Source organism: Luteimonas rhizosphaericola (assembly GCF_029888045.1).
Taxonomy (GTDB): Bacteria; Pseudomonadota; Gammaproteobacteria; order Xanthomonadales; family Xanthomonadaceae; genus Luteimonas; species Luteimonas rhizosphaericola.
Genome location: NZ_JARXRN010000028.1, coordinates 102367 through 160037 on the forward strand (window position 1 = coordinate 102367; position 57671 = coordinate 160037).

At 72.0% G+C, this 57671-nt stretch carries 48 protein-coding genes (1 of these 48 running past the window's edge); 23 read left to right on the forward strand and 25 right to left on the reverse strand.

Annotated elements, in window-relative coordinates; translation table 11 throughout:
• Positions 1–179: 179 nt before the first annotated feature.
• Together QFW80_RS13035 and QFW80_RS13040 are read right to left on the reverse strand one after the other, a co-directional pair.
• A complete protein-coding gene (locus QFW80_RS13035; RefSeq protein ID WP_280602408.1) occupies positions 180–1256 on the reverse strand; it encodes a CmpA/NrtA family ABC transporter substrate-binding protein in 1077 nt (358 codons plus the stop codon).
• A complete protein-coding gene (locus tag QFW80_RS13040) occupies positions 1253–1828 on the reverse strand; it encodes an ANTAR domain-containing response regulator (RefSeq protein ID WP_280602409.1) in 576 nt (191 codons plus the stop codon). The genes QFW80_RS13035 and QFW80_RS13040 overlap by 4 nt, the downstream gene beginning before the upstream one ends.
• 96 nt (positions 1829–1924) lie before the next feature.
• On the opposite strand from QFW80_RS13040, the gene QFW80_RS13045 reads away from it, so the two are divergent.
• Positions 1925–2932 carry a siroheme synthase gene (locus tag QFW80_RS13045; protein ID WP_280602410.1) on the forward strand — a complete coding sequence of 336 codons (1008 nt, stop codon included), beginning with the start codon at positions 1925–1927 and terminating at the stop codon, positions 2930–2932.
• 189 nt (positions 2933–3121) lie between these two features.
• Here QFW80_RS13045 and QFW80_RS13050 read toward each other — a convergent pair whose 3' ends face one another.
• Positions 3122–4843 (reverse strand): GAF domain-containing protein, encoded by a 1722-nt coding sequence (locus QFW80_RS13050; protein ID WP_280602411.1) that lies wholly within the window; start codon positions 4841–4843, stop codon positions 3122–3124.
• Positions 4843–5355, reverse strand: a complete 513-nt coding sequence (locus QFW80_RS13055; protein WP_280602412.1) for a biliverdin-producing heme oxygenase — start codon at positions 5353–5355, stop codon at positions 4843–4845. The genes QFW80_RS13050 and QFW80_RS13055 overlap by 1 nt, the downstream gene beginning before the upstream one ends.
• A gap of 205 nt (positions 5356–5560) precedes the next feature.
• Between QFW80_RS13055 and QFW80_RS13060 the strand changes: the two genes are divergently transcribed.
• The gene (locus tag QFW80_RS13060; protein WP_425603580.1) at positions 5561–6466 is read left to right on the forward strand and encodes an alpha/beta fold hydrolase; all 906 of its coding nucleotides are present in this window, start codon (positions 5561–5563) and stop codon (positions 6464–6466) included.
• A 70-nt stretch (positions 6467–6536) separates the two neighbouring features.
• Here QFW80_RS13060 and QFW80_RS13065 read toward each other — a convergent pair whose 3' ends face one another.
• The 3 genes from QFW80_RS13065 to QFW80_RS13075 form a co-directional block, all read right to left on the reverse strand.
• On the reverse strand, positions 6537–6965 hold the full coding sequence (locus QFW80_RS13065) for a YkgJ family cysteine cluster protein (RefSeq protein WP_280602413.1): 429 nt from the start codon (positions 6963–6965) through the stop codon (positions 6537–6539).
• 62 nt (positions 6966–7027) lie between these two features.
• A complete protein-coding gene (gene tenA / locus QFW80_RS13070; RefSeq protein WP_280602414.1) occupies positions 7028–7693 on the reverse strand; it encodes a thiaminase II in 666 nt (221 codons plus the stop codon).
• A complete protein-coding gene (locus tag QFW80_RS13075) occupies positions 7693–8343 on the reverse strand; it encodes a TenA family protein (RefSeq protein ID WP_280602415.1) in 651 nt (216 codons plus the stop codon). The genes tenA and QFW80_RS13075 overlap by 1 nt, the downstream gene beginning before the upstream one ends.
• A 103-nt stretch (positions 8344–8446) precedes the next feature.
• Between QFW80_RS13075 and oleC the strand changes: the two genes are divergently transcribed.
• From oleC to QFW80_RS13130, 11 genes are all read left to right on the forward strand, one after another.
• On the forward strand, positions 8447–10087 hold the full coding sequence (gene oleC / locus QFW80_RS13080) for an olefin beta-lactone synthetase (protein ID WP_280602416.1): 1641 nt from the start codon (positions 8447–8449) through the stop codon (positions 10085–10087).
• Complete coding sequence (gene oleD / locus QFW80_RS13085; RefSeq protein WP_280602417.1) at positions 10084–11097, forward strand: 2-alkyl-3-oxoalkanoate reductase; 1014 nt, start codon at positions 10084–10086, stop codon at positions 11095–11097. The genes oleC and oleD overlap by 4 nt, the downstream gene beginning before the upstream one ends.
• Positions 11098–11492: 395 nt before the next feature.
• Positions 11493–11651: a DUF1328 domain-containing protein gene (locus tag QFW80_RS13090; protein WP_149102795.1), complete on the forward strand. Its 159-nt coding sequence runs from the start codon at positions 11493–11495 to the stop codon at positions 11649–11651.
• Between the two features lie 108 nt (positions 11652–11759).
• Positions 11760–12410 carry a ubiquinone biosynthesis accessory factor UbiJ gene (locus QFW80_RS13095; protein ID WP_280602418.1) on the forward strand — a complete coding sequence of 217 codons (651 nt, stop codon included), beginning with the start codon at positions 11760–11762 and terminating at the stop codon, positions 12408–12410.
• Positions 12407–14077, forward strand: a complete 1671-nt coding sequence (gene ubiB / locus QFW80_RS13100; protein ID WP_280602419.1) for a ubiquinone biosynthesis regulatory protein kinase UbiB — start codon at positions 12407–12409, stop codon at positions 14075–14077. The genes QFW80_RS13095 and ubiB overlap by 4 nt, the downstream gene beginning before the upstream one ends.
• 274 nt (positions 14078–14351) lie before the next feature.
• A complete protein-coding gene (locus QFW80_RS13105) occupies positions 14352–14966 on the forward strand; it encodes a hypothetical protein (protein ID WP_280602420.1) in 615 nt (204 codons plus the stop codon).
• 38 nt (positions 14967–15004) lie between these two features.
• Entirely contained in the window at positions 15005–16984 is a 1980-nt protein-coding gene (locus tag QFW80_RS13110; RefSeq protein ID WP_280602421.1) for a hypothetical protein, read from the forward strand.
• Between the two features lie 136 nt (positions 16985–17120).
• Positions 17121–22439, forward strand: a complete 5319-nt coding sequence (locus QFW80_RS13115) for a DNA repair ATPase (protein ID WP_280602422.1) — start codon at positions 17121–17123, stop codon at positions 22437–22439.
• A 35-nt stretch (positions 22440–22474) separates the two neighbouring features.
• A complete protein-coding gene (locus QFW80_RS13120; protein WP_280602423.1) occupies positions 22475–23185 on the forward strand; it encodes a hypothetical protein in 711 nt (236 codons plus the stop codon).
• 4 nt (positions 23186–23189) lie between these two features.
• Positions 23190–24296: a toxic anion resistance protein gene (locus QFW80_RS13125; RefSeq protein WP_280602424.1), complete on the forward strand. Its 1107-nt coding sequence runs from the start codon at positions 23190–23192 to the stop codon at positions 24294–24296.
• 204 nt (positions 24297–24500) lie between these two features.
• The gene (locus QFW80_RS13130; RefSeq protein ID WP_280602425.1) at positions 24501–27113 is read left to right on the forward strand and encodes a TonB-dependent receptor plug domain-containing protein; all 2613 of its coding nucleotides are present in this window, start codon (positions 24501–24503) and stop codon (positions 27111–27113) included.
• On the opposite strand, the gene QFW80_RS13135 is transcribed toward QFW80_RS13130, so the two are convergent.
• Positions 27070–27549: a hypothetical protein gene (locus tag QFW80_RS13135; protein ID WP_280602426.1), complete on the reverse strand. Its 480-nt coding sequence runs from the start codon at positions 27547–27549 to the stop codon at positions 27070–27072. The two genes, QFW80_RS13130 and QFW80_RS13135, sit on opposite strands and share 44 nt — an antisense overlap.
• Before the next feature lie 159 nt (positions 27550–27708).
• Here QFW80_RS13135 and QFW80_RS13140 point away from each other — a divergent pair, with 159 nt between their 5' ends.
• Positions 27709–28278, forward strand: coding sequence for a type 1 glutamine amidotransferase domain-containing protein (locus QFW80_RS13140; protein ID WP_280602427.1), 570 nt, complete (start codon positions 27709–27711; stop codon positions 28276–28278).
• A 96-nt stretch (positions 28279–28374) separates the two neighbouring features.
• On the opposite strand, the gene QFW80_RS13145 is transcribed toward QFW80_RS13140, so the two are convergent.
• The 5 genes from QFW80_RS13145 to glyQ form a co-directional block, all read right to left on the reverse strand.
• On the reverse strand, positions 28375–32304 hold the full coding sequence (locus tag QFW80_RS13145) for a translocation/assembly module TamB domain-containing protein (protein ID WP_280602428.1): 3930 nt from the start codon (positions 32302–32304) through the stop codon (positions 28375–28377).
• A 1-nt stretch (position 32305) separates the two neighbouring features.
• The gene (locus QFW80_RS13150) at positions 32306–34090 is read right to left on the reverse strand and encodes an autotransporter assembly complex protein TamA (RefSeq protein WP_280602429.1); all 1785 of its coding nucleotides are present in this window, start codon (positions 34088–34090) and stop codon (positions 32306–32308) included.
• 268 nt (positions 34091–34358) lie between these two features.
• Positions 34359–36497 (reverse strand): glycine--tRNA ligase subunit beta, encoded by a 2139-nt coding sequence (glyS, locus tag QFW80_RS13155; protein WP_280602430.1) that lies wholly within the window; start codon positions 36495–36497, stop codon positions 34359–34361.
• Positions 36494–37141: a glutathione S-transferase family protein gene (locus QFW80_RS13160; protein ID WP_280602431.1), complete on the reverse strand. Its 648-nt coding sequence runs from the start codon at positions 37139–37141 to the stop codon at positions 36494–36496. The genes glyS and QFW80_RS13160 overlap by 4 nt, the downstream gene beginning before the upstream one ends.
• Positions 37138–38055 carry a glycine--tRNA ligase subunit alpha gene (gene glyQ / locus QFW80_RS13165; protein ID WP_280602432.1) on the reverse strand — a complete coding sequence of 306 codons (918 nt, stop codon included), beginning with the start codon at positions 38053–38055 and terminating at the stop codon, positions 37138–37140. The genes QFW80_RS13160 and glyQ overlap by 4 nt, the downstream gene beginning before the upstream one ends.
• Before the next feature lie 110 nt (positions 38056–38165).
• On the opposite strand from glyQ, the gene QFW80_RS13170 reads away from it, so the two are divergent.
• Positions 38166–39959 (forward strand): GspE/PulE family protein, encoded by a 1794-nt coding sequence (locus QFW80_RS13170; RefSeq protein WP_280603061.1) that lies wholly within the window; start codon positions 38166–38168, stop codon positions 39957–39959.
• A 106-nt stretch (positions 39960–40065) separates the two neighbouring features.
• Positions 40066–40983, forward strand: coding sequence for a hypothetical protein (locus QFW80_RS13175; protein ID WP_280602433.1), 918 nt, complete (start codon positions 40066–40068; stop codon positions 40981–40983).
• 270 nt (positions 40984–41253) lie between these two features.
• Here QFW80_RS13175 and QFW80_RS13180 read toward each other — a convergent pair whose 3' ends face one another.
• The 5 genes from QFW80_RS13180 to QFW80_RS13200 all read right to left on the reverse strand — a co-directional run bounded on the left by QFW80_RS13180 (position 41254) and on the right by QFW80_RS13200 (position 44634).
• Positions 41254–41964 carry an RDD family protein gene (locus tag QFW80_RS13180; protein ID WP_280602434.1) on the reverse strand — a complete coding sequence of 237 codons (711 nt, stop codon included), beginning with the start codon at positions 41962–41964 and terminating at the stop codon, positions 41254–41256.
• Positions 41961–42734: a twin-arginine translocase subunit TatC gene (tatC, locus tag QFW80_RS13185; RefSeq protein ID WP_280602435.1), complete on the reverse strand. Its 774-nt coding sequence runs from the start codon at positions 42732–42734 to the stop codon at positions 41961–41963. The genes QFW80_RS13180 and tatC overlap by 4 nt, the downstream gene beginning before the upstream one ends.
• A complete protein-coding gene (tatB, locus tag QFW80_RS13190; protein ID WP_280602436.1) occupies positions 42718–43344 on the reverse strand; it encodes a Sec-independent protein translocase protein TatB in 627 nt (208 codons plus the stop codon). Before tatB ends, tatC begins: the two co-directional genes overlap by 17 nt.
• A 24-nt stretch (positions 43345–43368) precedes the next feature.
• Entirely contained in the window at positions 43369–43611 is a 243-nt protein-coding gene (gene tatA, locus QFW80_RS13195; protein WP_280602437.1) for a Sec-independent protein translocase subunit TatA, read from the reverse strand.
• A 120-nt stretch (positions 43612–43731) separates the two neighbouring features.
• Entirely contained in the window at positions 43732–44634 is a 903-nt protein-coding gene (locus QFW80_RS13200; protein ID WP_280602438.1) for a lipid-binding SYLF domain-containing protein, read from the reverse strand.
• A gap of 150 nt (positions 44635–44784) precedes the next feature.
• Between QFW80_RS13200 and hemH the strand changes: the two genes are divergently transcribed.
• The gene (gene hemH, locus QFW80_RS13205) at positions 44785–45774 is read left to right on the forward strand and encodes a ferrochelatase (protein WP_280602439.1); all 990 of its coding nucleotides are present in this window, start codon (positions 44785–44787) and stop codon (positions 45772–45774) included.
• Positions 45774–46643, forward strand: coding sequence for an alpha/beta fold hydrolase (locus QFW80_RS13210; RefSeq protein WP_280602440.1), 870 nt, complete (start codon positions 45774–45776; stop codon positions 46641–46643). The genes hemH and QFW80_RS13210 overlap by 1 nt, the downstream gene beginning before the upstream one ends.
• Positions 46644–46731: 88 nt before the next feature.
• On the opposite strand, the gene QFW80_RS13215 is transcribed toward QFW80_RS13210, so the two are convergent.
• From QFW80_RS13215 to ttcA, 4 genes are all read right to left on the reverse strand, one after another.
• Positions 46732–47238: a hypothetical protein gene (locus QFW80_RS13215; RefSeq protein ID WP_280602441.1), complete on the reverse strand. Its 507-nt coding sequence runs from the start codon at positions 47236–47238 to the stop codon at positions 46732–46734.
• A 121-nt stretch (positions 47239–47359) separates the two neighbouring features.
• On the reverse strand, positions 47360–48142 hold the full coding sequence (locus QFW80_RS13220) for a M48 family metallopeptidase (RefSeq protein WP_280602442.1): 783 nt from the start codon (positions 48140–48142) through the stop codon (positions 47360–47362).
• Between the two features lie 137 nt (positions 48143–48279).
• Positions 48280–49185 (reverse strand): recombination-associated protein RdgC, encoded by a 906-nt coding sequence (locus tag QFW80_RS13225; RefSeq protein WP_280602443.1) that lies wholly within the window; start codon positions 49183–49185, stop codon positions 48280–48282.
• Positions 49186–49338: 153 nt separating this feature from the next.
• Positions 49339–50241 carry a tRNA 2-thiocytidine(32) synthetase TtcA gene (gene ttcA, locus QFW80_RS13230; protein WP_425603581.1) on the reverse strand — a complete coding sequence of 301 codons (903 nt, stop codon included), beginning with the start codon at positions 50239–50241 and terminating at the stop codon, positions 49339–49341.
• A gap of 143 nt (positions 50242–50384) precedes the next feature.
• On the opposite strand from ttcA, the gene adhP reads away from it, so the two are divergent.
• A complete protein-coding gene (gene adhP / locus QFW80_RS13235) occupies positions 50385–51413 on the forward strand; it encodes an alcohol dehydrogenase AdhP (RefSeq protein ID WP_280602444.1) in 1029 nt (342 codons plus the stop codon).
• Positions 51414–51476: 63 nt separating this feature from the next.
• Here adhP and QFW80_RS13240 read toward each other — a convergent pair whose 3' ends face one another.
• Positions 51477–52058, reverse strand: a complete 582-nt coding sequence (locus tag QFW80_RS13240) for a hypothetical protein (RefSeq protein WP_280602445.1) — start codon at positions 52056–52058, stop codon at positions 51477–51479.
• A gap of 147 nt (positions 52059–52205) precedes the next feature.
• Between QFW80_RS13240 and QFW80_RS13245 the strand changes: the two genes are divergently transcribed.
• Genes QFW80_RS13245 through QFW80_RS13260 form a run of 4 tightly spaced genes read left to right on the forward strand, consistent with a single transcriptional unit; the run spans position 52206 to position 54352 of the window.
• Positions 52206–52412 (forward strand): YdcH family protein, encoded by a 207-nt coding sequence (locus QFW80_RS13245; protein ID WP_280602446.1) that lies wholly within the window; start codon positions 52206–52208, stop codon positions 52410–52412.
• Entirely contained in the window at positions 52412–53068 is a 657-nt protein-coding gene (locus QFW80_RS13250) for a hypothetical protein (RefSeq protein WP_280602447.1), read from the forward strand. Before QFW80_RS13245 ends, QFW80_RS13250 begins: the two co-directional genes overlap by 1 nt.
• A complete protein-coding gene (locus QFW80_RS13255) occupies positions 53069–53692 on the forward strand; it encodes a hypothetical protein (RefSeq protein ID WP_280602448.1) in 624 nt (207 codons plus the stop codon). It abuts the gene before it with no gap.
• 3 nt (positions 53693–53695) lie between these two features.
• A complete protein-coding gene (locus QFW80_RS13260) occupies positions 53696–54352 on the forward strand; it encodes a hypothetical protein (protein WP_280602449.1) in 657 nt (218 codons plus the stop codon).
• A 63-nt stretch (positions 54353–54415) separates the two neighbouring features.
• Here the strand turns inward: QFW80_RS13260 and QFW80_RS13265 are convergent, their stop codons facing one another.
• Positions 54416–55684, reverse strand: coding sequence for a hypothetical protein (locus QFW80_RS13265; protein WP_280602450.1), 1269 nt, complete (start codon positions 55682–55684; stop codon positions 54416–54418).
• A gap of 55 nt (positions 55685–55739) precedes the next feature.
• Positions 55740–57671: the 3' portion of a glycerol-3-phosphate 1-O-acyltransferase PlsB gene (gene plsB, locus QFW80_RS13270; protein WP_280602451.1), read on the reverse strand. The gene runs 684 nt beyond the window's last position; the window shows 1932 of its 2616 coding nt (coding positions 685–2616); the start codon falls outside the window, past its right edge; it ends in the stop codon at positions 55740–55742.

A 57671-nucleotide genomic window follows, 5' to 3' on the forward strand; every position in this document is an offset into this window, starting at 1 on the left:
ACCCTCGCCCGGACCCCTTCGGCCCGCCCGAAGGCGCGTCCTGCGCTCCATTGGCGACCATCATTGCCGCGATCGCGTTGCCTGTCGCGACCGCAGTCGCCGCTCGTCCACGCCGGGGAGAACCTGGGACCGGTCGCAAGCATGTGCTCGCGCGATCGCATGCCTACGACCGCGGAGCGCTATTCCCAGCGCATCCCGTCGAACAGCACGCTGGTGCGCGTCTCGCCGCGCGGGAGCGGCACGCCGACCTGCAACGCCGCCAGCCGGTAGCTGTCGAGGCGGTGGATCTCCGCCACCCGGGCGTCGTCGCCGGTCGCGTCCGCGTCCAGCCAGCCCCAGCGGCGGAACTGGTGCAGGAACCAGCGCCCGTCCGACAGCCACGGAAAGTTCACCTCGCCATCGCCGTGGAAGCGCAGGCGGGCGGAAGCGGGGACGATGTCGGGCGGCAGCAGGCAGTCGCGCAGGCTGTCCGCGGGCAGATCGATCGCGCCGTCGTCGGCCAGCCAACGCGCGGCGCGGGCACGATGGTCGGGGTCCGCGTCCAGCCAGCGGCAGGCCTCGAGCACCGCCGCGGTGAGCGCGGTCGCGACCTCCGGTTCCAGCGCCGCGAACGCGCGCCGGCAGGCGAGCACCTTTTCCGGATGCCCGGGCCAGATCTCGCCGCTGCGGATCACCCGCGCGCCGGCGCCGAGCGCCTCGGCCTGCGCCGCCCAGGGCTCCCCGGCGCAGTAGCCCTGCAGGTCGCCGCGCGCCAACGCGGCGGGCATCTCCGGCGGCGGCAGCGTCAGCGCCTGGACGTCGTGCAGCGGGTCGACCCCCTGCGCCGCCAGCCAGTAGTACAGCCACATCGCGTGGGTACCGGTGGGAAAGGTCTGCGCCAGCTGCGGTCGCCGCGCCGGCACGTCCAGCGCCTCGCGCAGCGTCGCGCCGGCACGCAGCCGCTGCGCCGCCGCCGGCGCGAGCACGATCGCCTGGCCGTTGTGGTTGAGTGCCATCAGCACCGCCATGGGCGCCTGCGGCCCGCCGATGCCGGTATCGATGCCGTAGACCATGCCGGCCAGCGCGTGCGCGGCATCGAGCTCGCCCGACAGCAGCTTGTCGCGCACCGCCGCCCACGAGCCCTGCCGCCGCAGGTCCAGCTGCAGGCCGTGCGCGCGGTCGAACCCCATCCGCGTCGCCACCAGCAGCGGCGCGCAGTCCACCAGCGGCATGAAGCCGATGCGCAGGGGGCGAAGCGGTCCGGCGATGTGCGTCATCCCAGCAGGTCCGCCATCGACAGGATGCGGCGCGCCACGTCCGCCAGCTTGAGGTTCTGCCGCATCGCCTGCTGGCGCAGCGCCGCGTAGGCATCGCGTTCGCTCATGCCGCGTTTCTCCATCAGCAGGCCCTTGGCCTGTTCGATCTGCTTGCGGTCCTGCAGCTGCTGCTGCACGCCTTCGAGCTGCTGGCGCAGCTGCGCTTCCTGTTCGAAGCGCGCCAGCGCCACCTGGATGATCGGCCGCAGCCGTGCCGGCGCCAGTCCGTCGACCACGTAGGCGGCCACACCGGCGCCGACCGCGGCGCGGATCAGCTGCTCGTCGCCGTTGGCCGAGAACATCACCACCGGGCGCGGCGCGTGGCGGTGCAGCATGGCCAGCTGTTCCAGCGCGTCGCGCGAGGGCGAATCGACGTCCAGGATCACCACGTCCGGCCGGTGCGCCTCCACCACCTTGAGCAGGGTGGACACTCCGTCCACGACGTCCAGCACCTCGTGCCCGGCGTCGACCAGCGCCGCCCGCAGCTCGCCGATCGGCTTGGCCGTGTCGCTGATGAGGAGGATGCGGGGCATGCCTGGCGGCGGGCTGGCTGGCGGGATGTGGGGAGTGGCGTTATGTTGCCCTGCAACATAATCGCAGCCGATGCGGTTTGCCAAGGAGGATCGCCGATGCCGCTGTATCCCCTGTTCGCCGACCTCGCCGGGCGCGAGGTGCTGGTCGTCGGCGGCGGCGAGGTGGCGCTGCGCAAGGTCGAGGCGCTGCTGCACGCCGGGGCCCGGGTGCGCCTGCACGCGCACGAGGTGCATCCGGCGTTGGCCGGATGGATCGACGCGGGACGGCTGGAGCGCCTGGCGGGCGACTTCGATCCGGCCTGGATCGACGGCGCCTGGCTGACGGTGGTGGCTACCGACGACGGGGCGTTCAATGCCGCGCTGGCCGCGGAGGCGGGGGCGCGGCACCGCTTCGCCAACGTGGTCGACGATGCCGCGCTGTCGACGTTCCAGGTGCCGGCGGTGATCGATCGCGCGCCGCTGCAGCTGGCGATCTCCTCCGGAGGCGCGGCGCCGATGCTGGCGCGGCGGCTGCGCGAGCGCCTGGAGACCGAACTCGATCCCGCGCTGGGGGCGCTCGCCGGCCTGTTCGCGCGCCACCGCGGCGCGATCCGCACGCGCCTGCCCGAGCTCGGCCACCGGCGACGCTGGTTCGACGCGGTGATCGACGGCCCGGTGTTGGCGCTGTTGCGCGCCGGACGCGAGGCGGACGCGGAGCGCGCGTTCGTGGCGATGCTGGACGACGCCGGGGCGGTCCCCGCCGGGGGGCGCGCCAGCCTGGTCGGCACCGGGCCGGGCGATCCGGGGCAGCTCACGCTCGCCGCCTTGCGGGCGATGAACCTGGCCGACGTGCTGCTGGTGGACGGCGCGGTCGCGGCGCCGGTGCTGGCGCTGGCGCGCAAGGACGCCACCCGCGAGGCCGCGCCCGACGATCCGGCCGCCTGCGCCGCGCGCGTGCGCGAGCACGCCGATGCCGGGCGCCACGTGGTCTGGCTGCGGCCTGGCGACGGGTTCCGCGAGGCGCCCTTCGCACCCATCGCGGCCGCGCTCGGCGACGCGACGTGGCCCTGCGAAGTGCATGCCGGCATCGCCGGGCCGGACGCGGGCCGGAGCGTCGACGCATAGACGCCAGCCCGCGTTGCGGGTCCGGCGCGTTCCATCCGCCCGCGGCTGCATGCGACGCGCGGCAGCTCCAGGACACGTGGCGGGGACGCGGCGGCGAAGCCCGGGCCAGGCCGGAATCGCAGCATGCAGCCAGCGTCGCTTCGCCAGCGGCTGAGGCGTCGCCCGCGCGGCCGTGCGACGCTGCCCCGGCTACTCCGCGGCGACGCTCGCCGACGTGATCAGCGACTGCAGGTCGTCCTCGAGCCGGGCGATGCGTTCGGCCAGCAGCGCGGTTTCCGCCGGGCTGACGTGCACCAGGCCGTCGAGCAGTTCCGACAGCTGGACCAGCCGGTCGCGATGCTGGCGCACGTCCAGGCGGCTGCGGCGACCGCGCAGGTCGCCGACCTCGGTCGCCGGGCCCCCCGCGCGGCGACAGTATTCGCGCAGCACCAGACCCATGCGCGCGGCCGCGCGCAGGTCGGCATCACTCCAGGGTTCGCTGCTGCCGCGCACGGTCTCGTGCCAGGCACCGAAACTCTTGCGCGGTCCGATCCGGGTGCCGTCGTCGTCGAGCACGAACGGTTCGTCCGGGCGGCCGGCCCAGCGCACGTCCTCGATCTGCTCGCAGCGGAAATACAGCAGCCACTCGTCGCGCGCCGGATCGAGCGCCAGCGCCAGCACGCCGGCGATGCCGTCGGCCGCTTCCGGCGACGGACTCCAGTCGTCCGCGCGGTCGGTGCACGCGGGGGCGCCCGGGCCGGACACGCGCGCCAGCCAGCCGAGCAGGTCGGGGATGCGTTCGGCCGGCGGCGTGCGGCCGGCGCTGTGCCAGCGCCCGGACTGCAGCAGGGCCACGCCGTCGGCGCGCAGCGCACGCAGCAGCAGGTCGAGCTCGCTGGCCAGCGCCAGGCGCGGGTCGCTGGCGTGGGCCAGGCGCACCGCGAGGGTGTCGCGGACCCCGCGCGCCTCTTCCTCGGTACGCGCGGCCTCCTGCTGTTCCCGCGCGGCCACGCGCATCGACACGAACAGGCCGAACAGGTCGGCCGCCGCGCGCACGCCCGGCGTGAGGTGGCGCACCCCGCGATGGTGGCAGGCGATCAGGCCCCACAGGCGGCCGCCGGCGACGATCGAGATCGACATCGACGCGGCCACGCCCATGTTCGCCAGGTATTCCAGGTGCACCGGCGAGACGCTGCGCAGCGACAGCTGCCCTAGGTCGAGCGGTTCGCCGCGCACGTTGCGGTCGGGCAGAATCGGCACCGGCGCGTAGCGCGCGTCGGGAATCACGCGGATGCGGTTGTGCAGGTACAGGCGGCGCGCCTGCGGCGGGATGTCGGACGCCGGATAGCGCAAGCCCAGGTAGGGCGGCATCGCCGAGTCGCGCGATTCGGCCACCACCTCGCCCGAGTCGTCGTGCAGGAAGCGGTAGACCATCACCCGGTCGTAGCCGGTGAGCAGGCGCACCTGCTCGGCCACGCGCTGGTGGAAGGTGGCGTCGGCGCCGCCTTGGGCCACGCGCGCGATCATCGCCTGCGCCACCACCGTCGGCGACCGTTCGCCGGCGCCCCGCGCCTGCGGCTCGATCTCGATGTGCACCAGGCCGTCGGCCACGTGCACACCCACTTCGCACAGCGTCGCGAGCGGGCCGATGTTGGCCACGGCGGCGCGCTGCGCCGGCGCGCCGGGTTCGCTGAAATCGACCGCCTCGGCGATGGTCTGGATCACGTCGTCGGTGATGAACTCGCGCAGCGAATGGCGCAGCATGTCTTCCGGCGCCACCGCGGTGAGCGCCTCGATGTTGGCCGAGACGTGGTGGATCGACCAGTCCGGCAGCCGGCAGCTGACGAGATACCCGTGCGGCTGGATCGCACCCGACAGGTGGATCGGCTCGTTGGCGCAGACCTGCAGCGCGCGCTCGAGTTCGGGGGTCATCATCGCGACTCCTTTCCGTGTACGACGGGAATGCGGTCGAAACTGCGCTCGAAGCAGGCGCGCACCAGCGCGAACGCGGCACGCGCGCCGTCCTCGGCCTGGCGCATGTGCAGCGCGTCGCCGACATCCAGCGCTTCGAGCTGGGCCTGCACCCGCTGCCAGTCGTCGCCGGTGGCGTGGCGGTCGAGGAAGTGCGCGCCCAGGTCGCGGTCGAAGCCGAGCCTGCGGGCGTCGCGCAGCAGCGCGCGCGCGCCCATGCTGCTGCCGGCCATCACGTAGCGCCAGCCCAGGCGGGTGGCGTGGCCCGCCGCCTGCCGGCGCTCGCCCTCGGCCGCGAGCGGCAGCAGCGAGAGGGTGGTGAGGTCGCGGGCGAGCCAGGCCGAGTGACGCGGCACGGCGTCGATCGCGCATTCGTAGTCGGCGGCGAAACGGTGCATGCCCAGGAGGTAGCGGCGGTAGGCGTCGACCGAATCCAGCCCCTGCGGGAACAGCCCGTCGACCTGTCCGTGCACTTCGGCGGTGGCGGCGCGCAGACGCGCCCGTGCCCCGCCGATGGAGGGAATGGACGTGGTGCCCGGGGCGTAGGCGGCATTGATGGCGGAAAGGATACCGGCCCGTACGCGGGTTGCCGCCTCGGGCGGTTCAGGAAGATGAGCAAACCGTCTGCATGCCGCGCCATCGCTACAATGGGCGTCTTCACGAACCTGTCCAGTTCACGTGGCCTACCCCGATTACGACTTCGCCAGCCATCGATTCGAGGTCCGTCCCGGGACGCGGATGCACTATCTGGACGAAGGTCCCCGCGAGGGCGAGGTGGTGCTGGCGCTGCACGGCAACCCCTCGTGGAGCTACTACTGGCGCCATCTGGTCCACGGCCTGCGCGACCGCTACCGCGTGATCGTGCCCGACCACATTGGCATGGGGCTGTCGGACAAGCCCGACGATGCCGGCGACGCCCTGCCGCGCTACGACTACACCCTGCAGTCGCGGGTCGACGACGTCGGCGCGCTGCTCGCGCACCTGGGCATCGACGGCCCGCTGAGCCTGGCGGTGCACGACTGGGGCGGCATGATTGGGTTCGGCTGGGCGCTTGCCGCGCCGGAGCGGGTGCGGCGCCTGGTGGTGCTCAACACCGCCGCGTTCCCGATGCCTGCCGGCAAGCCGATGCCGTGGCAGATCGCGCTGGGGCGCGACTACCACGTGGGCGAGCTGGTGATCCGCGGCCTCAACGCCTTCTCCGCGGGCGCCTCGCGCCTGGGCGTGGAGCGGCGGATGCCGCGCGACGTGCGCCGCGCCTACGTGGCGCCCTATGACAGCTGGCGCAACCGCATCGCCACCGTGCGCTTCATGCAGGACATCCCGCTGGGCGAGGGCGACCGCGCCTGGCCGCTGGTGGCAGCCGCCGGTGAGCGCCTCGCCACCTACGCCGACCGGCCCGCCTTCCTCGGCTGGGGCCTGAAGGACTTCGTGTTCGACCGCGACTTCCTGGGCCGCTTCCGCGCCGCGTGGCCGCAGGCCGAGGTGCATGCGTTCGAAGATGCCGGTCACTACGTGCTCGAAGACCGGCACGAGGTGCTGGTGCCGGCGATCCGCGCCTTCCTCGACGCGCACCCGCTGCGGTAGCGGCGGCGCGGGGCCCGCCGCAGCGCCGGCGCGTGGCGCCGACGCGTCCGGCATCGCGGACGGGGAGCGGCTAGGCGGCTACCGGCGGCAGCCGGGGCGTGGGCGGGCTGTTGCCGTTGTCGTCGGGCTGGTCGTCGTTGTCGGCACCGTCGCGCCAGCGCCAGTCGGCCGCGGTCAGCAGCGGCAGGCCATGTGCCAGCCGCGCCTTGTCGCACTGTGCGCTGGGCGAGCCGTACTCCCAGGAAGCGTCCACGTCGCGGCACACCGACGGCCTGCGCGGGTGGATGGTGCAGCGCGAGTACTCGCCGATCCGTGCATCCAGGGCCACGCAGTGGACGGGCGCGCTGTAGGTGCCGCGCATGCACAGCCGATGCGCGTCCAGGCGTTCGGTCATGGCGGCGGGAACGCCGCCCTCGGTGGCCTCGTCCGACTCCATCCAGTGGAACGCCACCCGGTACTGCGTACAGCAGGCGCCGCAGCTCAGGCAGGGGTGGGGCATCGGGGCGGACCGGCGGACTGGGATGCGGATTCTTCCAGCCGTCCGTGGCGCCGCGCAAGCGCTCAGGCGGCGTCGAGCCCCATCTGCCAGAAGCCGGCTTCCAGCCGCGCCGCCTTGGCGAAGATCGCCACCAGCTCGGGGAACCGGGCGGGGCTGCCGTAGCGCCGGTCGAGATCGTCCAGCCAGGCATGCGCGCCGGCCGCCACGGACTGGAAGGCCTCGCCCGCGTACTCGCCGATCCACTCGCGGTAGGGGTGCGCGGCATCGAGCGCCCCGGCCCCTTCGGGCGCGAGCCGGCGCCCGATCTCGGCGTAGCCCAGGGTGCAGGGTGTCAGCGCCACCTGCAGGTCGAGCAGGTCGCCCGACATGCCGATGTCCAGCACCCAGCGGGTATAGGCCACGGTGGCCGCATGCTCCGGCGTGGCTTCCACTTCGGCGGCCGTCAGCCCCCAGCGCTCGCACAGGCGAAGGTGCAGCTGCATCTCCACGTCCACGATCGCGGCCAGCCCCTCCTTGGCCGCGCGCATGTCGGCCAGCGTGCGCGCCTTGCCCGCGGCCAGCGCGTGCGCCCGCGCGAACTGGATCAGGAACAGGTAGTCCTGCACCAGGTACTGGCGGAACGCGGAAGCGGGCAGGGTGCCGTCGCCCAGGCCGCGCACGAAGGCGTGGTCGACGTAGCCGGTCCAGTCGTCGCGGGCGGCGGCCTTGAGCCGTTCGAGCAGGGACATCAGCTGTCCCCTTCCGCATACACGGCATCGAAGAACGCCAGCTCCAGCGCCACCGCGCGTTCGAAGAAGCCGCGCGCCAGCACTTCTTCGGATGGGCCGACGCGGTCGAGCTCCTCGCGCAGGAAGGCGACGAACTCGCGGAAGAACGGGTTGTCGTGCAGGGTGATCCACTCGGCGTGCACGAAGTTGTCCGGCAGCGGCCGTGGCGCGCGCCCGGCCCAGTCCAGGTACAGCCCTTCGGCCACGTTGAGCACGGCCAGCACCGCCGCGTACGAGCGCGTCGCCGCCGCCTCGCGCATCAGGGCCTTGAAGCCGGCGGTGGGCGCGGCGTCGGGCGCCGCCGCCTGGGTGGCTTCGTCGATGCCGAGGGCTGCGAACGCGCGCAGGAAGTAGTCGTTCTCCTCGCTGCAGACCATGCCCAGGAAGCGGCCCAGCCGCAGCCGCGCCGCGAAGCTGTCGGCGCTGGCGACGGCGGCGCCGACCAGGGTCACGAAGGCGTCGATGAAGCGGTGGTCCTGCACCAGGTAGCGCGCCATGTCCGCATCGGCGATCCGGCCGCTGCAGAGCTCCTGCACGAACCGGTGCCGCACCGCGCGCGACCAGGCCGGCTCGCTGCCGGCACGCAGGCGTTCGCTGAAACGTGGGTCCATCTGTCCTCCAGGCCGGGGGCGGGCGCGCGGCGGGCGATTGTCGGCCACCGCAACGGCGGCGTCCATGCGCGCGACCCCGCGGAGGGTCGGCGATAATCCGGCGATGATCGCTCCCTGCAACATCGCCGCGGCGTTGCCGCGCCTGGCAGCCGAAGCGCCTTCGCGCGTGGCCATCCGCTGCCCGGGCCCGCGCGGCGACTATGCCGTTCGGCTCACCTACGGCGAACTGGATGCGCGCAGCGACGCGATCGCCGCGGGCCTGGCGCGGCGCGGGATTGCGCGCGGGACGCGCACGGTGCTCATGGTGCGGCCCACGCCGGAGTTCTTCCTGCTGATGTTCGCCCTGTTCAAGGCCGGCGCGGTACCGGTGCTGGTGGATCCCGGCATCGACCGGCGCGCGCTGCGCCAGTGCCTGGACGAGGCGCAGCCCGAGGCGTTCATCGGCATCCCGCTGGCGCAGCTGGCGCGCGTGGTGCTGGGCTGGGCGCGTTCGGCGCGGATGCGCATCACCACCGGGACACGCGCGTGGCTGGCCGATGCGACGCTGGCGGCTGTCGAGCGGGAAGGCGCGGGCGCCGGACCGCAACTGAGCGACACCCGGCCCGACGACCTCGCCGCGATCCTGTTCACCAGCGGCTCGACCGGCGTGCCCAAGGGCGTGGTCTACCGCCACCGCCACTTCGTCGCGCAGATCGACCTGCTGCGGGCGGCGTTCGGCATCGAGGCCGGCGGCATCGACTTCCCCACGTTCCCGCCGTTCGCGCTGTTCGATCCCGCGCTGGGGCTGACCTCGATCATTCCGGACATGGATCCCACGCGCCCGGCCGATGCCGATCCGGCGAAGCTGCACGCGGCGATCGCGCGCTTCGGCGTCGACCAGCTGTTCGGCTCGCCGGCGTTGATGCGGGTGCTGGCCGACCACGGCGCGCGTTTGCCGACGGTGCGGCGCGTGACCTCGGCCGGCGCGCCGGTGCCGCCCGCGGTGGTGGCGCGGATGCTGGAACTGCTGCCCGCCGATGCGCGCTTCTGGACCCCGTACGGCGCCACCGAGTGCCTGCCGGTGGCGGTGGTCGAGGGCCGCGAGCTGCTGGCGCTGCGCGAGCGCACCGAGCAGGGCGCCGGCACCTGTGTCGGCCGCGCGGTGGCACCGAACGAGGTGCGCATCATCCGCATCGACGACGCGGCGATCGAGGACTGGTCGGATGTGCTGCTGGTCGCGCCCGGTGAGGTGGGCGAGATCACCGTGGCCGGGCCAACCGCCACCGACAGCTATTTCAACCGCGAGGCGCAGACCCGGCTGGCGAAGATCCGCGAGTGCCTTGCCGATGGCCGCGAGCGCATCGTGCACCGCATGGGCGATGTGGGATATTTCGACCAGGACGGACGCCTCTGGTTCTGCGGACGCAAATCGCATCGCGTCGAAACAGTCGACGGCCCGCTGTACACCGAGCAGGTCGAACCGGTGTTCAACGTGCACCCCGACGTGCGGCGGACCGCGCTGGTGGGCATCGGCGCGCCCGGCGCGCAGCAGCCTGTGCTGTGCGTCGAAACCATGCCGGGCACCGCGCGCCGCGAGCGCGGGCGCATCGCCCGCGAGCTGCGCTCGATCGGCGCGCGACTGCCGCACACCGCGCGCATCGAACGGATCGCGTTCCATCCCGGTTTTCCCGTCGACATCCGCCACAACGCCAAGATCGGCCGCGAGACGCTCGCGCGCTGGGTCGCGGCCAGGAGGCCTGCATGAAGATCCTCGTCACCGGCGGCGGTGGCTTCCTCGGGCAGGCGCTGTGCCGCAGCCTGGTCGAGCGCGGCCACGAGGTGTCCAGCTTCAATCGCGGCCACTATCCGGCGCTCGATGCGCTGGGCGTGCGCCAGCTGCGCGGCGACCTGGCCGATGCCGGGGCCGTGCGCACCGCCTTGGAGGACGCGGAGGCGGTGTTCCACAATGCCGCGAAGGCCGGCGCCTGGGGCAGCTACGAGAGCTACCACCAGGCGAACGTGGTCGGTACGCGCAACGTGCTGGCGGCCTGCGTCGCGCATCGCATCGGGCGGCTGGTCTACACGTCCACGCCCAGCGTGACCCATCGCAAGACCCATCCGGTGGCAGGCGGCACGGCCGACGAGGTGCCCTACGGCGAAGGCTTCAAGGCGCCCTATGCCACCACCAAGCAGATCGCCGAGCGCGAGGTGCTGGCCGCGAACGGGACCGCGCTGGCGGACGGCTCCCGGCTGGCCACCATCGCCCTGCGCCCGCGGCTGATCTGGGGGCCGGGCGACCAGCAGATCCTGCCGCGTCTGGTCGAACGCGCGAAGGCCGGACGGCTGCGCTTCGTGGGCGGCGGCGACAACCTGATCGACACCACCTACATCGACAACGCCGCACAGGCGCATTTCGACGCGTTCGACCATCTGGTCCCGGACGCCGCCTGCGCGGGCCGCGCGTATTTCATCAGCAACGGCGAGCCGATGCCGACGCGCGACATCGTCAACGCGCTGCTGGCCGCGGCGGGTGCGCCGCAGGTGCGCGGCAGCATTCCGTTCGGACTGGCCTACGCGATCGGCGCGGCGTGTGAGACGCTGTGGCCGCTGCTGCGGCTGCGCGGCGAGCCGCCGATGACGCGCTTCCTGGCCGAACAGCTGAGCACGACGCACTGGTACTCGATGGCCCCGGCGACGCGCGACTTCGGCTACGTGCCGCGGGTGTCCATTGCCGAAGGACTGCGGCGCCTGCGGGACTCGCTGCAGCGGGACTGAGCCCGGCCTTCGGTGCGCCGCGTCCGTTGCGCGCGACGGCGCCTGCCTCCGTCGTCGCAGCCGGCGGTCCGGCGAGCGCGTGATGGCGCTGGCGACGCGAGCGCCCGGAGCGGCCTCGCGCCTCTTCACAGGTCGACGCGGGCGTCAGCTGCGGTGGCGGGCGCGCGTCCGCTGGTGACCAGTGCGTAGGCGCGACCGGATCGCCGGCTCTGGTGCCGTCTGCAGCCCCGCCGCGGCGGACGTCGACATCCCGGGTCGCGGGTCGCTCGCCAATGGCCGCCGCTTTTCACGACCCGATCACCCCGCGCTCACCCGGCCGCGACCCGGGCCCGCGTAGCGTTCCCCTGCGCCCCCAATCCCTCGCGGCCCCATGGCCGCCGCCCAGGAGACGTTCCATGCTCAGATACGCCGTCATCTTCTTCGTCATCGCGCTCATCGCCGCCGTCCTCGGTTTCAGCGGCGTCGCCGGTGCGGCCACCAACATCGCCTGGATCCTGTTCGTGGTGTTCGTGATCCTGGCGATCGTGTCGCTGCTGCGCGGCAAGCGCGTCTAGCGCGCCGCGCGCATCGCGCGAACCGCACCAGGGCCCGCCGATCGGCGGGCCCTTTTTCATGCCAGCCTCTCGCCCGCGCGGCACCCGGGGCTGCCGCTACAATGCCGCATGGCCATCTTCCCGCCCTCGCCATTCGATGCGATCAAGCCGATCGCCGGCCGCGCGCTGGAGGCGGCGCTCAACCGCGCGCTCGCGCTGGATCCCGACACCCGCGACGCGCTGGGCCGGCTCGACGGCCGACGCATCACGCTGACCGTGACCTCGCCCCCGCTGGCCCTGTCGCTGCAGGTGTCGGGCGACCGGCTCGTGGTCGGGCCGGCCGATGCCGGCGCCGAACCCGACCTCGCGGTCAGCACCACCCTCGCCGGCATGCTCGGGCAGCTGCCGTTCCTGCGCCGGGACGACGTCGCGCCGGTCGGCCGGGTGCGGGTGTCGGGCGACGCCGAACTCGCGCGCCAGCTGCAGCGGCTGGCCGAGCGCTTCGATCCGGACTGGCAGCAGCCGTTCGTGTCGGTGTTCGGAGAGGTGGTCGGCGTGCAGCTGGCCAACGCCTTCGCCGGCGCGCTGGGACAGGCGCGCACGCTCGGTCGCAACCTGGCGCAGAGCGCGGCCGAGTACGTGACCGAGGAATCGCGCGACGTGGTCGCGCGCGCCGAGCTCGATGCCTTCCTCGACGACGTCGACGTACTGCGCGAGGATGTCGACCGCATCGCCGCGCGCGTCGCGCGCCTGGGCGGTCGGTCCGGGGCTGCGGCTTGAGCAGCGTGCGTCGCGCCGCGCGCATCGGCCGCGTGCTGCTGCGCTATCGCCTGGACGACCTGCTCGACCAGACGCCCGCCGAGCGCTGGCTGAAGCTGATGCGGCCATTCGTACCGCGTGCGCAGGCGGCGATCGCGGCCCAGCCACGCGGCGCGCGACTGCGGCTGGCGCTGCAGGAACTCGGTCCGATCTTCGTCAAGTTCGGCCAGATCCTCTCCACCCGTCGCGACCTGCTGCCGCCCGACCTGGTCGACGAGCTCGCATTGCTGCAGGACCAGGTGGCTCCGTTCGACGGCGACGCCGCGCGCGCGATCGTCGAATCCGAACTCGGCGCGCCGGTGGCCACGCTGTACGCCGCGTTCGAGACCGTGCCGCTGGCCTCGGCCTCGATCGCGCAGGTGCATGCCGCCACCCTGCATGCGGTCGACGCCGCGGCGCCGCGCGAAGTGGTGGTGAAGGTGCTGCGGCCTTCGATCGAGAAACAGATCGCCGGCGACATCTCGCTGCTGCGCAGCCTCGCCGCGCTGGTCGACCGCACCCATCCCAACGCCGACAAGATCCGCCCGCGCGAGATCGTGGCCGAGATCGAGAACACGCTGGCGGCCGAACTCGACCTGCAGCGCGAAGGCGCCAACGCCTCGGTGCTGCGGCGAAACTGGCTCGATTCGGCCGACCTCTACGTGCCCGAGCCGATCTGGACCCACACCGCGCAGCGCGTGCTCACGCTCGAGCGCGTGCGCGGCATCAACAGCGACGACATCGCCGCGCTCGACGCCGCGGGCATCGACCGCAGCGCCCTGGCCGCCAAGGGCGTGCGCGTGTTCTACACCCAGGTGTTCCGCGACAACTTCTTCCACGCCGACGCGCATGCCGGCAACATCTGGGTCGACCCGGAACGGCGCGAGAACCCGCGCTTCATCGCCCTGGATTTCGGGATCATGGGCCAGCTCTCCAGCGAGGACCAGTACTACCTCGCCGAGAACTTCATGGCGATCTTCAACAAGGATTACCGGCGGGTGGCCGAACTGCACGTGCAGGCCGGCTGGATGCCCGCGACCATCCGCATCGACGAGCTCGAGGCCGCGGCGCGCGCGGTGTGCGAGCCGTATTTCACCCGGCCGCTGTCGGAGATCTCGCTGGGCGAGGTGCTGGGCAAGCTGTTCCGCACCGCGCAGCGCTACGAGCTGACCCTGCAGCCGCAGCTGATCCTGATGCAGAAGACGCTGCTCACCATCGAGGGCATCGGCCGCCTGCTCGATCCGAAGATCGACATCTGGGCGGTCGCGCGGCCGGTGCTCGAACGCATCCTGGTCGAGCGCTACAGTCCGCAGCGGCTGGCGGCCGAGTTCCGCAAGCGCATGCCCGAGATGGTCACCCGCGCGCCGGAGATGCCGCGCCTGCTGCACGCCTGGCTGCAGCAGCAGGTCGAGGGCCGGCACGAACTGCGCATGCGCTCGCGCGACATCGTCGAGATCACGCAGACGCTCAAGGCCATGCAGCGCCGGATCGTCGCCGCGATCCTCGGCGTGGGGCTGCTGATCGCCGCCGCGGTGCTGTACGCGCTCGAGGCCGGCGGGCCTGCGCTGGTCGGCGTGCCCCTGTCCTCCTGGGTCGCCGGCATCGGCGGCCTGTGGGCGATCCTCGCCGCGCTGCCGAGGCGCGGCTAGCGTTCCGACCCACCGGCGCGCGCTCCGCCGCCGCGCGCCGCCCCGGGAAAAGCGCTCGCGCTCCCCAGCCGGTGTCGATGCGCCCGCTCGCGTGCGCACCGCTCGCCCCGCTCCCGACCTATCCGGTCACATCGGTCGCCGCCGCCCGTCAAAGGTCCGGGTGGCGCCGGAAACTGGCATCATGGATGTCCCGGCCTGCGCTGCCCATGCACGCGGTGCCGGCGGAAGGGACGCCGTGCGGCACCATCGCATCGGCACGAGAGGGATCGGGGACGTGACGCTATTTCTGACCACCAGCCTGGGCTATCCCACGCTTGCCTGGAGCATCGTGCTCGGCGGGCTCGCGCTGTTCTGGCTGGTGGCGGCGATCGGCATGGTGGGGCTGGACGCACTCGACATCGACCTCGGCGACGGGGACGCGGGCGGCATGCTGTCGCGGCTCGGCCTCGATGGCCTGCCCACGCTGATGGTCCTGGGCGTGCTGGCGTTCTTCGCCTGGGCGCTGACCTACTTCACCCACCTGTTCGCGCTGTCGGCACTGCCCGACCTGCTGCGCTACGGCATCGGCACGCTGGTGCTCCTGTTCTCTCCGGTTCCGGCGATCCTGCTCACCGCAATGGTGCTGCGCCCGCTGCGGCGTTTCGTGCTGCGGATGCAGCCCAGGCCGCAGGCATCGATCGCCGGCCGGGTCGCGGTCGTCCGGACGCCGACCGTGGATGCGCACCAGGGCATGGCCGATCTCGACGACGGCGGCGCGGGCCTGGTGCTTCAGGTGCGAAGCGCGGGCCCGCATCCGATCGGACGCGGCGACCGCGTGGTGCTGGTCGAGCACGACGCGCAAGCGAACACCTGGCGCGTGATGCCCGAGCGCGACCTCCCCCTTCCCTGACCGCAACCCCACACGCATTTTCGACAGGAGCTGACCCGATGGAACTCGCACTGCTGGGACCCTTCCTGATCGGCGCGATCGGCCTCGCCGTCGCGTTGATCGTGCTGGTGATCGTGTTCAAGTCCTTCTACAAGAAGGTGGACCAGGGCACCGCGCTGATCGTGAACGACATGAGTTCCCAGCCCAAGGTGCATTTCACCGGTGCGTTGATCATTCCGGTGCTGTATCGCGCCGAGCTGATGAAGATCAGCCTGATCACGCTGCAGATCGACCGCCGCGGCAAGGAAGGATTGATCTGTCGCGACAACATGCGCGCCGACATCGCCGTGGCCTTCTACCTGCGCGTCAACGAGACCCAGGCCGACGTGCTGCGCGTGGCCAAGGCGCTGGGCGCCGACCGCGCGTCGGACAAGCATGCCGTGGACGAACTGTTCAACGCCAAGTTCTCCGAGGCGCTGAAGACGGTGGGCAAGAAGTTCGAGTTCACCGAGCTGTTCGAGAAGCGGCAGGAGTTCCGCGACGAGATCATCAAGGTCATCGGCAACGACCTCAACGGCTACGTGCTCGAGGACGTCGCGATCGACTACCTCGAGCAGACGCCCAAGCACGTGCTCGACCCGCACAACATCCTCGATGCCGAGGGCATCCGCAAGATCACCGAGCTCACCGCGTCGCAGAACGTGGTGACCAACGAGCTCGAGCAGAACGAGCGCCTGGCGATCACCAAGAAGAATGTCGAGACGCGCGAGGCCACGCTGTCGCTCGAGCGCCAGCAGGCGGAGGCCGAGGCGCGCCAGAAGCGCGAGATCGAGACCATCCAGGCGCGCGAGACCGCCGAGACCCTGCGCGTGCAGGAAGAGCAGCGGCAGCTGGCCGAGGCCGCGCGCATCGAAGCCCAGCAGCTGATCGACATCCGCGACCAGAACCGGATGCGCGAGGTGGAAGTGGCCGAGCAGAATCGCCAGCGCGCGGTGGCGATCGAGGCCGAGCGCGTGGCCCGCGCCCGCCAGCTGGAACAGGTCACGACCGACCGCGAGGTGCAGCTGCAGGGCGTGGAGCGCGACAAGGTGGTCGAGCAGGGCAAGATGGACGTCGCCAACATCACCCGCGAACGCATCGCGATCGACAAGACCGTGGCCCAGGAAGAGGAGCGCATCAAGGAAGTGCGCGAGGTATCCGAGGCCGAGCGGCTGAAACAGATCGCCATCCTCGATGCCGAGGCGAAGGCGCAGCAGGCGCTGCTGGAGGCGGTCAAGAAGGCCGAGGCGGACGAGACCGCGGCCCGGCACCGGGCGGTCGAGATCACCACCCTGGCGCAGGCGGAGCTCGAAGCGGCCAGCCGCCAGGCCGAAGCCAAGAAGGCGCTGGCAGAGGGCGTCCGCGCCGAGCGCGCCGCCCCCGGCCTGGCGGATGCACAGGTCAGGGAGGCCGGCGCGGTGGCGATCGAGAAGGTGGGCATGGCCGAAGCGCGGGTGGTCGACGTGATGGCCGACGCCAACCTCAAGCAGGGTGCCGCCGAAGCCAAGGTGCTGGCCGAGCAGCTGGCCGCCAAGGCGCAGGGCGAGGAACAGATGGGTCGTGCACGCGCCACCGCGGTCGAGTCCATCGGCCTGGCGGAGGCGACCGTGGTCGGCAGGAAGCTGTCGGCGGAGGCCGAGGGCCTCACCCTCAAGTTCCAGGCCCTGGATGCACTCAGTGAGGGCGCCCGCAGCCACGAGGAGTACCGGATGGCGCTGGACACGAGCCTCAAGCAGGCGCTGGCCTCGATCGAGGCGGGCAAGGAGATCTCGAAGGAAAACGCCGAAGTCATCGCCACCGCGCTGCGCAACGCCGACATCGACATGGTCGGCGGCGACGGCGGGATGTTCGACAGCCTGGTGCGCGCGATCTCGCTGGGCAAGTCGATCGAGGGCCTGGCCGACAAGAGTCCGGTGGTGCAGGAACTGATGCAGAAGTACCTGGGCGTCGGCCTCGACCGCGGCCTGCCGAAGCCGGCCGAGAACGCCGGCGCGAACTGAAGCCTACGCCCCGTTCCTCACCGCCCGCGGGAAGGGATGGGGCGAGCGCGGGCGACGCCCTTCGGGCGCGCCTCGCACCCCGGCCCCCCCCGCCAACGGGCGAAGGGCGGAACGCCACCCAGGATGACGAGCGGCGATGACCGAGCCCAAGCAGGACAACATGGCCCCCGACGACGACGGCAGCGCCACCGTCGACCAGGCCGTCGCCCAGGGCGGGGCCTACGAGGTTCTGCGGCGCCGGCTGGTCGACCAGGGCGCGCGGCTGCGCGCGGCGGCCGACGCACTCAACGCGCGCCGCTTGCAGGAGTTCGGCGACAGCCGGCTCGAGGTCGCGGGCCGGTTCCGCGTGCGCACCGAGCACAACTGCATCGGTCGCGACGTGGTCCAGGTCGGCGACGACCTCCTGCTGTTCGGCTACAACGTCTTCCTCGGCCTGAAGACCACGACCCGGGTCGAGGACGTATTCGGCCTGTACCGGCTGAGCGAGGGCCCGGACGGCTACGACGTCGCACCCGTCGATCCCGAGGGGACGTTCCTCTCCCAACCGGGTTTCGTCCACGATTTCACCGAACTCTACGCCTACTACCGCCACGCCCGGCTGCTGCAGCTCATCAAGCGCGACGGCAAGCTGCTGGCCGCGTTCCAGATCGGCGAGCGCAGCAGCGACGTACGCGTGTTCCGCTGGGCGATCGGCAACGACGGCGCACTGGAGTGGATCGACTCGCGTGGCGAGCGGGACATCGCGTTGCCGCCGCCGTTCGATTTCGAATGGACGCGCGCGACCCGCGACCTGATGGTCGCCGGCCGCCACCCGCACCTGAACATCCTCGACACCCTGTTCGTCGAGACCACCGGCGGCGACCTGACGATCAAGGTGGAGAACAACACCGGCACCGGCCAGGGCGTGTACAACGAGCCGGTGGAGGACAGCACCCAGTCGCTGGACGATGCCGCCATCGACTACGCCCGCGTCGGCTCGCTGGTGCTGCTCAAGGTGCTCCCGTACCGCGAGCAGCAGTGGCGCGGGCTGATCTACAACACCATCACCGGCACGGTGGTGCGCAACGACGCCATCGTCCAGGCCTGCGTGCAGCTGCCCGAGGACCACGGCATCATCTTCCCCGGCGGCTACTACCTGCAGAGCGGCGAGCACAAGGCCTTCGACGCGGCCATGCAGGGCATGCAGTACAAGCGCAGCCTGCGCTCGCCCAACGGCGAGGACGTGCTGTACGTGTTCTACGAACGCGAAGCCGGCCGGTCCGCGCTGTTCGTCTACAACACCATCCGCCGCGAACTGCAGAACCCGCTGTTCGGCCACGGTTACGCCTTCCTCCAGGACGGGCGCATGGTGCTGTTCCATGCCGAGGGCGACGGCGCCACCCGCATCCATCCGATGCAGGTCTGGCAGACGCCGTTCGCCAGCGACGAGTTCGCCGCGCGCGCGCCGGCGGGGCAGGGCTTCATGGGTCGGATCGGCAACGCCGCCCTGGTCCGTGGCATCTCCGAGCTGTATGCGCTCGGCCGCGGCATCGAAGAGCCGCAGGTCTCGGCGCAGCGCTACCAGATGCTGGTGCACGCCACCCGCCGCATGTTCGACGCGCACCACTGGATCGACGACGCGAACTGCGAGGGCGTGGCGGCGCTTCTGCACGAGATCAGCGCCACTGGCGAGTCGGTGCTGGACGAGTACGAGAAGGTCGAGGACATCCGCCGCCAGTCCGACACGGCGATCCGCGACGCCACGGCGGCCCATCGCACGCTGCTCGGCCGGCTGCAGCCGGAGAACTGGACCGATATCGGCGAGTTCGTCGAAGCGCTGGGCGAGATCTCCCGCCAGCGCGGCCACCTGCTCACCATCCGCGACTACCGTTACATCGACACCGCCGCGATCGACGCGATGGGCCAGGCCCTGCAGGAGGCCCACGAGCGCGTCGGCGTGGCGACCGGCGCGTTCCTGGGCGGCGACAAGGCGCTGGCGCCGCTGCATGCGCGCCTGCAGCAGCTCGACGCCGCCGCGCAGCAGGCCGACACCGCGCGTGCGCTGGCCGAGCAGCTGGCCGGGATGCAGGCGATGTCGGCCGAACTGGACATGCTCTCCGAGCTGATGGCCAGCCTCAGGGTCGACGATGCCGCGCAGCGCACGCGCGTGGTCGAGGCGATCTCCACGCTGTACGCGCGCCTCAACCAGGCCCGCGCCCGCGCCGAGCAGAAGCGGCGCAGCCTGGGCTCGGCCGAGGCCGTGGCCCAGTTCGGCGCCCAGTTCGCGCTGTTCGGGCAGTCGGTCGCCAGCGCCCTGGGCCTGGCCACCGATCCCGAGCGCGCCGACGAGCAGCTGTCTCGGCTGATGGTGCAGCTCGAGGAACTCGAGAGCCAGTTCGGCGAACACGAACAGTTCCTGTCCGACATCCTGGCCAAGCGCGAGGAACTGCTCGACACCTTCGAAGCCCATCGCCAGGCGCTGCTCGACGAGCGCCAGCGCAAGGCGCAGTCGGTGTTCGACGCCGCCGCGCGCATTCTGGACGGCCTGGCCCGGCGCACCGAGCGCTTCACCACGCTGGACGAGCTCAACGCCTTCTTCGCCGGCGACCCGCTGATCCTCAAGCTGCGCGAACTGGCCGGGCGCCTGCGCGAGTACCGCGACAGCGTCAAGGCCGACGAAATCGAGGCGCGGCTGAAGGGCGTGCGCGACCAGGCCGTGCGCAGCCTGCGCGACCGCAGCGACCTGTTCGAGGAGGGCGGCCACATCATCCGCCTGGGCCCGCGTCACCGCTTCAGCGTCAACGCCCAGCCGCTGGACCTGACCATCCTGCCGCGCGGAGAGGGCCTGGCGGTGCACCTGACCGGCACCGACTATTTCGAGGCCATCCACGACCCGGAACTCGATGCGCTGCGCGACTGGTGGCAGGTGTCGCTGGATTCCGAGTCGCCCGCGCTGTATCGCGGCGAGTACCTGGCCGGCCTGATCCTGGACGCGGCGGTGCACGGCCGCGACGGACTCGACATGGCCGCGCTCGAACACGCGCTGGCCGATCCCGTCGAACTCGAGCGACTGGTGCGCGCCTTCGCCTCGCCGCGCTACCGCGAAGGCTACGAGAAGGGCATCCACGACCACGACGCCGCCCGGCTGCTGCAGGCGCTGGCGCCACTGTACCGGGGCGCCGGACCGCTCGTGCATGCGCCGCGCGCGCGCGCGCTCGCGCTGATGTTCTGGGCCCGGCACCAGCAACGCGCGGACGCGCAGGCCTGGCCCGGCCGCGCCGTGGGCGCCGCCGCGGTGCAGACGCTGTTCGGCACCGCGGAGGGCATCGACGCGCTGCGCGCCGACATGTCGTCGGCCCTGTCCGACTTCGCGGCCGAGGACGGACGGCCGTTCGACGCCGGCCTCGCGCCCGTCGCCGCGGACTATCTGTACGACGAACTGCGCGGAGGCGATCCGACCTTCGGCTTCAGCCACTACGCGCGCGACCTGCTGGCCGCGCTCGACGCGCAGCTGCAGGCGGCCGGCATGGCCGACGGGCTCGAGCGCTCGCTGCAGCAGGCGCCGTCGCCGGCCGCGCAGTGGTCGCTGCTGGCGCATTGGCTGAACGCGATGGTGCGCGATCCGCGGCACGCGGCACTGGCCGGCTACGTGCCCGAGGCGATCGCGCTGCGGCTGGCCGCGCGCGGACTGCGGCACCGTATCGTCGAGGCGACCCTGGTCGCGCGCGTCGAGGGACTGCTTGGCGAGCATCCGCGGATCGATGGCGGTGCGATGGCCCTGGCGATCGACGACTTCCTGGCCCGCTTCCGCGAGCATCGCAGTGGGTTCGTTCCCGGCTTCGAGCGCTACCAGACGCTGCGCCACCGCATCGCCGCGCGCGAGCGCGACGCGCTGCGCCTGTCCGAGTTCCGCGCCCGGCCGCTGAGCTCGTTCGTGCGCAACCGCCTGATCAACGAGGTCTACCTGGCGGTGATCGGCGACAACCTCGCCAAGCAGATGGGCACTGCCGGCGAGGGCAAGCGCAGCGACCTGATGGGCCTGCTGATGATGATTTCGCCGCCCGGCTACGGCAAGACGACGCTGATGGAGTACGTCGCCAGCCGCCTGGGCTTGGTCTTCATGAAGATCAACGGCCCGGCGCTGGGCCACGAGGTGCGCTCGCTGGATCCGGCGCAGGCGCCCGACGCCACCTCGCGACAGGAACTCGAGAAGCTCAACCTCGCGCTGGAGATGGGCAACAACACCATGCTGTATGTCGACGACATCCAGCACACGCATCCGGAGTTCCTGCAGAAGTTCATTTCGCTGTGCGATGGCACCCGCCGCATCGAGGGCGTGTGGAAGGGCCGTACCCGCACCTACGACATGCGTGGCAAGAAGTTCTGCGTGGTCATGGCCGGCAACCCGTACACCGAATCGGGCGAGGTGTTCCGCATCCCGGACATGCTCGCCAACCGCGCCGACATCTACAACCTCGGCGATGTGCTGGGCGGCATGGAGGAGGCGTTCAAGCTCAGCTACATCGAGAACAGCCTCACTTCCAGTCCTGTGCTGGCGCCGCTGGCCACGCGCGACCTGGCCGACCTGTATCTGCTGGTCGACAAGGCGGCGGGAAAGGACGTGTCCACCAATGCGCTGAGCCATGCCTACAGCGGCGCGGAGATCAACGAGATCGTGGCCACGCTGCAGCGCCTGGCGCAGGTGCGCGACGTGGTGTACCGGGTCAACCAGCAGTACATCGCGAGCGCCGCGCAGGCCGACCGCTACCGTACCGAGCCGCCGTTCCGGCTGCAGGGCAGCTATCGCAACATGAACAAGCTGGCCGAGAAGATCTCGCCGGTGATGAACGCCGCCGAGCTGCAGCAGCTGATCGACGACCACTACCTGGGCGAGGCGCAGCTGCTGACCACCGGCGCCGAAGAGAACCTGCTCAAGCTGGCCGAGCTGCGCGGCACCATGGACGAGGCGCAGGCCACCCGCTGGGCGCAGATCAAGCGCGACTTCCTGCGCAACAAGGCGATGGGCGGCGAGGATGCCGACACCGGCGCGCGCGTGGTCGCGCAACTTGCCGACATCGCCGGGGGGCTGGAATCGCTGCGCACGGCGCCGCCCGTGCAGGCCCCGCCGGAGGTGCCATGGGAACGCCTGCTCGCTTCGCTGCAGGAGAATGCGGCGACGCACCGCGACCAAGGCAATGGCATGCCGTGGCTGCAGTCGCTGCCCGACGCCCTGCGTGGCGCATTCGAGCCGGTGTTCTCGCAGCTGGCACAGGGACACGAGCGTCAGGCGCAGCTGAACGCCACGCTGGTGCAGGTGCTCGGCCTGGTGCAGGCGCGATTGGCGGAAGCGCCCGCGCCCGCGCCCGCCGCGGCGGCGGGCAAGCGCGCGCGCGTCAAGAGCGCGCAGGAGATCGAGCTGGAGGAACTGCTGCGCCAGCTGCGCTTCCGCGCGGACGACAAGCCGTCGCAGTCATGACCGGTGCGCGGCCGCCGGTTGACCTGGACGACGCGATGGCGATCGTCGCCTACGGCGCCGATGCGCTGGACGAGGGGCTCGACGCGCGGCTGTTGGCGGCCCTGCATCCCGATGCGGCCGCCGCCCTGGTCGCGCAGCTGGACCAGCTGCGCAGGGCGATCCAGGGCGACGGCGCCCGCGCCGCCCGGCGCGGCGCCGGCCTGCTGGGCCGGCTGTGGGGGCGCGACGTGCGCGCCGAGGCCGACGCCGCGCAGCTGCGCGAGCAGGTGGGCGTGCTGCTGCTGCGGGCGGGCGATGCCGCCGGATCGCTGGCGCGCGACGCCGCCGAACTCGACGCGGTGACGGACGCGCTGCGGCACGCGATCGAACGTATCGACCTGCGCATCGGCCAGGCCCGCGACTGGCTCGATGCGAATCCGCAGGATGGCCTCGCCCGCGGCCCGGTCGTGTCGCCCCGCGAACGCCTGGAGCAGCGCCTCGCGCAGCTCGCGACCGTGCGTCAGGCGTGGTCGCTCGGCCTCACGCAGGCGTCGCTGGTGCGCGAGCAACTGCTCGGGCTGCTGGCCCGGCACCAGCGCATCCGCGACGTCCTGGTTCCGACCTGGCGCCAGGACGCGCTGGGCGGGGCGGCAGCGGCCGGCAGCCGCCAGGCCGCGATCGCCGCGCGCGCCCAGGCCGACATCGAAGCCGAAGTGGCGGCGATGGCCGGTACACTCGACCCCGACACGCAGCACGCAACGGAGTAGCCGCATGAGTCACGACCACCACGACGACAGCCCACTGGTGCCCGCCCAGACGGTGCTCGACGGGCCGACGCTCACGGCGCTCGGGTTGGCCGAGGCCGACCGCGGCGCCATCGCCGAGGTCGGGCGCGCGCTGCGCGACATCACGCCCGGCAACCTGCACGTCTTCGGCCGCGAGGCCGCGGGCAAGACCGCCGCATTCTCCAGCCAGCTGCTCGACCAGGTGCGCAACCGCGACCTCGATGCCGCCGGCGACAAGCTGGGCGAGGTGGTGCGTATCGCGCGTTCGCTCAACCTGGAGGGGATCTCGGCGCGGTCCCGGGTGCCGGTGATCGGCGGCCTGATCGACCGCCTGAAGGCGTCGAAAGGCGAACTGGTGCAGAAGTTCAGCGACACCAATCGCCAGATCGAGCAGCTGCTGCAGGATGTGGCCGTGCAGCAGGGCACGCAGGGACAGCGCGTGGGCGAGTTCGATCGCATGTACGAGATCGTGCTCGAGGAGCGTCGCGCCCTGGCGCTGCACGTTGCGGCCGGGAAGGTGCGGCTGGCGGAACTGGCCGGAGAGCAGCAGGCGCTGGCGGGCCTGGACGATCCCGGTTCGCGCACGCGCCGCTCGGAGATCGAGAACGCCATCCGACTGCTCGACAAGCGCGTGGGCGACCTGACCGTGATGCAGCACGCGGCCGACCAGTCGCTGCCGATGATCCGGCTCATCCAGGCCAACGCGATCCAGCTGATCGAGAAGTTCAACGCGGTGCGCAGCATCACCATCCCGTCGTGGAAGCGCCAGTTCGCGATCCAGCTCTCGCTGCAGGAGCAGAAGCAGGCGGTCGAGCTGTCGAACGCGATCGACGACGCCACCAACGAGATCATGCGCCGCAACGCCGACCTCATGCGCCAGACCTCGGTCGAGACCGCCAAGGCGAACCAGCGCGCCGTGATCGACGTCGCCACGCTGCGCCACGTCCACGAGCAGTTGATCCAGACGGTCGAGGAAGTGCGGGAGATCCACCGGGAAGGCATGCAGCAGCGGCGCCAGGCCGAGGCCGAACTGGTGCAGCTGCGCGAGGACGTGCAGAAGCGCCTGGCGGCACCGACCCAGACGGGCGCGTAGCGCGTCGCCCGGACGTCCCCACGGAGGCGGTCACCCGGGCGCCGCGTCGCACCAGACGGAATCGCGTACGGGCGTCCGGTGAAAGCGTGACCGGCGGCGCACAGGATTGTTGCAATCTCGTTAATGCTTGGGCCGAGGCCGTCGTGGCCTCCCGTCCCGGGCGTGGGGGGGCCGGGGCGCCACCCACGTTCAAGGATGCTGCCCATGAAGCCTGCAGGAGAGTGCACGCCGTCGCGTTACCCGAAGTCCGTCCTCGCCACCGCCGTCCGTTCGGCGCTGGTGTTCGCCGTCCTGGCCGCGGGCGGTGCCGCATACGCGCAGACGCCGCCGCCACCGGATGACGACGCCGGCAGCGAGGCCACCACCCTGGACACCGTCTCCGTCCTGGGCTCGCGCAACAAGCCGCGCACGGTGTCTTCGTCCGCGGTCCCCATCGACATCATCGGCGGCGAGGAATTCCGCAACCAGGGGGCGACCGATGCGCTCGACCAGCTGCGTGTGGTGGTGCCCTCGTTCAACGTCAGCACCATCCCGATCGACGATGCCGCCAGCCTGGTGCGCCCCGCCAACCTGCGCGGGCTGCCGCCCGACAACACCCTGGTACTGGTCAACGGCAAGCGCTTCCACCGCGCGGCGGTGATCACCTTCCTGGGGCACGGCCTGTCGGACGGCTCGCAGGGGCCCGACATCTCGGTCTTCCCCTCGATGGCGCTGGAGCAGGTGGAAGTGCTGCGCGACGGCGCCGCGGCGCAATACGGCTCGGACGCGATCGCCGGCGTGCTCAACTTCAGCCTCAAGCGTCTCGACAGCGGCGGCGCGGTCGAGGCCTTCGCGGGCGAGTACTACGAAGGCGACGGGTTCTCGCAGGTCTACACCGCGCAGGTCGGCATGCCGCTCACGGCGAACGGCTTCGCCACCTTCACCGCGGAATGGCGGCAGGCCGATCCGACCTCGCGCAGCGTGCAGCGCGACGATGCCGCCGAGGCGATCGCCGCGGGCTATCCCGGCGTGCCCGTGCCGGCGCAGGTGTGGGGCTCGCCGGAAGTGAAGGAAGACGCCAAGTTCGTCGCCAACCTCGGCATCACCGGCGAGAGCGTCGAGGCCTACCTGTTCGGGAACTACGCCCAGCGCGAGATCGACGGCGGCTTCTATTACCGCAGCCCGACCGGCCGCACCGGCGTCTACACCAACGACGGCGGGCAGACGTTGCTGGTCGGATCGCCCAGTGGCGCGGCCTGCCCGACGATCGCGCTGCGCGACGCCGACGGCGACCTGCTGCCGTACGCGACCGTGAGCGGTGCGGTGGCGGCGCTGCCGGGCGACTGCTTTTCGTTCCTGTCGATGTTTCCCGGCGGGTTCACGCCACGTTTCGGCGGCGAGCTCGAGGACATGTCGGTGACCGGCGGCCTGCGCGGCATGTGGGGCGACGGCTGGTCGTGGGACGCGAGCGCGACCTACGGCCGCAACGAGATCGACTTCTACATGTACAACACGGTCAACGCTTCGCTCGGTCCGGACCAGCCACCGGGCTACTTCTTCCGTCCGGGCGGCAACGTGCAGACCGAAACCGGGGTCAACTTCGACATCGGCAAGGACATCGCCACCGGGTTCACCAGCGAACCCATGCGCCTGGCGGCTGGTCTGGAATGGCGCGAGGAGGAGTTCGAGACGCGCCCGGGCGATGGGCCATCCACCGCCATCGGCCCGCTGACCGAACAGGGCTTCGCCATCGGCTCCAACGGCTTCAACGGCTTCAGCCCGCGCACCGCCGGTACCTGGAGCCGGAGCAACTGGGCCGCGTACGCCGACCTCGAGGCGATGTTCACCGAGCGCTTCCTGCTCGCCGCCGCGCTGCGGTACGAGGACTTCGAGGATTTCGGCACCACCACCAACGGCAAGCTCACCGCGCGCTACGACGTCACCGACGCCTTCGCCCTGCGCGCCGCCGCCAGCACCGGCTTTCGCGCGCCGACGCCGGGCCAGGCGAACGTGAGCCAGATCACCACCGCGTTCGTCGGTACCGAACTGCGCGATGTCGCCACCCTGCCGCCGACCAACATCATCGCCGAGCTCAAGGGCGCGCGCCCGCTGACGCCGGAGGAATCGACCAACCTCTCGCTGGGCATGGTCTTCGACAGCGGGCCGTGGCTGTTCACCGCCGACGCCTACCGGATCCGCACCGAAGACCGCATCGCCCTGAGCCGCTATTTCGCCCTCACCGACGAGGAGCGCGAGCAGCTGGTCGAATCGGGCGCGCCCGAAGCGGCGTCGCTCAGCGAGGTGACCTACTTCGGCAATGCGTTCGACACCACCACCACCGGCGTGGATGTCGTCACCAGCTACCGCAGCGAGCTGTTCGGCGCCGAGACCACGTATTCGCTGGCCGCCAACTGGAACCGCACCGAGGTCGACCGCTACGACGCGGACTTCATCGACGAGGCCCGCGTGTACAAGATCGAGGAATCGCTGCCCACCACCAAGGGATACTTCAGCATCCTCCACCAGCGCCAGGTGTTCCACGCCAACCTGCGGGTGAGCTACTACGGATCGTGGTTCGAGGACCACCTCGACAGCGGCGTGATCAGCGCGGAGGACGGTGGCCTTCCGATCGACGAGGACAGCGCGGTGATCGTCGATGCCGAGGTCGGCTGGAAGTTCGCCAACGGCGTGTACGTGAACGTCGGCGCGCAGAACCTGTTCGACGAGACGCCCGACGACAATCCATGGGGCGGCGTGGCGGGCGCGGCGTATCCGGTGCACTCGCCCTACGGCTTCAACGGCGGGTTCTACTACGCGCGCGTGGGCTGGCGGTTCTGACGCCTGCTGGTCCGCGTGCCCAGGCGGCCCGCCCGGCGCGGGCCGCCTGTCGGCGATCGTGTCCCGCGGCCAGCCACCATCCCAGCAAGACCTGCAGCGGCAGCGAGGCCAGCAGCCCGGCCGTGAACCAGCGGGGGAAGTCGGTCCCCATCGTGGCCACCGCGTACGCAGCGATGGACAGGTAGAGGGCGAAGATCGCACAGACGTGCGCGCGCTTCGCGATGGCGGCGGTCCGGACCCCGGCAAAGGCGCCGACGCTGCCGGCCACGGCCACCCAGCCCAGGTCCACCGCCAGCCGCAGCATGCCGGCACGGGGCAGACCGGCCGCCTCCGACAGCCATGCGCCCGACAGGCTCACGGCTGGAATCGCAACCACCGCCAGCGCGAAGGCGGCGAGGCTGCGGGCGGGGATGGTCCAGCGCGACGGGGCAGGCATGCGGCGGGCTCCTCGATGCGGACAGGATGATGAACGCCGCGGGCGGCCGCAATGCCCGCGTCTGCGGGTCTTGTTGACTCCGCATGCACGCCGCCTTCGCGCGCTGTGGGCAGGCCGAGGTCCAGCATGTCGGGCTCCATCCCCCAACGGAGTACGCACATGAGTCAGCTCGCAGGCAAGCGCGTCGCCATCCTCGCCGCCGACGGATTCGAGCAGTCCGAACTGCTGGAACCGATGAAGGCGCTCAAGCAGCACGAGGCCGAGGTCGACGTGGTCTCGCCCAAGACCGGCCAGGTCCAGGGTTTCAAGCATTTCGACAAGGGCGAGCAGGTGGCGGTCGACATCAAGCTGTCCGAGGCCGACGCCGGCAAGTACGACGCGCTGGTGATCCCCGGTGGCCTGTTCAACCCGGACGCGCTGCGCGTGGACGATCAGGCGCTCGCGTTCACCCGCGAATTCTTCAAGGCCGGCAAGCCGGTGGCCGCAATCTGCCACGGCCCGTGGGTGCTGGCGAACGCCGAGGTACTCAAGGGCCGCACCGTGACCTCGGTGCCCAACATCCGCAAGGACCTGGAGAACGCGGGCGCGAAGTGGGTCGACGAGGAAGTGGTGGTCGACCAGGGCCTGATCACCAGCCGCACACCGGACGACCTGCCGGCGTTCTGCGCCAAGCTGGTCGAGGAGATCGACGAAGGCAGGCACGGCGGACAGAAGCGCTCGGTCGCCTGATCCATCGCGTCACGACGCACGCGGCGCCGCCTTCCGGGGCGGCGCCGCGCGCATGTCCGGACGTCGCGCATGCGACCGTGGGCGCGATGGCGCGGCTCAGTCGCGCTCGTGGCGGTAGTTGATCGAGCCGCGGGTTTCCAGCGTGCTCGATTCGATCTCGACGTCGAAGCCCTTGCGCAGCAGGTACTTCAGCGTCAGCACCTGGCCGGTGCCCAGCAGCGACACGCCGAAGCCCACGTACAGCCGCGGCGAGAGCTGCTTGCCGAAACCGAGCACGCTGCCGCCGAGCGCGCGCGATTCCGACACGCCCGCGTTGTCCAGGCCGATGCGTGCGCCGAGCTGGCCGGCCAGCATGCTGCCGCCTGCGGTGAGCGCGGCAGAGGCGGCGTCGAGCTGGCGCCCTTCCGCGCTCGACAGGTTCGACAGCGGCCGGCCGAGCGCGAGGTAGGACAGCGCCTGCGAATCGTCGGTCGCCGGATCGGTGTACACCTGCGCCTCGGGCGCGGAGGCGCGGCCGGTGACGCTGATGCCGGCGGTGATGTCCTGGGCCTCGATCTCGCGCTCGGCGCGGATGTCGAGCAGCGGATCGGAGATCGGTCCGTTGAACGTCAGCCGCCCGCGCGTGACCTGCAGTTCCTGGCCGTAGGCGCTGTACTGGCCACCGACCTCGAGCGTGCCGCTGCCGGTCATCTCGCGTCCCGGCTGGGCGCGTACGCGCATGCGCCCGCCCAGCGTCCCATCCAGGCCGAAGCCGCGCAGGCGCACGTCCTCGCCCATCGCCAGGGTCAGGTCCAGCAGCAGCGGGGAGGCGGCGTTCGCTTCCGGATCGACCGGGTCGAGCACCACCACGTCCGGCGAGACCGAGACGCCCTGGTCGAGGCGTTCGAGGTCGAGCATCGCGCTGGGCACGGTCACCGTCCCGGAGACGGACAGCGGCTGGCTCGCCGCGTAGCGCACCTCGATGTCCGGATCGGCCACGATCCGCAGGTCGCGCGTGTCGGAGAGCAGCACGTTCCGCCCCGACACGCGCAGCAGCAGCGGCGCGCCGGTATTGCGCCAGTCCAGGCTGCCGTCGATCCCGAGTTCGCCCTCGCCCGAGCGCACGCGACCATCGATCCGCGCGGCGCCGTCGGGCTGCGCCACCAGGCTCACGTCGCCCTGTTCGAGCACGATGCCCAGCGACGGCACCTCGGTACTGAATTCCGTCAACCGGGCCTGGCCGCCCAGGGCCGGCTGGCCACGGGTGCCGCCGAGGTCGATGTTCACGCTCAGCCGGCCGGTGGGCTCGACGATGTCGGGCGAGAACAGTTCCACCCAGGTCAGTTCGTCCGTATCGGCGACGATCTCGCCGTCCAAGGCCGAGGTCGCGTCCCAGCCGGTGGCGATGCGCGCGCGCACCTGGCCATCGTCGTTGAACACGGTGGCCAGGGTGGCCTCGATGCGGGCGGGATCGAATTCCGCGTCCAGCCGCAGGTCGCGGTAGGCGAGCAGGTCGTTGCGCGCGCGCTCGCTGTTGCGCAGCCCGCCTTCGGCCGAGCGCACCGACAGCGCGCCCTGCCAGGCACGCCCGGCCGGGCGCAGGGAGCCGTCGAGGTCGATCTCGCCGCGCAGTACCCACGGCCGGCCACCCTCGCGCTCGGGCAGGTAGGGCGTGGCCAGCGCCAGCGGCAGGCCGCTGCCGTCGATCCGCAATCCAGTTCGCGGCCACTGCGCGTCGGCGCACAGCGAACCGCCGTCGGAGGCGGTGAAGCAGCTGCGCGCGAGCGTCCAGTCCGCGCCGTCGACCGTGTACTGCGCCGGCGCCTGCAGGCGCCAGGTCGCGCCGCGCACGGGCTGCAGTTCGAACGCTCCCAGCGCGCCGCTCCACCGCGTCCCGCGCCGCTGCGCCGTGCCGGCCAGCGAGACCGCGCCGAGCGCCTCGGCGCGCGCCTGCGCCTGCAGCTGCAGGTCCTCGACCGCGCCGCGTGCATCGATGCGCACGCTGTCCAGCGCCAGCCCCGCCTGCACGCCGCTGCCCTCCAGCACCAGGCTGCCGTTCGCGCGCGACCAGGGCATGCGCCCCTCAGCCCGAAGCGACTGCGCAGCGTAGTCGTCCCAGCGCAGGCCGCTGCCGCTGAGGTCGGCCTCCAGGTCCGGCGCGTTGCGCGGGCCGCGCGCCTGCAGCGTGCCGCGCAGCACGCCGGCCGCATCGGGCAGCAGGTCGGCGAGGTCGAGCGGCGCGAACCGGGCGTCGAGTTCGAGCGTCTCGCGCACGAACCCCTCCGCCTCCAGCCGGCTGTCGCCGAGGCTGAGCGCGACCTCGCCCTCGTAGTCGGTGCGGGGACTGCCGGGGGCGGGGCCGTGGATGGCGAGCCGGCCCTGGCCGCCGAGGCGCCGCCGCCGCAGCGTGCCGCCCAGCGACTCGGCGTCGACGGTGATCTCGAGCCCGCCGTCATCGCGCGTGGTGCCGGTGCTGGCGAGCGCGCCATCCACCGCGCCATCCCAGCCCGGAGCGAAGTAGCCGGGGTCGAAGCCGGCCAGGGTCGCGTCGACGGTCCAGCCCAGCGACGGCGCCCAGGCGACCTCGCCGGTGGCGTCGAGCGTGCCCGAGGGCATGGTCGCGCGCAGCGTCTGCAGTCGCAGGCGTTCGAGGTTGCCGCGGCCGGTGAAGTCGACCGCCGCCTGCAGCGCGTCGCGTTCCAGCGTCGCCTTGCCGGTGGCGGTCCAGTCGCGGCTGCGGCCGGCGATGCCGAAGTCGGCATCGACGCCGATCGTGGGCGCGGGATCGGCCGGCTCGGGATCGGCCATCTCCGTGGTGCCGCCGAACCGCAGCCCGCGCGCATTGATCGCGAACTGGAAGCGCGCGTCGCGCGGCTCGCGGAAATCGCCCTGTCCGCTGGCGCGGATGCGACCGTCGAACACGTCCACCACCAGCGGCTGCAGCGACAGCACCTGGTCCTCGAGCCTGACCTTCGAGGGCTGCAGCACCGCCTCCAGCGTGCCCTGGCGGAAGCTGCCCTGCAGGTCCGCCGCGCCGCCGGTGCCGGCGGCGCCCAGCGAGAACGCGATCGGCGTGCCCGGCTCGCCGCTGCCCACGAGCAGGCCGGGGTCGAGCGCGTCCGATTCCGCGCGCAGCGTCCAGCGCTTGCCGCGCAGGGTGAGATGCGCGCGCAGCGGATCGGGCACGTGGCCGACGATGGCGACGTCCATCGCGTCCAGATCGCCGCGCGCGACCGCGCCGATGCGCGGCCGCGGGCGCGGGAAGGGCGCGGGCAGCAGGGCGCTGGCGGTGAGGTCGGTGCGATAGTGGTCGTCCGGCGCATACACGCCGTCGGCGGTGAAGCGGCCGCGATCACTGTCGACCACCAGCGCGGCCAGCCGAAGTTCGCCCTGGCGTGCGTCGATGCCGCCGCGGATGGACGCGATGTCGATCAGCGGCGCACCGGCGCGGGTCACGCGCAGGCCGTCGACGCGGATGGTGTCCGATTCGAGCGACAGCGGCAGGTTGATCTGCGGCAGCACCTCGGGCCAGGTCGGCATCTCGAAGGGCTCGTCGGCGCTGGCCGGCAGGTCGAGCGTGGCGGCGTCCACCTCCATCGCGTCCAGGCGCAGGCGGCGGCCGACCAGCGGCGTGATCTCGGGGTCGATCATCACCCGGCGCGCGCTGAAGGTGAGCACGCTCGGCGTCTCGCAATCGCCGTAGGCCACCGGCTCGCCATCGACATCGGGGCAGGAACGCTGCACGTAGCGCACGTCGTGCAGCACCAGCGGGCCCGAGGCGGGCCCTTCCGCCCGCGCCCAGGTGAGGCGGGTGCCCTCCGGCAACGCGCCGGCGATGCGCGCGAGCAGGAAGTCGCGGCCGCCGAAGGTCGCCAGCAGCCAGTACAGCGTCGCCGCAGCCACCACCACCAGCGCCGCGGTGCCCAGCGCGCTGCGGATCGCCAGCACGCGCAGGCGCCGCCGGCGACGCTCGCGCAGTTCGGCGATGCGCTGCTCGCGCTCCTCGGGCGTCAGGTCGGCGGGCAGGCGCGCGCGGCGGAAGGCCATCTCAGAACTCCGCGCCGATGCTCAGGCCGAGCGTGAACGGGGAGTCGGGCTGGTCCAGCCCGCGACCGATGTCGATCTTCACCGGGCCCACCGGCGAGCGCCAGCGCGCACCGATGCCCACGCCGGTGCGCCAGTCGGGCGCGGTGCCGTCGAAGGCGCTGCCGCTGTCGACGAACACCGCCGCGCCCCACGGGCCGAGGAAGTAGTGCTCGAACTCGACGCTGGCGGTGACCACGTTGCGCGCGCCGATCGCGTAGCGTCCCTCGTCGGTCTCGATGCGCGGGCCCACCTCGCGCCACTCGTAGCCGCGGATGCTGCGGTCGCCGCCGGCGTAGAAGCGCAGGCTCGGCGGCAGGTCCACCAGCGAATCGGTCCAGGTGTAGCCGGCCTCGCCGCGGATGATCAGCCGGCTGTTCTCGCCGATGCCCTTGAAGGTGCTGGCGCGTGCGTGCAGCTGGGCGAAGTTGGCGTCCGAGCCGACGCCTTCGGCGCCGCTGCGCAGGGTGAGCGAGCCGCCCACGCCGCTGCGCGGGAAGATGCGGTCGTCGACGTTCACGTATTCGGCGCGGACCGAGGGATAGGTGAACGTGGCATAGCGGTAGGCCGGTTCGGCCAGCGCGCCCCCGCCGTCGTCGGCCACCTGGTACAGCCAGCGCTCGCGCAGGGCGTGGATCGAGGCCACCAGGTTGATGTGGTCGTTGAACTGGCCGCTGCGGCTGGCCACGAGTTCGATCCTGCGGGTGTCGATGTAGTCGGTCTGCTCGTCGTAGGCCTGGGCGCTGATGGTGTACCAGCCGTCGCGCCAGGCGAAGGCGGGGATGCGGTACTGCAGCGTCAACGTCTTGCGCTTCTGCGCGTAGTCCAGCTGCGCCAGCGCCTTGTGGCCGCGCAGATTGACGTAGCGGCGCTCCACGCCCAGCCGCACGCCGGCGCCGCTGTCGGTGCCGTAGCTCAGGCCCGCGGTGTAGATGCTGCGCTTGGCCGGCGTGAGGCGCACGGTCACCGGTACGCGCTTGTCGATGGCCTTGTCCGGTTCGGGCGTGATCTCGATGTCGCCGAAGTAGTCCAGGCGCGTGAGCGAGGTGCGCAGGCGGTCGAGGCGGCCCTGGTGGTAGTACTCGCCTTCCTCCCAGTAGACGAGGTTGTGCAGCAGGTCGTCGCGCACGATCCTGCGCTCCTGCTCGAACGTGGTGGGGCCCATGTCGTAGCGGTCGCCGCTGGTCCAGACCAGCTCGATGTCCACGGCCTGCTCGGCGCGCGTCACCTCCACCCGGCGCGACGAGAAGTCCGCGTCGAAATAGCCGCGCTCGGTCAGGCGGCGGCTGATGCGGATCTTGCTGGCCTCGTAGTCGGCGTGGTTGAAGATCGCGCCGGCCGAGGGGATGAAGGCGTCGATGTCGGTCTCGAGGTAGCGGTCCTGGCCGCCCTCGCCGATGATCGCGATGTCGCTGTTGCGCACCCGCACCGGCTCGCCCGGGTCCACGCGGACGGTCACCGAGACGCTGCCGTTGTCGCGGGTGCGCTCGACCTCGATGTCGGGCGAGTAGAAGCCGAACGGTTCCAGCGCCTCGCGTGCCTCGTCCTCGGCCGCGCGCACCAGGTAGCCCATGCGGCGCCAGCTCACGTCCTGCCCGGCCGCGTCCACCAGCGACAGCGACACGCGCACGTTCTCGGTCATTTCCTCGTCGAGGCCGAGGATGGTGGTGGGACCGACCTCGACCGCCTGCACCGCGCCGGCCGCGAACAGGCACAGCGCGGCGAGGGAGATGCGGTGGGGGAGGCGCATCGACGAAGGATACCGGAGGCCGGTCAAGACGCGATTAACGGATGTACCGCTGCGCAGGCGACGCAGGGGCGCGCGCGTGGCGCGATCGAACAGGGATACGGTCCACCTTGCGTCCGCCAGGCGGCTCCGCGACGCTGGCGACCGTCGTCCGGGCATCGCCGGACGCGCGCCCGGCGGGGCCGGTCGGGTGCGACGTCCCGCTGCGGGTGCCGCAGGAGACGCGGCGCGCGATGAGTCGGGTGCCGCTGTGTGTCTTCCGGAGGCGGACTCAGCCCGACAGATGCTCGATCGCGGCCACGCTGCCCAGCCGGTCGGCGAGGCGCCTGAGCAGCGCGAGACGGTTGCGGCGCAGAGCGTCGTCCTCGACGTTGACCATCACCGCATCGAAGAACGCGTCCACCTGCGGTCGCAGCCGCGCCAGGTGCGAGAGCACGTCGACGTAGTCGCCGCGCGCGAGCGATGCGCCGGTCTCGGCGTAGACCGCTTCCACCGCTTCGGCCAGCGCGCGTTCGGCGGGCTCGCGCAGCAGCGTGGGATCGACGCTCGCCGGAAGATCGCCCTCGGCCTTCTTCAGCAGGTTCAGGATGCGCTTGTTCGCCGCCGCCAGGGCGTCGGCCTCGGGCAGGCTGGCGAAGGTACCGATGGCGTCGATGCGGCGGTCGAGGTCGTAGAGAGACACATCCGCATGAGACGACAGCTTGGAAGCAACCGCATCCAGATGTTGGGATGGTGCACCCTTGTCCGCGTAGTAGTTCCGCAAGCGGTCCACGAGAAACTCGTACAGATCCGTTCGTAGCGTTTCGGTGTTGCGATCGGCGTGTGGCTGGACGCCATCCGGAAGCAGCGTGACTGCCTGGTCGATCAGCTTCCGGATATCCAGATCCAGCCCACTCTCGATCACCGTCCGTGCCAGTCCCAGCGCATTGCGCCGCAGCGCGAACGGATCCTTGTTGCCGGTCGGCTTCAGGCCCGCGGCGAAGCCGCCGGCCAGCGTGTCCAAGCGCTCGGCGATCGCCAATACCTTGCCCAGCGGGGACAGCGCGATGTCGTCGGCGGCGAAGCGCGGCTGCCAGGCCTCGTCGATCGCGTTCGCCACCGCCTCGCGGTCGGCGTGCGTCAGGTCCGACAGCGCCGCGTCCTGCATCGCGTAGTGGCGGCCGGCGATGCCCTGCAGTTCCGGGAACTCGTTCACCAGCCGCGACTGCAGGTCGGCCTTCGACAGCGATGCGGCGCGCTTCGCCAGCGCCGCGTCCACGCCGACCTGCGGCGCGATCGCCTCGGCCAGCGCGGCCACGCGCGCGACCTTGTCGGCGACCGTGCCCAGCTTGGCCTGGTAGGTCACGCTCGCGAGCCCGGCGTTCATCGACGCCAGGCCCTGCTTCATGTCCTCGACGAAGAAGAAGCGCGCGTCGGCGAAGCGCGGGCGGATCACGCGCTCGTAGCCGCTGCGGATCAGGCTGTCGTCGGCCGGCTCGACGTTGGCGATGCCGATGAAGCGCGCGGTCAGCCGTCCCGCGCCGTCGAGCACCGGGAAGAACTTCTGGTTGGCCTCCATCGTCGCCACCAGCGCTTCCTGCGGCACGGCCAGGTACTCGTCCTCGAACGTGCACGACACCGCTTTCGGCCACTCCACCAGGCACACCACCTGGCGCAGGTTGTCGTCCTCGATGCGCGCGGTGCCGCCGGCCGCCCCGGCGGCCGCCTCCACCTGCGCGACGATGCGCGCGCGGCGTTCCTCCGGATCCACCAGCACCTTCGCCCCGCGCAACGCGTCGACGTAATCGTCGGGCGTGGCGATCCAGACCTGCTTGTCGTGCAGGAAGCGGTGGCCGCGGCTCATGCGGTCGGCGCGCACCCCGAACACCGTGCCGTCGACCACGTCGCCACCCAGCAGCATCACCAGCCACTGCACCGGACGCGCGAAGGCGTAGTCGTGGTCGCCCCAGCGCATCGGCCGGGGGATCGGCATGGCCGCGATCGCCTCGTGCAGGATCTCCGGCAGCAGGGCCGCGGTCTTCGCGCCGGCGCGCACCGAACGGTGCACGAAGCGCTCGCCCTTGGCGTCGCTGGCGCGCTCGAGCGCGGTCCACTCCACGCCCGCCTTGGCGGCAAAGCCCTGCAGCGCCTTCGTCGGCTGGCCATCGGCGTCGAGCGCGATGTTGACGTACGGCCCGAACGTTTCCGAGGCCTGCTGCGGCTGTTCGGCCGCCACGCCCGGCAGCCGCACCGCGAGCCGGCGCGGCGTGTACAGCGGCGTCGCGTCGCCTCGCTCGACCGCGATCCCGCGCCGCTCCAGCGCCGACAGCACGCCGTCGAACAGCGCCTGCGCCAGGCCCGGCAGCGCCTGTACCGGCAGCTCCTCGGTGCCCAGTTCGATCAGCAGCGGGGGCATCGGGACGGTGCTCATGCGGAGGCGGCCTGCGGGGTCGGGGCGGAAAACGGGCTGTAGTGGCTGCGGAACACGTCCATCGCCTCGCAGCGGTCCACGTGCGCGCGCAGCGCCGGCCACGGCGCGAGGTCGAGCGGGATCGCCTCGCGCAGATGGGTGGTGTAGCAGGCCACCGCGATGTCGGCGTGGGTCATCGCCTCGCCGACCAGCCAGGGCGCGTCGCCGCGCGCGGCGCAGGCCTGCTCCAGTTCGCCGAGCGCGCCCTCCACCTGCACCCGGCAGCGCGTGAGCCAGGCCTGGCTGTGCTGCTCGACAGGACGAAAGACACGTTCGAGCGCGATCAGGATCGCCTTGTCGATCGCGCCGGTGGCCAGCGCGACCAGGCGCTGCGCATCGCGCCGTGCGCGGCCGGTGGCGGGCATCAGCGCGCGGTCGGGGCCGACGGTGTCGTCGAGGTAGTCGAGCATCATCGAAGACTCGGTCAGCACCTCGCCGTCGTCGAGCACCAGCGTCGGCGCGCGGCCGAGCGGGTTGTATTCGCGGATGCGGTCGAAGTCGCGCCCGACCGACCAGGCGCGGTGCTCGAACGCGAGGTCGTACAGCGCCATGGCGATCGCCACCCGGCGCGTGTACGACGAGTCGTACATGCCGATCAGGATCACGACGCGGCCTGCAACGGTGCCGATGCCTGCTTCAGGCCGGGGAAGCCGAGCTTCTCGCGCTGCGCGTGGTAGGCCTGCGCCACCGCCTGGGCCAGCCTGCGCACGCGCAGGATGTAGCGCTGGCGCTCGGTGACCGAGATCGCGCGGCGCGCATCGAGCAGGTTGAAGCTGTGGCTGGCCTTGCACACCTGGTCGTACGCCGGCAACGGCAGGCCGGCTTCGACCAGCTTCATGGCTTCCTCTTCGCACTCGGTGAAGCGCTTGAAGAGCACATCGACATTGGCATGTTCGAAGTTGTACGCGCTCTGCTCGCGTTCGTTCTGCAGGAACACGTCGCCATAGGTCACCACGCCCTGCGGTCCGCGCGTCCAGACCAGGTCGTAGACGTTGTCGCAGGCCTGCAGGTACATGCACAGCCGCTCCAGGCCGTAGGTGATCTCGCCCAGCACCGGGCGGCATTCCAGCCCGCCGGCTTGCTGGAAGTAGGTGAACTGGGTGACCTCCATGCCATTGAGCCAGACTTCCCAGCCCAGCCCCCAGGCGCCGAGCGTGGGCGATTCCCAGTTGTCCTCGACCAGGCGCAGGTCGTGGCGCTGCGGGTCAATGCCCAGTTCCTTCAGCGAACCGAAGTACAGCTCGACGATGTTGTCTGGGTTCGGCTTCATCACCACCTGGTATTGGTAGTAATGCTGCAGGCGGTTGGGGTTCTCGCCGTAACGGCCGTCGGTGGGGCGGCGGCTGGGCTGCACGTACGCGGCGTTCCACGGCTCGGGGCCGAGCGCGCGCAGGAAGGTCGCCGGATGGAAGGTGCCGGCCCCGACCTCCAGGTCCAGCGGCTGGATCAGCACACAGCCCTGCGCCGCCCAGTAGCTGTTGAGGCGGGTGATCAGTTCCTGGAACGTGGGTCCGGTCATCGGCGGCGCGTCGGAGTCGGCGGTTTTCGCGGGCGCGCTAGTATAGCGGCGGACCTCGCGGCGACCGGCCGCGCCGGCACCGGAGCCCGCCCTTGAACGACCCGCTCGCCATGCGTTCCGTGCCCACCCCCGCGCGCCTGCCGCCGGGCAGGCTGGCGCTGGAGCCGGTGATCGCGGCGTTGCTGGCCGATGGCCTGCTCGCGCCGAAGGACGCCGAACACGCGCGCGCCAGCGCCCGCCATGTGCGCGGCCTGGATGCCGTGCATCCGCTGGTGCTGCTGGCCAACCTCAAGCTGCCCTCGGCGCAGCGTCCCGGCAGCGAGCTCGGGCTCGAAGCGCTCACCGAATGGCTCGCCGGCGCCAGCGGCCGCGCGTACCTGCGCATCGATCCGACGAAGATCAAGGTCGCCGAGGTCACCGAGCTGGTCTCGCACGCGTACGCACGCCGCCACCGCATCCTGCCGGTGGAGGTCAGCGGCGACCGCGCACGCATCGCCACCAGCGAGCCGATGGCGCTGGACTGGCTGCCGGACATCCAGCGCCTGCTGCGGCGCGAGATCGAGCTGGTGGTCAGCAACCCGCTCGACCTGCACCGCTACACGATGGAGTTCTTCGGCGTCACCCGCTCGGTGCGGGGCGCCCAGGCCGACGGCGGCGGCGAGAAGACCTCGCAGGCGCCGAGCTTCGAGCAGCTGGTCGAACTCGGCCGCGCCGGCGACGTCAACGCCGACGACCACCACATCGTCAACATCGTCGACTGGCTGCTTCAGTACGCCTACGAGCAGCGCGCCTCCGACATCCACCTCGAGCCGCGGCGCGACGTGGGACGGGTGCGGTTCCGCATCGACGGCGTGCTGCACAAGGTGTTCGAGATGCCGCCGCCGGTGATGACCGCGGTGGTCTCGCGCATCAAGGTGCTCGGGCGCATGGACCTGGCCGAGCGCCGGCGTCCGCAGGACGGCCGCATCAAGACCCGCTCACCCGGCGGGCGCGAGGTCGAGATGCGCCTGTCGACCATGCCCACCGCGTTCGGCGAGAAGTGCGTGATGCGCATCTTCGACCCGGATACCGCGTTCAAGTCGATCGAGCAGCTCGGCTTCGACCCGGACGAGGCCGACACCTGGCACGAGCTCACCAACCGTCCGCACGGCATCGTGCTGGTCACCGGCCCCACCGGTTCGGGCAAGACCACCACGCTGTACTCGACGCTCAAGCGCCTGGCCACCAGCGACGTCAACGTGTGCACGGTGGAGGACCCGATCGAGATGATCGCGGTCGAGCTCAACCAGATGCAGGTCCACCACCAGATCGACCTGACCTTCGCCCAGGGCGTGCGCACGCTGCTGCGCCAGGACCCGGACATCATCATGATCGGCGAGATCCGCGACCTGGACACCGCGCAGATGGCGGTGCAGGCCTCGCTCACCGGCCACCTGGTGCTCTCGACCCTGCACACCAACGATGCGCCGTCGGCGATCACGCGCCTGCTCGACCTCGGCCTGCCGCACTACCTGATCGCCTCCACCCTCAACGGCATCCTCGCCCAGCGCCTGGTGCGCACCCTGTGCCCGCACTGCAAGGCGCCGAAGAAGCTCACCGTCGAAGCCTGGCACGCGCTGCTGCCCGGGCCGCACGCACCGCCGGTGCCGACCACCGCCAACGGACCGGTCGGCTGCCTGGAATGCCGCAATACCGGCTACCTCGGCCGCGTGGGCATCTACGAACTGATGCCGGTGACCCCGCTGCTGCGCGCGCTGATCCGCCCGGACATGGAACTGGCCACCTTCACCCGCGCCGCGGTCGGCGAAGGCCTGCGCACCCTGCGCATGGCCGGCGCCGAGAAGGTCGCCCAGGGCGTGACCACGGTGGAGGAAGTGCTGACGGTGCTGCCGCCGACCGAATGACCGGCGCGTGCGGGCTCGCGTGGCGACCGCAGCGCAAGGGCGCGCATGCGATGCAGTAGCATGTCGCCATCGTGGCGCGGCCACTTCAGAAGATCGGTAGTACGTCATGTCGACGCGGACGATGGGGCCGGGCGCGGGCTGGTCCTGGCTGGCACGGGCGGTCAACCTCGGGCGCCACAACCCCAGGGCGGTGATCGGGGCGATCGCGCTGGTCGCGGCCGTGGCGCTGGTGCCGAGCATCGTGCAGATGGGCGCGCAGTCGGCGCTGGGCGGGAGTCCGGACACCCTGCTGACCGTGATCGGCCTGACCACGCTGGTGTCGCTGGTGGTGTTCCCGCTGCTGATCGGCGGCGCGCTGCGGGTGATCGACGCGGCCGAGCACGGCCGGCCCGCGACGCCGACCGCCGTGTTCGACACCTTCCGCGCCGGCCACGGCGCCGGCCGCCTGATCGGCTTCGGGCTGCTGATGACGGCGCTGTACCTGGCCGTGTTCGGCACCCTGATCGGCACCTTCGGGCAGGGCTTGCCGGAGTGGTACATGCAGCTGATGCAGCTGAGCATGGAAGCCGGCGGCAAGCCGGTGCAGCCCGACGACATCCCCGCGCCGCCCTCGGGCCTGGGCATGGTGATGGCGCTGGGCCTGCTGTTCGGGCTGTTCCTCGGCGGGGCCTATGCGATCGGCTTCGGCCAGGTGGCGCTGGGCGGACGCGGCGTGCTGGCGGCGATCGGCGACGGCCTCACCGGCTCACTGAAGAACCTGCTGCCGATCGTGGTGCTGGCGATCCTGTCGATCGTCGCCCTGTTCGCGCTGACGCTGGTGGTGCTGCTGGTCGGCGGGCTGCTGGCGCTGATCGGCGGCCTGGTGCACCCGGCGCTGGCGATCGCGCTGGTCGCGCCGGTGTACCTGGGCATGATCCTGCTGATGTACGTGGTGATGTTCGGCGTGATGTACCACATGTGGCGCGACGTCTGCGCCGAGCCGGTGGTGCCGCCGCCGCTGCCGGGCAACCAGGTCGAACTGTGAGCTGAAGCGACCGGAACGCGCGTCGCCGCTGCGCGCGGCGCGGACCCGCGAAGCAGAAGAGGGCAGCTGCGTTCGCGTCGATCCTCCCTGCGCATAAGGCGAGGCCAGGGCGGAATCCAGGCTTCCGGGCGCCGGCGTGCCCCCTCCGCCTTCGGCATCCGTTCGGCCCGTTACAGCGCACAGGCGTTCTGTCGACCCGCGCGGCAGTGCCGCGCCAGCAGGTGGCCCTCACCCCCGCGAGCGGGGAAGGAATGCGACGCGGAGACGCGCCTACAGCAGGGCGTCGAAGGCCCGCTGCATCGCGGTGTGCGCGGCGAGGAAGAGCCAGCCGGTCATCGCGATCGCCAGGACGGCCTGCAGGCACAGCCACGCGATCGCCCATGCCGGCAGCCGTCCGCCGATGCCCGGCGCCTGCGTCACCTGCGTGCCTGCGACGCGGTCGTGCAGGGCCTGGCGTCGCGGCGGCAGCAGCGCCAGCAGGTGGCCGAGATTGAGCGTGATCCACGACAGCGCGCCGGCAAGGTGGCGCAGGGCGGCACGCGCGATGCCGATGCGCCGGCCGCCGGTGCCTGTCACGCGCAGGCCGAGTGCGCGCTTGCCGGGCGTGGCCTGCCACGGCGAGGCCTCGAACGCCACGAACCAGGCCAGGGCCAGCAGCGCGGCCAGCAGCAGCGGGGGGAACACGGTGGCGACGATCGCGTCGGACAGTGCGGTGGTGACCGTGCGCTGCGCCGGATCGTCCAGCCAGCGCCGGGCGAGATCGAGCGGCGTGGCGCCCGCTCCCAGCAGGTCGACCATCGCCTGCGCCATCGAGCGCACCAGCGCATCGAACGCGGCCGACGCGCGCGCCACGCCGTCGGCCATCCGGCCCGCGCACAGCGCCAGCGCCGCCAGCAGCGGCAGCATCATGTCCAGCGACCACGCCGCGCAGCGGCGCGGGAAGGCGGCGGGCGCCGCGGGCAGCCGCGGCGGCGCGCTCATGGGCCGTCGCGGGCCTCGGCTTCGGCATCCGCGTCCGCCTTCGGCGCGACCATGCGCGCGGCGAGGATGCCGGCTTCGTACAGCAGGCACATCGGGATCGCCAGCATCAGCTGCGAGACCACGTCGGGCGGGGTGATGACCGCCGACAGCACGAACATCCCCACCACCGCGTAGCCGCGCCATTCGCGCAGCTGCGACGGGGTCACCCAGCCCATCAGCACCAGGATCACCAGCGCCACCGGCAGCTCGAAACTGATGCCGAAGGCGAGGAAGATCACCAGCACGAAGTTCAGGTAGGCGTTGATGTCGGTCATCATCGCCACGCCGTCGGGCGTGATCGCGGTGAGGAAGCCGAACACCGCCGGCAGCACCAGGAAGAACGCGAACGCGCAGCCGGCGTAGAACAGCCCCACCGCCGACACCAGCAGCGGCAGCGCCAGGCGCTTCTCGCGCTTGTACAGGCCCGGCGCGACGAACGCCCAGGCCTGGTAGAGCAGCCAGGGCATGGTCACCAGCACCGCGGCGAACAGCGCCAGCTTCAGCGGCGCGAAGAACGGCGAGGCGACCTCCACCGCGATCAGCTGCGCGCCCTCGGGCAGCTTGTCCAGCAGCGGCTGCGCGAACCAGCCGTACAGCCGGTTGGCGAACGGCAGCAGCGCGAACAGCGCGATCGCCAGGCCGACGATCGCGCGCAGCAGCCGGCTGCGCAGCTCGACCAGATGCTCGATCAGGCTGCTGGCGCCGTCGTCGGTGTCAGCGTCGACGGCCATCGTCGGAATCCGTGTCGGTAGCGGGGGCCAGGCCGGTCAGGCCGGGCTGGTGAGGGTGTGGAGGCTCGGCGGGCGCGGGCGGGGCGGTGGGCGCCGCGTTCCCGTCCTCGCGCGCCGCGTCGACGGGCGCAGGCGGCGGCGCATCGCCGCCCGGGCCTTCGGCCGGCGCGGATGCAGGATCGGTCTCGGTGTCCGTGCCGATGGACGGCGGCGCGTCGAAGCGACGTGGCCGGGGCTCGGGCGCATCCGTCGCCGCGGCAGGCACGGCGGCCCCGGTGGCCGGCGCACCGCTCGCCTGCCGGCGCATGTTTTCGATCTCGCGGCGGGCTTCGGCCTCGGCGGCGCGCACCTTGGCCTGCACCTCGTCCTCGGTCTCGCGCATCGTGTCCTGCAGCCGCGCCGCGGCCTGCTTCGCATCGTGCAGGCTGCGCTTGAGTTCCTCCGCCGCCAGTTCGCGCTCGAGCTCGGACTTCACCGAGAACCATTGCGCGCGCGCGCGGCGCACCCACAGGCCGGCGAAGCGCGCCGCCTTGGGCAGGCGCTCGGGGCCGAGCACGACCAGTGCGACCACCGCGATCAGCAGCAGTTCGGTGAAGCCGATGTCGAACATGGCGGCGGCCGCGGATCCGCGGCCTCAGCGCGAGACGGTGTCGTCCTGTCGGGGCTTGCCCGACACGGTGCCGTCGCGGTCCTGCGTCGGCGTGGTCGACTGGTGGTCGAGCTCGCCGGCCGGCTTGTCCTCGTCGGCGATGCCCTTCTTGAAACCCTTGACCGCCTCGCCCAGGTCGCGGCCGGCGCCGCGCAGGCGCTTGGTGCCGAACACCAGCAGCACCACGACCAGCACGATCAGCCAATGCCAGATGCTGAAACTACCCATTGCATGTTCCCGCGAACGGTGAGGAAGCCCTCAGGATACTCCACCCGCTCCGGCGCGACCGTGCCACAGGTCCGGGCCCCGGGCCCGCGCAATGGCGGGCCGCGCGCCGCGCGGCGACGTTCAGGGCGTTTCCGGCAGCGGCTCGACGGTGGCGGGGTTGTCCTGCACCGGCTCGAACGGCTGCGGCACCGGCTCGGTGGCCGGCGGCGGGGACAGGGGCGCGGTGGTCGTGGTCGCGGCGGGGTCCGCCGCCGGCGTCGCAGGCACGGTGGACGATACCGGTACGGCGGCTCCACCGGTGCCCCGCGCGACGCGGGCCGCCGCGGTGGCCTCCTCCAGCTGGTCGCGGAAGGCGACCACGGCGCTGGACGGCGCCTGCGGCGCGCGCCCCTCCAGCACCATGCGCGGCGTGGTGTTGGCGCCGTAGACCGCCTGGTTGGCCTCGTTGTCGATCTGCAGCACCGCGCCGTCGAGCGCGACCCCGGCGAACAGCCCGCGCGCGCGAGACCACGACCAGATCTCGGCCTTGAGCTGGCCGTCGGTGGCGGCCGCGGCGTTGCGGCCCACCGGGCCGGCGGCCACGCCCGCATCGGCGCCCAGGGTGACCTTGCCGTTGACGATCGATTCCAGGCTGCGGTCGTTGCGGAACACCAGCACCACGTCGGCCGACTGCACCCCGGCCTGGAAGCCGATGCTGCCGCCGGTGAGCTTGACGAAGCTCGGGTTGGACCAGGTGCCGTCGGCCGACTTCACCGACAGCAGGCCATGCCCGCGGCGACCGCCGAGCACCAGGCCCACTTTGAGCGTGTCGGGGATGACCACGATCGCGCGCGCCTCGTCCAGCAGCTTGTCCGGGATCGCCGATTCGGGAATCGCCTGTACCTCGTTGAGCACCCGCAGCGCGTTGCCGGCGCGGGCGTCCTCTTCCGGACCCGCGACCGCGGTGCCGGCGGCGAGCGAGACGGCGAGCAGCACGGCGATCAGCGCCTGGCGCGGCGCAGCGGTGGGGCGGGAACGGGGCATCGTGGACTCCGGCTGTGGCAGGACACCGCGCGTCGCGGCGACGGCTCAGGCTAGTGACGGGGCAATGAATCGCGGATGAGTTATGCCGGCGGATCGCAGCGTCGCCGGGACTGCCGTGCGCCGCGTCGCGCGCCCTGCCATCCTATGCCGATGACGACGACCGCGCCCGCTTCCACCCCCGATACCGCCGTGCTGGTGGTCAACCTCGGCACGCCCGATGCGCCCACGCCGGATGCGGTGCGGCGCTACCTCGGCGAATTCCTGTCCGACCCGTTCGTGGTGCAGATCCCGAAGCTGTTCTGGTGGCCGCTGCTGTACGGGGTGATCCTGCCGCTGCGCTCGCCGCGGGTGGCGAAGAAGTACGCCGGCATCTGGATGGAGGGCGGCTCGCCGCTGGCGGCGCACACCCGCGGTCTGGCCGCGGCGCTGCAGCCGCGCCTGCCGGAGGTCGCGGTGCTGCACGCGATGCGCTACGGCCAGCCGGCCCAGACCGCGCGGCTGCGCGAACTGGAGGCCGCCGGCGTGCGCCGGGTGCTGGTGCTGCCGCTGTACCCGCAGTATTCGTCCACCACCACCGGCACGGTCGCCGCGCTGGCGCAGCGCACGCGCGGCGGCCTGGACCTGCGCGTGATCGAGGACTACGCCACCGATCCTGGCTGGGTGGAGGCCGTGGCCGGCTCGATCCGCGCGCACTGGCAGGCCAACGGACGTGCCGAGCGGCTGCTGTTCTCCTTCCACGGCCTGCCGCAGCGGCTGGTCGATGGCGGCGATCCGTACCAGGCGCAGTGCGAGGCCAGCGTCGCCGCGCTGGCGCGCGCGCTGTCGCTGCAGCCGGACGGGTTCCTGGTGGCCTACCAGTCGCGCTTCGGGCGCGAACGCTGGCTCGGGCCGGCCACCGACGACACCCTGCGCGAGCTCGCCGGGGCCGGGGTGCGCACCGTGGACGTGGTGTGCCCGGGCTTCGCCGCCGACTGCCTGGAGACGCTCGAGGAGATCGCGATGGAGAACGCCGAGATCTTCCACGAAGCCGGCGGCGAGGCGCTCCGCTACATCCCCTGCCTCAACGATGCGCCCGCGCACGCCGATGCGCTCGCGGCGCTGGTGCGGCGCGAACTGGCGGCCTGGGACGCCGGCGCCTGATGCGCGAGATCACGCTCGACGTCGCCCTCGGCCGCCTGCACGGCCTGCATTGGGGCGAGGCCGGCCGGCCGCGGGTGCTGGCCCTGCACGGCTGGCTCGACAACGCCGCCAGCTTCGTGCCGCTGGCCGCGCACCTGGACGGGATCGAACTGGTCGCGATCGACCTGCCCGGGCACGGGCGCAGCGCGCACCTGCCGCCGGGCGCGGACTACTCGTTCGCCGGCGCGGTGCACAGCGTGCTCGACGCGGCCGACGCGCTGGGCTGGGAGCGCTTCGCCCTGCTCGGGCATTCGATGGGCGCCGGCATCGCCAGCCTGATCGCGGCGGCCTGTCCGGACCGGATCGAGCGGCTGGTGGCGATCGAGGCGCTGGGCGCGCTGCCCGACAGCGCCGCCAACACCGTCCCGCGCCTGCGCGACGCAGTGGCGGCCGGGCGTGCGCTCGCCGGCAAGCGCCTGCGCGTGTTCACCGATCTCGATACGCCGGTGCGGGCGCGCACCCTGGCGCGCACCGGCGCGGTGGACGAGGCTTCCGCGCGCCTGCTGGTGGAGCGCGGCGTGCGCGAGGTGCTGGTCGACGACGCGCGCGCCGGCTGGGAGTGGAGCAGCGATCCGCGCCTGACCCTGCCGACCATGCTGCGCCCGTCCGAAGACCAGGTGCGGGCGCTGATCGCCGGCATCGCCTGCCCGACGCGGGTGATCTACGCCGACCCGCCGCAGCCCTACCTGCCCGAACCACGCCGCAGCGAGCACGCCGCGCTGTTGCCGGACGGCACGATGGTGGTGCTGCCCGGCGGGCACCACCTGCACATGGAGCAGCCGGCGGCGGTGGCCGCGGCGATCGGAGGATTCCTCGCCTGGCGCGACTGAAGGGCGGGCGCCTCGCCGGCCCTGACCACGAGTCGCTGGCAATCGATGGCACGGCGCCGTGCGGACACGCGACGCCGTCCGCTCGCGGCTACTGGAGCTGTCGGCGCAACTGCACGCCCACGATCACGCGGGCATCGCCGTGGTTGCGGTTGAACGAGAGCGTCGCGCTGCGCGCGGCGCCGTCGCCGGCCTTCTCGAAGGCGAGCATCGCCGCGTCCGCGGACTGCCTCGCCGAGAGGGTCTGGGTCCAGCCCTGGGCGCGCATCGACTCGCGCGCGTCGGCGAACAGCGCATCCAGGTGGCCTGGCGCGCTCAGGCTGAGCACGCTCGCATCGGGCAGGTCCATCACGCTGTTCACGCGATACCCACGCGGCAGGTAGACGTCGCCCGGGAACTGCGCCGGCAGCGCCAGCGCGTCGCGCGCCGGCACCGTCGCGGGCGCGTCGCCGCCGCCGCCATCGACGGTGCCCCGCGCGGCGCGTTCGATCGCGGCCTCGGCGATCGGATTGCCGGCGCGCTGGCAGGCGGCCAGCAGCGCGAAGGCCACGAGGCCGGCCGCGCACAGGCGCACACCACGATGGGGAACAGGCGTCATCTCACCCCTCCGACGCCCTGGGGCAGGCGTCACGGGTCCAGAGGGTTAACGCGGAGGGCGGGTGCGGGCGGCCACGGCGCGCCACGGGATCCTGGTCGCGGGCGGCCGTGGCCGCGCGCGGTCAGCCCAGCAGCACGTGCAGCGCGGCCTTCAGCCGGCGGCCCTCGAGCCGGAAGTAGTCGCGTTCCTCGCGCCAGGCCGGGCAGCGCGCCTCCACCTCGCGCCAGAACGCGCGCGAGTGGTCGGCGTGCAGCAAATGGCAGAGCTCGTGCACCAGCACGTAGCGGAACGCGGACGGACGCCCGAGCACCAGCGCCAGGTCCAGGGTCAGGGTGCCGTCGGGCGCCAGCGAGCCCCACTGCGAGGACAGCACGCGCAGCCGGATGCGCGCCGGCGGACGCGGCAGGCCGGACAGGTAGGCCGGCAGCCAGCGGCCGATGTCGGCGCGCGCTTCGGCCTCGAGGAAGTCGCGCAGGGCGCGCCCGGCGGCGGCGCCACCGGCGCGTGGCGGCAGTTCCACCACCACCGCGTCGCCGTCGCGCGTCGCGCGGGCGATGCGTCCCGCAGCCCAGCGCAGCGTCAGGCGTTCGCCGCGCAGCGGCAGCGCGCCCGGCTGCCCGGGCACCGGGGCGAGCACGTCGTCGGCGTGCGGCGCGAGCTGCGCGGTCAGCCAGTCGCGGTGTTCGAGCAGGAAACGTTCTCCCGCCACCAGGCTGGCGCGCGGCGGCAGGGTCAGGCGCGGACCGCGTTCGCCCACGCTCAGGCGCAGGCGCTTGGCGCGCGGATCGCGCACGCGCAGCACATCGATGCGGCGCCCGTCGGACAGCACGAAGGCGATGCTGTCGCGCTGCAGGCGCGCGGGGGCGCGGGTCGGGGGCGGGGAGAGACGGAACAGCGAACGCATGTGCGAATGCTACCCGCGTTCGCGCAGGGCGCGCACACGTGGCGCGCGCTCATGCATCGCCGCGCGTCCGCCGCCTGCGCGCGAGGCGAGCCTTCCGCGCGCGCGGCGACGCGACGCGGGCCGCTTCCGGCGCATGCCTATGCGTCGGCCCGCGACAGCTTCAGCGCGCCTTCGAGTACCGTGAACAGGCGCGAGAACTCCGCCGCCATCAGCGCGAAGCGCGCGTCGAGCTCGGCACGCACGTCGTCGCGCTCGGTCGACTCGAGCTGGTCCACCGCGCCGTCGAGCAGCTTGAACTTGCGCACCACCAGGTCCTCGCCGAGCACGAACGAGACGTGGTCGTCCAGCGTCAGCGCCAGGCGCGTGACCTGCTTGCCCGAATCGAGGTGCTTGGTGATCTCGTCGCTCTGCAGTTCCTGGCGCTGGCACTTGACCACCGCGCCGTGCTCGGCCGGATCCTTGAGTTCGCATTCCTCGCCCAGCGACAGGCCCTCGGGCAGCGGATCGCCGGCGATCCAGCCGGTCAGCACGTTGCGCGGCGCGACTTCCGCATTCAGCGGCAAGGCGGGGAAGCTGCCCAGCGCGTTGCGGATCTCCGAGACCACCGCCTCGCCGGCCTTGCGGCTGGAGGTGTCGACTACGCACACGCCGTGGGCGAGGTCGAGCAGCGCGTCGGTGCGCGAGGGCCGCACGAAGGCGCGCGGCAGCAGCTCGTGCACCAGGTCGTCCTTCATCTGCTTGCGCATGCGGCTGCCGGGGCGGCGGCCCTGCTTCTCCTCCACCTCGGCCAGGCGCTTGGCGAGCATGTCGTTGACCACCGAGGACGGCAGCAGGCGGTCCTCGCCGCCGACGGTCAGCCACACCGCCTCGCCGATGCGGTGCGAGAACGCCTCGCCCTCGCGCCCGAAGGGCGAGACGAAGCCGCGCGAGGACAGTTCGAGCGCGCCCACCGGCTTGAGCGGGTGCTCGGCGAGCAGGCTTTCCAGGGTGGACAGGTCGAGGGTGGTCGGGAAACGGAACAGCGTGAGGTTTCTGAAGAACATGGAGATCCGCGAATTCGAGGGGAGGGACCGCGTGGTGCGGAGGGCTGCCGCGGGAGGTGCGGCAGCGTGGATCAGCGTCGTCGCAGGCCGTGCGAAGCCGCAGGGCACGGGCCCGGCGCGCGCCGGAGCGGGGAATGGAAGCGGCGCACGGCGTCAGCCGTCGCTGCGGTCGGGCGCCCGGGGATCGCCGGCGAGCCAGGCGTGCGCGTCGGCCCGTGCGGCGCCGTCGCGGTGGCCCAGCGAGAGGAAGTCGAACAGGGCCGGATCGCTCAGCTGCGAGGGGCGGATGTCGCCCAGCGCGCGGGCGATGGTCTCGATCCGCCCGGGTGTTTCGCGTTCCCACTGCGCCATCATCTTCTGCACCTGCTTGCGCTGCAGGTTCTCCTGCGAGCCGCACAGGTTGCAGGGAATGATCGGGAATGCCTTCGCGTCGGCGTAGGCGGCGATGTCGTCCTCGCGCACGTAGGCCAGCGGCCGGATCACCACGTGGCGGCCGTCGTCGGAGAGCAGCTTGGGCGGCATGCCGCTGAGCTTGGCGTGGAAGAACAGGTTGAGGAAGAACGTGGCGACCAGGTCGTCGCGGTGGTGGCCGAGCGCGATCTTGGTGATGCCGTTCTCCGCCGCCCAGCTGTACAGCGCGCCGCGGCGCAGGCGCGAGCACAGCGAGCACATGGTCTTGCCTTCGGGCACCACCCGGCTGACCACCGAATACGTGTCCTGCTCGATGATGTGGAAGTCCACGCCGAGCGCGCGCAGGTACTCGGGCAACACGTGCTCGGGGAAGTCCGGCTGCTTCTGGTCGAGGTTGACCGCGATCAGCGAGAACGACACCGGCGCCTTCTTCTGCAGCTGCAGCAGGATGTCGAGCATCGTGTAGCTGTCCTTGCCGCCGGACAGGCACACCATCACCCGGTCGCCGTCCTCGATCATGCCGAAGTCCGCGATCGCCTTGCCGACCTGGTGGCGCAGGCGCTTGCCCAGCCGGGCGGCCTCGTGGGCGCCGCGGCGGTCGGCGTGGCGCAGGGTCGGCATCGGCAGCGGGAGGACGGTACTCATGCGGCGATTTTACCGGTGCCGTCGCCCCCGGCGCCGGCGCGGCGGCCTCCGGCGGTGCGCGGCCGGCGTTTCTTGATCCGAATCAACGCGTTCGGGCCGGGGCACACCGACACTGGCGCTCCCTTCACGCCCTGGAGCCCGCCGTGGACCGGACCATGAAAGCCGCCGTGGTGCGCGCGTTCGACCAGCCGCTCGCGATCGAGGAAGTCGCCGTGCCGCGACCCGGTCCGGGGCAGGTGCTGATGCAGGTCGCCGCCTGCGGCGTCTGCCACACCGACCTGCACGCCGCCCGCGGCGACTGGCCGGTGAAACCGAACCCGCCGTTCATCCCCGGCCACGAGGGCGTCGGCCACGTGGTCGCGGTCGGCGAACATGTCGCGCACGTGAAGGAGGGCGACCGCATCGGCGTGCCGTGGCTGCATTCGGCCTGCGGCGTGTGCACCCACTGCCTGGGCGGGTGGGAGACCCTGTGCGGGTCGCAGCAGAACACCGGCTACTCGGTCGACGGCAGCTTCGCGCAGTACGTGCTGGCCAATGCCGGGTACGTCGGGCACCTGCCCGCGGGGCTGGACTTCGTCGAGGTGGCGCCGGTGCTGTGCGCCGGGGTGACCGTCTACAAGGGGCTGAAGGTCACCGACACCCGGCCGGGCCAATGGGTGGCGATCTCCGGCATCGGCGGGCTCGGGCACATGGCGGTGCAGTACGCCAGGGCGATGGGCCTGAACGTGGCCGCGGTCGACGTGGACGACGCCAAGCTGCGGTTGGCCGAGCGGCTCGGCGCCACGGTCACGGTGAACGCCCGCAATGCCGATCCGGCAGCGTTCCTGCAGCGGGAGATCGGCGGCGCCCACGGCGTGCTGGTGACCGCGGTGTCGCGCCAGGCGTTCGCGCAGGGCGTGGGCATGCTGCGCCGGGGCGGGACGATGTCGCTGGTCGGGCTGCCGCCGGGGGATTTCCCGCTGGACATCTTCGGCATGGTGCTGAACGGCATCACCGTGCGCGGCTCGATCGTCGGCACGCGGCTCGACCTGCAGGAATCGCTGGAATTCGCCGCGGCCGGCAAGGTCCGCGCCACCGTGGCCACGGACCGCCTGGACCGCATCAACGACGTGTTCGCGCGCATGGAGCGCGGCGAGATCGAGGGCCGCATCGTGCTGGACATGGCGGCGTGAGCGCCGCCGGGCATGGCGCCGGCACGTGGCCGGCGACATGCATCATGTCTTCGCGGTTCGCGCTCAGGGCACCCAGACGCGGTTCTGCACCGTCGGGTCGGTGGTGATCGAGGCCAGCCTGCCCTGCGCGTCGAAGTGCAGCTGGAACTCGCTGAAGCTGTCGAGCCAGTAGCGCCACAGCGCCGATTCCAGGTCCGGGTTCTCGCTGCTGATCGGGTAGCCCAGCGAGGTGAGCACCTGTTCGCGGGTCATGCCCGGCGTGACCTTGGACTGCTTCACCGCGGCCTGCACCTTGGCCGGCCAGGTGGCGATCTTCGCCGCCGGGTCTTCGGTCACGACGTAGCGGCGCGCGAAGGCGGCGTCGTCCAGGTCGCGGCTGTAGTCGTTGCCGATCGCCTGGCGCTTGCCGTCGATCTCCACCTTGGTGCGGTAGCGCCCGTAGCCGGTGACCGACACCGGCGTGCCGGCCGGGATGACCCGCTTGCCGTTCTCGGCGTAGTTGCTGTCACTGATCCAGCTGCCGTCACTGCGCATGTTGCAGCACAGGTAGCCGTCGAAGCGGTCCTGCGCCGTCGCTGCGCCCGCGACGACCAGCGCCGCCAGTGCCAGCGCGCGCGCCGCGTGGCGCCCTTGCGTGTGTCCCATCTGCATAGCTCCATCCATGGCGGCCGGGCCCGCCGCGATGCGTGGCCAGGGTGTCCTCTCGCCCCTGTGCGCGTTGCCCCCTTCGCGCCCCGGCATTGTGCCGCCGCGCATGCGTACGCGCCACGCCGGGCGTGTAAAGTGGCCGCGATGCAGCCCGCCGACCCCGCCGACATCGCCCGGAACCTGGCCGAGCTCAGGCAGGAACACCGCGACCTCGACACCGCGATCGAGACCCTGCAGGCGCACATCTCCAGCGACGAACTGACGATCAAGCGGCTGAAGAAGCGCAAGCTGCTGCTCAAGGATGCGATCGCGCGGCTCGAAAGCGCCCTGATCCCCGACCTGGACGCCTGATGCAGCCCCCGGCGACGGAACGCCCCCTGCGCGCGCCCCCGACCGACCGCCAGCAGTGGCTCGCGATCCTGCGCCACCGCTGGGGACGGCTGGCCCTGCTGCTGGTGCTGCTGGTCCTTGCGGGTGTCGCCGCGTCGGGCGGCTTCCGTCGCGCCGACGGCCTGCCCGGCGCCCGCTATCCGGTGCTGGCGGCGGGGCAGACGGTCGACACCGGCGCATTCGCCATCACCCCGCTGCGCGCCTGGATCGCCGACGCTCCTCCGGGCGCGTATCCGAAGGCGGGGCAGCGGGTGCTGATGCTGCGCCTGCGGGTCGAGAACCGCACCGATGCCGCGTTCGCGGCGTCCGCGCTGTTCGCCCAGGACGTGGTATGGCTGCCCGACGGGCGCTCGAACGAGCGCAAGGCGCAGCCGCTGCGGCGGGCCGACGACCACACGCTGACCGTACAGCTGCAGCCCGGCGTGCCGGTGCTGGTGGACATGGCCTGGGAATTCGACGCCGCCGAGTCCGTGCGCACGCCGGCTGCCTGGGGCGTATACGCGCGACGCTTCGTCGCGCGCGGCTATCTGCAGGGCGACGGCGATGCCGGCTGGAAGCAGGACGCGCCGCTGGCCAGGATCGTGCTCGCGGCGGGCACGCCGCCGGAGGCCGGATAGATGGCGGCGACGCCCGCGACAGCGCGCCACCTGCCGGTGCGCTGGGGGCTGGTGGCGGCGAGCGTGGTGGTGATCGCAGCGATCGTCTGGCTGCGCGGACACGCGCCCTCGTTCGACGACAAGCTGGCCCCGTTCGTGCTGCCCGGCGCCATCGGCGAACGGGTGGAGGCGCGCAACTTCGCCGTGCGCGCGAAGCGGCTCAGGCTGGCGCAGGCCTACCGGACGCCCGGGCCGGGTGTCGACGGCGCGCCGGTGGAGGCGCGTGCGGACGGGGTGTGGCTGTCGGTGCTGGTGGATGTCGAGCCCACGCGCGAGCCCGGCTACGTCAGCGCGTGGCTGCGCGCCGCGGACGGGCGCACCTTCGTCGCCGCCAGCGGCGACCGGCCGCGGGTGGGCAACCTCAACTTCGCCAACGTGCAGCTGGCCACCGGCCTGGAGGGCCGGGGCGCGTATTTCTTCGATGTGCCGCAGGATGCGCTGGCGGACGCGCGCCTGCTGTTCTTCTGGGGCCTGTCGAAGCCCGGCGACATGGACCATCTGGTCGAGATCGATCCCGGCCTCGACGCCGCCGCGCTCCAGGCCCTGCGCCGGGACGCGCAGCCGCTGATCGACCTGGTGCCCTGAACCGTGTCGCTGCCCCGCACAGCGTCCCCCCACGATGCCGGCGACGGCCCCACCGGCTGGTGGCGGCGCAACCGCTTCTGGCTCGCCGGCGCGCTCGTGCTCGGCGCGCTGGCGTTCTGGCTGCCCTATCGCGACGCCGTGCACGAATTCCAGGACCGGCGCGAGCCGCGCCACCCGCGCGACGTCGCCGCGGGCCAGTGGGGCGAGTACGAAGGCGCGCGCTGGCGCGTGGCCGCCGTGGAGCGGGTGGACGACGTGCCCGAAGCCTTCGCGGGCTATCCGCACGATGCCTCGTCGCTGCTGGTGGTGAGCTACGACGTGGTGCCCGGGCGCGCGGCCACCCCCGACCTGCTGGACCGCTGCAAGGGCCGCCTGAGCGACGCGCAGGGGCGCACCTGGAACGCCGGCGCGATGCCGCACGCCAGCCTCGACCGCACCCGGCAGCGGCTGGGGACGCGCTGCGGTTCGCGCACCAATGCCGACTTCGAACGCGAAGCCGCGCGGCCCGGCGAACCCTTCCGCTTCCACCACCTCTACCAGGTGCCGCGCGCGGTGCCCACCGCGGCCCTGCGCGGCGAGATCGCGTTCCCGCCGTTCACCACCACGCCGGCGGGCACCTACCTGCGCTTCGATCTGCGCGATGCCGGCGCCGTGGAGTAGGGGCGATTGCCGTGCACGCGGCGCCCGCCGGCGGAGACGGCGCGGGTCGGGCGGCGGAACGCGCTAGCCGACGTCGGCGCGCGGCAGGCGGGCGACGGCGCGATCGAAGGTCGCGGCCAGCAGCACGATCCGCAGCACTTCGGTGAGCAGCGCCGGCCGCAGCGACAGCGGTCCGTTCACCAGCACCAGCAGAGGCTGGGCGATCACCTGCCACTCCTGCCATTCGCGCGGACCCAGGGCGCGCGTCGCCCAGCGCCAGGCCCAGGCATCGAACGAGGCCAGCAGCTGCCAGCCCAGCACCAGGGTCAGCAGCGCCGGCAGGCCTGCGCGCAGCACCAGGCGCAGGCTGTTCACCACCGGCACGCCCTTGCTGGTCCAGCCCGCACTGGCCTTGGTCGCGAGCCGGCGCCAGGCCACGTGCAGGCCCTGGAACCGCGTGGCCAGGGTGTCGGCATGGCGGTCGGCGTCGCCCATCCGGTGGCGCCGGCGCAGGTCCAGGCCGTACACGATCGCGGTGATCGCCAGCCACACCAGCGGCATCGCGGCCGCGCCGGCCAGGGTGGAGACCACGTCCCACACCGGCATGGCCACGCGTTTGGCCTGTTCCAGCGAGACCAGGCCGACGAACGGGTTCGCCCACCACTCGGAAACGGCGACGTAGATCGCGCGCGCCTGCCACCACGTCCGCGCCTGCGACATCCAGCCCGCGATCGCCGACACGCCGACGAATACCCAGTAGGCCTCGCACACGGTCGCCACCAGCGCCCACACGCCGTGGCCGGTGGCGGCCGCGCGGCGCCTGGCGACGGCGCGCACCGCCCAGGCCACCGCCAGCGCGATCCAGATGCCCCTGACCCGCAGGATCGACGACAGGCTTTCGCGGTGTTCGAACGAGACCCCGCTCAGGTAGCTGAGGATGAAATCGCGCTTGATCCCGTCCAGCAGGCCCCAGCTGGCGTAGTAGGCGAAGAACGGCAGCAACGCCACGGCGAGCGCGCCCAGCCACGGGTGCTGCGGACGCACCTCCGGCACGCCCAGGCCGGCGGCCTGGGTGGGCAGCGACGGCCGCAGCACCAGGAACATGCCGATCACGCCCACCAGCTGGGTGACGATCAGCACCGCGATCGCGGCATACGAGAGCAGCAGCGAGGTTTCGGCCAGGCGGATGGACGCCTGCTGCAGCAGGTCGTAGGCCACGCGCTGGGCGAAGAACAGGCACAGCAGCGCCGGCCAGTGGCGCCACAGCAGGCGCGCCGCCAGCTGCGGGATCGCCCACCAGGCGTCCGCGGACGCTGCCTCGGCGGGTGCCGTGCCCAGGGTCGTCGCCGACATCAACCGTCCTTGCGTGCGCGGGCCGACAGCGTAGCGCGCGCCGGCGTGGGCGCGCTCATCCCGCCGGGGGCGGGGCCTCGTCCGGGCGCACCGCTTCCGGGCTCACCTTCTCGATCGTGTGCCGCAGTTCGCGGCCCAGGATCACCTTCGCGTCCTTCGCCCACGATTCGAGCCGCTGGTCGAACACCAGCTTGCTGTTCTGGTCGAGCTTGACCAGTTCCAGCTCGCGCAGCTTCTGGATGAAGCCGCGGAACAGGCTCTTGTCGAAGAACTCCGGCGCCGCCGGCGCATACAGCAGGCTCAGCCGCTGCGCGGCCAGCTGGCACAGGCTTTCGAGCTCGCCGGCGCCGAGCGTGCCCGGGCCGTTCTTGGCCAGCACCGAGATCGCGATGTAGTAACGCTCGAACGCCTGCTGCAGCGGATGGCCCAGCGCGCGCAGGCGGAACACCTCGTCGGACTGGCCGGCGTTGCGCGCCAGCACGCCGCCGTCGTCCTCGCCGGCGCGCTCGAGCAGTCCTTCGCGCACGAACACGTCGATGGTGCGGTCGATGCGTGCGGCAAAGCCGTCGCCGTCCCAGGGCAGGAACAGCTCGCCCTGCAGGAACGGGTACACCGCGCGGCCGATGCGCATCAGGGTCTCGCGCGACATGCGCCGGTTGTGCTGGAAGCAGCACGCGATCCAGGCCGAGGCGGTGAACAGGTGCAGCACGTTGTTGCGGAAATAGCTCAGCAGCACCGCGTCGTCGTCGCCCACGCTGAACACGTCGCCCAGCGGATGCGACACCCGGCGCAGCACGCCGATCTCCTCGCCGTGGGCCACGATCTCGCGCGGACTGTGCGGCGTGACGGTGACGCGGTCGGAGTAGGGCACCTCGGCCAGCAGCGTCTTCGACAGCTCGATCTGCGCCAGCAGGTCGCCTTCGCCCATCGCGTGCTTGGGCGTGGACAGCAGCGCCAGCGCCAGCAGGTTGATCGGGTTCACGTCGGCGGCGCGGTTGATGTTGACCTGGATGCGTTCGGCCGCGACGTCCACGGTGCGCGAGAGCCACTCGGGCTTGTCCTCGTCGTCCAGCGGCTGGCCGTTCCAGGCGGTGGCGTGTTCGGCCAGCAGCTCGCCCAGCGGGATCGGCTCGCCGAAGTTCACCACCACCTGGCCGTAGTTCTGCCGCAGCACCTTCGGGATGCCCCACAGCAGCGACCAGATCGATTCCTTCTCCTTCGGCTTGCCCGACAGTTCGTCCAGGTAGCTGTTGCCCTCCATCAGCTTCTCGTAGCCGATGTAGACCGGCTGGAACAGCACCGGGCGCGAGGGCTGCCGCAGGTAGGCGCGCAGGGTCATCGCGATCATGCCGCCCTTGGGCTGCAGCAGCCGGCCGGTGCGCGAGCGCCCGCCCTCGACGAAGTATTCGATCGAATAGCCGCCGGCGATCAGCTGCGCCACGTACTCGGCCAGCACTGCCGAGTACAGCGCCGAGCCGCGGATCGAGCGGCGGATGAAGAACGCGCCGCCGCGGCGCAGCAGCGGGCCGATCACCGGCAGGTTGAGGTTGATGCCGGCGACGATGTGCGGCGGCACGATGCCCTTGGTGTAGAGCAGGTAGCTCAGCAGCAGGTAGTCCATGTGGCTGCGGTGGCTGGGCACGTAGACCACCTCGTTGCCGGGCGCCACCGCCTTGAGCGAATCGAGGTGGTGCACCAGCACGCCGCGGTAGATCCGGTTCCACACCGAGGTCAGCAGGAACGAGGCCGAGCGCACCACCGGGTGCGAATAGTCGGCCGCGATCTCGTACGCCATCGCGTGCGCCTTCTTCCACGCGTCCTCGGGCGAACTGCTGTCGCGCCGGGCCTGGTCGGCGATCGCGTCCTTCACCGGCTGCGAGGCCAGCACCTTGTCCACCAGCAGGCGCCGGGTCGACAGGTCGGGGCCGATGATCGCCTCGCGCAGGCGGTTGAAGTGGGTGCGCAGCACGCGCGAGAGCTTGCGCAC

Bases quoted from the DNA above. Each gene is read 5' to 3' on its own strand.
- QFW80_RS13175 (WP_280602433.1), top strand. From the start codon at position 40,066: ATGTCGACGCGGACGATGGGGCCGGGCGCGGGCTGGTCCTGGCTGGCA.
- QFW80_RS13050 (WP_280602411.1), bottom strand. From the start codon at position 4,843: ATGACCCCCGAACTCGAGCGCGCGCTGCAGGTCTGCGCCAACGAGCCG.
- QFW80_RS13215 (WP_280602441.1), bottom strand. From the start codon at position 47,238: ATGACGCCTGTTCCCCATCGTGGTGTGCGCCTGTGCGCGGCCGGCCTC.
- QFW80_RS13140 (WP_280602427.1), top strand. From the start codon at position 27,709: ATGAGTCAGCTCGCAGGCAAGCGCGTCGCCATCCTCGCCGCCGACGGA.
- QFW80_RS13210 (WP_280602440.1), top strand. From the start codon at position 45,774: ATGCGCGAGATCACGCTCGACGTCGCCCTCGGCCGCCTGCACGGCCTG.
- QFW80_RS13225 (WP_280602443.1), bottom strand. From the start codon at position 49,185: ATGTTCTTCAGAAACCTCACGCTGTTCCGTTTCCCGACCACCCTCGAC.
- QFW80_RS13240 (WP_280602445.1), bottom strand. From the start codon at position 52,058: ATGGGACACACGCAAGGGCGCCACGCGGCGCGCGCGCTGGCACTGGCG.
- glyS (WP_280602430.1), bottom strand. From the start codon at position 36,497: ATGAGCACCGTCCCGATGCCCCCGCTGCTGATCGAACTGGGCACCGAG.
- QFW80_RS13180 (WP_280602434.1), bottom strand. From the start codon at position 41,964: ATGAGCGCGCCGCCGCGGCTGCCCGCGGCGCCCGCCGCCTTCCCGCGC.
- oleD (WP_280602417.1), top strand. From the start codon at position 10,084: ATGAAGATCCTCGTCACCGGCGGCGGTGGCTTCCTCGGGCAGGCGCTG.
- QFW80_RS13135 (WP_280602426.1), bottom strand. From the start codon at position 27,549: ATGCCTGCCCCGTCGCGCTGGACCATCCCCGCCCGCAGCCTCGCCGCC.
- oleC (WP_280602416.1), top strand. From the start codon at position 8,447: ATGATCGCTCCCTGCAACATCGCCGCGGCGTTGCCGCGCCTGGCAGCC.
- QFW80_RS13200 (WP_280602438.1), bottom strand. From the start codon at position 44,634: ATGCCCCGTTCCCGCCCCACCGCTGCGCCGCGCCAGGCGCTGATCGCC.
- QFW80_RS13045 (WP_280602410.1), top strand. From the start codon at position 1,925: ATGCCGCTGTATCCCCTGTTCGCCGACCTCGCCGGGCGCGAGGTGCTG.
- QFW80_RS13265 (WP_280602450.1), bottom strand. From the start codon at position 55,684: ATGTCGGCGACGACCCTGGGCACGGCACCCGCCGAGGCAGCGTCCGCG.
- QFW80_RS13095 (WP_280602418.1), top strand. From the start codon at position 11,760: ATGGCCATCTTCCCGCCCTCGCCATTCGATGCGATCAAGCCGATCGCC.
- tenA (WP_280602414.1), bottom strand. From the start codon at position 7,693: ATGTCCCTGCTCGAACGGCTCAAGGCCGCCGCCCGCGACGACTGGACC.
- QFW80_RS13065 (WP_280602413.1), bottom strand. From the start codon at position 6,965: ATGCCCCACCCCTGCCTGAGCTGCGGCGCCTGCTGTACGCAGTACCGG.
- QFW80_RS13255 (WP_280602448.1), top strand. From the start codon at position 53,069: ATGGCGGCGACGCCCGCGACAGCGCGCCACCTGCCGGTGCGCTGGGGG.
- QFW80_RS13110 (WP_280602421.1), top strand. From the start codon at position 15,005: ATGGAACTCGCACTGCTGGGACCCTTCCTGATCGGCGCGATCGGCCTC.
- QFW80_RS13170 (WP_280603061.1), top strand. From the start codon at position 38,166: ATGCGTTCCGTGCCCACCCCCGCGCGCCTGCCGCCGGGCAGGCTGGCG.
- QFW80_RS13090 (WP_149102795.1), top strand. From the start codon at position 11,493: ATGCTCAGATACGCCGTCATCTTCTTCGTCATCGCGCTCATCGCCGCC.
- QFW80_RS13250 (WP_280602447.1), top strand. From the start codon at position 52,412: ATGCAGCCCCCGGCGACGGAACGCCCCCTGCGCGCGCCCCCGACCGAC.
- QFW80_RS13220 (WP_280602442.1), bottom strand. From the start codon at position 48,142: ATGCGTTCGCTGTTCCGTCTCTCCCCGCCCCCGACCCGCGCCCCCGCG.
- ttcA (WP_425603581.1), bottom strand. From the start codon at position 50,241: ATGAGTACCGTCCTCCCGCTGCCGATGCCGACCCTGCGCCACGCCGAC.
- QFW80_RS13040 (WP_280602409.1), bottom strand. From the start codon at position 1,828: ATGCCCCGCATCCTCCTCATCAGCGACACGGCCAAGCCGATCGGCGAG.
- tatC (WP_280602435.1), bottom strand. From the start codon at position 42,734: ATGGCCGTCGACGCTGACACCGACGACGGCGCCAGCAGCCTGATCGAG.
- QFW80_RS13245 (WP_280602446.1), top strand. From the start codon at position 52,206: ATGCAGCCCGCCGACCCCGCCGACATCGCCCGGAACCTGGCCGAGCTC.
- QFW80_RS13150 (WP_280602429.1), bottom strand. From the start codon at position 34,090: ATGCGCCTCCCCCACCGCATCTCCCTCGCCGCGCTGTGCCTGTTCGCG.
- glyQ (WP_280602432.1), bottom strand. From the start codon at position 38,055: ATGACCGGACCCACGTTCCAGGAACTGATCACCCGCCTCAACAGCTAC.
- QFW80_RS13115 (WP_280602422.1), top strand. From the start codon at position 17,121: ATGACCGAGCCCAAGCAGGACAACATGGCCCCCGACGACGACGGCAGC.
- QFW80_RS13120 (WP_280602423.1), top strand. From the start codon at position 22,475: ATGGCGATCGTCGCCTACGGCGCCGATGCGCTGGACGAGGGGCTCGAC.
- hemH (WP_280602439.1), top strand. From the start codon at position 44,785: ATGACGACGACCGCGCCCGCTTCCACCCCCGATACCGCCGTGCTGGTG.
- QFW80_RS13075 (WP_280602415.1), bottom strand. From the start codon at position 8,343: ATGGACCCACGTTTCAGCGAACGCCTGCGTGCCGGCAGCGAGCCGGCC.
- tatB (WP_280602436.1), bottom strand. From the start codon at position 43,344: ATGTTCGACATCGGCTTCACCGAACTGCTGCTGATCGCGGTGGTCGCA.
- QFW80_RS13125 (WP_280602424.1), top strand. From the start codon at position 23,190: ATGAGTCACGACCACCACGACGACAGCCCACTGGTGCCCGCCCAGACG.
- tatA (WP_280602437.1), bottom strand. From the start codon at position 43,611: ATGGGTAGTTTCAGCATCTGGCATTGGCTGATCGTGCTGGTCGTGGTG.
- QFW80_RS13035 (WP_280602408.1), bottom strand. From the start codon at position 1,256: ATGACGCACATCGCCGGACCGCTTCGCCCCCTGCGCATCGGCTTCATG.
- QFW80_RS13130 (WP_280602425.1), top strand. From the start codon at position 24,501: ATGAAGCCTGCAGGAGAGTGCACGCCGTCGCGTTACCCGAAGTCCGTC.
- QFW80_RS13145 (WP_280602428.1), bottom strand. From the start codon at position 32,304: ATGGCCTTCCGCCGCGCGCGCCTGCCCGCCGACCTGACGCCCGAGGAG.